A 55365-nucleotide genomic window follows, 5' to 3' on the forward strand; every position below is an offset into this window, starting at 1 on the left:
GGCTTGTTCGCGGGCCTGAGTCTCGAAGCCGGCAACGTGTGGAACCGCGATTCCGATTTCGGCAGCGGACCGTTAAAGCGCAGCGTGACGATTTTCACCGCGGTGACCAGCTCGTTCGGACCGATGTATCTGGGTGTCGCGTTCGCACCGGGCGGCCGCAGCAACTTCTATTTCCAGCTCGGCCATACCTATTGAGCGTGACGGGCGCGGCGTAAAGCGTGGCGGCACACCCGCGCCGCGAATCACGTCGTGCCGACCGGCCAGCTGATTTCGAAGCGCGCGCCGCCGAGCACCACCGGGTCCGTCACGCCGATGCGGCCGCGATGCGCACGCAGCACCTGCTGCGTGATCGCGAGCCCAAGACCGTAGCCGCCGGTCTGCCGGTCGAGCCGCACGAAGGCATCGAAGATGCGTTCGCGCTGTTCGGGCGGAATGCCCGCACCGTCGTCTTCCACGTAGATTTCCACATTGCCGTGCCGCACGCTCAGCCCGACCATGATGCGCGAGGCGGCGTATTTGCTGGCATTGCGCAACAGATTGCGCATGGCGTACGACATCAAGCGCTTGTCCATCACCACGCGCATCGCGGCGTCGACCTCGTTGCTCGGGACGATCTGGCGGTCGGCGTAAAGCAGCGTCGCATCGGTGATCTGGCTGTCGAACCATGCGGCGAGCGAGGTCGCTTCGAGATTCGATTGCAGCGAACTGTATTCGAGCCGCGCATAGGTCAGGCTCATGTCGATCAGTTCGTCGAGTTCGGTCACGTCCTGATCGATGCTCGCCAGCGCGCTTTCGTATTCGGCGGCCGAGGCCGGCTCGCGCAGACTCTCCAGCGCGAAACGCACGCGCGCGAGCGGCGTGCGCAACTCGTGGGAGATACCGTTGGTGAGTTCGCGCTGCGCGGCGATCAGACGTTCCATGCGCTGGGCCAGCGCGTTCAGCGTGCGCGCGAGCGGACCGATGATCGTGCTGTACGATTCGCGCGCTCTTGTATTGAAGCGCCCGCCGGTGAAATCGATCGCGCGTTCGCGGACCATCACCAGATCGAGCCAGACGGGCCGCATCCAGCGATACGCGACGACAGCGGGCAACAGCAGCGTCACGATCGCGATCGGCAATGCGACGCGCAACGTGACGAATGTTTGCCAGAGCGAAGGGGTAGCGCGCGCGGTGAACCCGAGCACGAGGAGCGCGGCGCCGAGCACGAGCGCGGTGAGCGTCAGCAGCCGCGTGTAGACCCGCAGATAAAGCCGTGACCAGCTCGGAATACGGTCCGCGCGCGTGTCGGTCCACGAGCGGCGGAAATGCAGCCAGCGCCATTTGCAATAGCGGTACGGGTTGAGTTTTTTTGGCGCCTCGGCGTGTGGCATCGTTCTCTCTTTGCTACGACGCCGCAATCGACGCCCCTTGAACGAACGCCATGGTTCGTTCCGCGACCGTGTCGCGCTCGTTGTCCAGTGTGATCATGTGGTAGCTGTCGGTCAAGCGCACCAGCGTCACCGAACGGCTGGCGAGATTGTCGCAGACGAACTCCGCCGAGCGAATACTCGTCACTTCATCTTCTTCCGAATGCATGACGAGCGTGTCGCAGGTGACGCGCGAAAGCGCACGCTTCGCCTCGAAGCGCATCCAGTCCACCTGCTCGATCGCGGCGAGCGGCACATACGGGTAATGCACGCCGCTGCCCTTCTGCAGATGCCGGCGGATCAGATTGCGGATACGCGCGTTCTTGATGCCGAACGGCTCGCCTTCCGGCACGCGGATCAACCGGCGCAGCCCCGGCACGCAGTACAGCAGATAACGCAGCGGACGCAACCGCGAGCCGCCCCAACCGTCGAGGAACAACGGCGGCGACAGCAGGATCAGGCGGCCGTGGGTCATCTTTTCGCGCGCGCTCAGCATCACCGCGAGCAACGCGCCCATCGAGATGCCGGCCACGTCGACGCGCTCGTAACGGGTCGACAACTCGCGATAGGTGCGGCTCAGCAGCTTCATGTAGTCACTCAGCGTCACGCCGCTCAACGCGCCGGGATTCGAACCGTGTCCCGGCAGCGACGGCAGATGCACGTCGCAGCCGATCTGCTCGAACTTGCGGTCGAGCGTGCCGAAATCATGGCGTGTGCCGCCCAGCCCGTGGATCATCAGCACGGCATGGCGGGAGAGAGGAGAAACGCAGGCGGACATCGCAAGACCAGTCGAAGGACAAGGCTGCGATACTAGTCGCGCGAGGCGCGCGCGACTGTCGATTTGCTGGTGCGATTGTGGAGTTTTGTCGCGCCGGATTTCCGGCGGTTACGCGATTGCGGGGTGACGGAGCGGCTGAGTGACGCGGCGCCGGGTCAATCCCACGCCAGTTTGCTGAACTGATAGCCCTTGCCGCGCACGGTCTTGATCCGCTGCGGCGTGCTTGCGTCGTCGTGCAGCTTGCGGCGCAGCTTGGAGATGCCGCCGTCGATCGTCCGGTCGAGACCGTCGAACTCGATGCCGCGTAGCTGCCGCATCAGATCGTCGCGGCTCACCACTTCTCCCGCGCAACTGACGAGCGCCCACAACAGGTCGAATTCCGCCGAGGTCAGCTCGGGCAGACTGCCGTCCGGCAGCCTGACCGAGCGGCTGGCCCGATTGATCTCGAACTTGCCGAACACGTAGCGCTCCGGCTGCGCCGCCTCCGGCGCGCGCGCGCCGACGCGGCGCAACTGCGCCTTGATGCGCGCGAGCAGCACGCGCGGTTCGACCGGCTTGTGCACGTAGTCGTCGGCGCCGAATTCGAGGCCCAGCACTTCGTCGAACTGCTCGTCGCGCGCGGTCACCATGATGATCACGCCGTCGTACTGTTCGCGCGCCTCGCGGCAGATCTGGAAGCCGTCCTTGCCCGGCAGATTGACGTCGAGAATCACCAGGTCCGGGCGACGCTTGAGAATGGCCGGCACCGCGTCGTTGCCGTGCAGCACCGTCTCGACCTCATAGTCGTGTTTGCGCAGATAGCCGGCCACCAGCTCGGAGAGGCGGTCATCGTCTTCGATAAGGAGGATCCGGAAAGGCATGGTGCGGGTGCTTCGAGCAAGTCGTTCAGGTCGGATGGAATGCCGCGCGGCGCGACACGCCGCGTTCGACGCACAGCATAGCCGATGCGCGCTACATCATGCGACAGATGCGACAAAACTCGACAAAGCGCCCGGCAATTTCGACAGGGCCAATCGATGCGAGTCGCTAGCATCGCCCCGGTTGAAACAGGCCAAGGAGTTTGCCGTGTCGACCGTCTCCAACCCACGCCCGCGGCCAGCATGGCTCGCGCGTCTCCACGCTTCGTTCGCGGCAGTCCAGCAAGCCGCCCATGCACTGTATCCCGGCACCAGCGTCTTTCATCGCTGGCGGCGCGCCCGTCTGTGGCTGCGCTCGCTGGTGTGCTGGCGCGCGACCCAGGTGTGGCTCGGGCGCTGCGCGATATCGCCGCTGCGCGACCTGGTGCAACGCCACCCGACCGCGCTCGAACGGATGCACCGGCCGTTCCTGCATAGCCGCTTCAGTGCGCGCGAGCGGCTGGCCGCGAGCCTCGACCATCACGCGTTGACCCAGCAGCGCGCGCCGCTGCTCGCCGCGCGGATCGCCGCGATGGGCTCGGCGCAGATCGCGTCGTTCACGATCGGCGCGGAACGCTGGTACGTGTCGCTCGAATCGATCGAACAATTCCAGAAGGAAGGCGACTGGACCCTGTGCATTCGCGACGGACGCGATCAGCGGGTCGTCTCCTGTACCTTCAGCCTCGCGTATCTCGGCGGCAAGGTGCGGCGGCCCCGGTTGTGCATCGGCTCGGTGCAGGGCCCGGACCGCAACGTCAACGGCCGCGAACTGTTCCGCGCGCTAACGCGCCGCTGGCACGGACTGCGGCCGAAGGTGCTGGTGATCTACCTCGCGCAGTGCGTGGCGGCGTCGCTGAATGCGGGCGGCACCTTCATCGTGTCGAAGCAGGCGCATATCTATGCGAACTGGCGCTACTGTCTGCGCAAGCGCCGCGTGGCCGCCGACTACGACGGCCTGTCGCTCGAATGCGGCGCGCTCGCGCGCTGGAACGGCTGGTTCGTGCTGGCGCCGCCGTTGCGCTATCTGGCCGAGCATCAAGGCAGCGACACCGGCAATGCGTTGAAGCGCAAACGCTATGCGCTGCGCAGCGCGCTCACCGCACAGATCCGGATGAACGTCGCCGCGAGTCACGCGCGATGAACTACGTGAACACGTCGAACGCGCAACGCGTTTGCAGTTGACAAGCCCTGCGGCAAAACGGCACACTCATCGGCATGTTGACGCACATCCTCATCGCCACGGCGAATAAACACCATACGCGAGCCTTCATCGGCTGGCCATTGGGAGTGCGTGCGCGTTAGCAGCTGAATCTGCAAACAAGTCCCAAAGGCCCCGCCGGTAACGGAAGGGGCCTTTTGTTTTGTGGGCGCCTCCTCCGTCAACCGGTTCGACAACGGAGAGGAAGATGGAGCAGGCAAGCCCGCAGTGCATGGATGAGGGCGCGCAACCGGTTGCGCATCAGCAGGACGAACATCCCGCGAAGATGGTCGTGCATTTTTCGGTCGCGCCGGGCGCGACGCTCACGTGGCGCATCGACGTGGACAGCACGCTGACCGTGCAAGGCGCGCGTCTGTGGATCACGCGCATCAATTTTCCGTACGACTACTGGCTCGACCCGGGACACACGTTGCGTTTGCAACGAGGCGAGCGCATCTGGCTGAGCTGCGAGGACACGCGGGCTGCGCGCGTGTCGTTGAGCTGCACGTTGCCGGCGAAACGCGGTGTGTTGCATCGCTGGCTCGGGCGGCTCGCGTGGCTGAGTCTCGGGCCGCCGACGCCGCGCTAGCGGCGGGCAACCACGCGCCTCACGCGAAGCGCGGTTACATCACACGCGCTCGATCGCGATCGCGATCCCTTGACCGACACCGATGCACATCGTGCACAGCGCGAAGCGGCCCTGCGTGCGCTGCAATTGATACATCGCGGTCGTCACGAGGCGCGCGCCGCTCATGCCGAGCGGATGGCCGAGCGCGATCGCGCCGCCGTTCGGATTGACGCGCGCGTCGTCATCGGCGACGCCGAGCGCGCGCAGCACCGCCAGCCCCTGCGAGGCGAACGCCTCGTTCAGCTCGATCACGTCGAACTGATCGATGCGCATGTTCAGGCGCGCCAACAGTTTTTGCGTGGCGGGCGCCGGGCCGATCCCCATCACGCGCGGCGCCACGCCGGCGGTCGCGATGCCGAGCACGCGCGCACGCGGCGTCAGGCCGAAGCGTTTCGCGTTCGCTTCGTCGGCGAGCAGCAGCGCGGCCGCGCCGTCGTTCACGCCCGATGCGTTGCCGGCCGTCACCGTGCCGTCCGCCCGCACCACGCCCTTGAGTTTCGCAAGCGCGTCGAGGCTGGTTTCGCGCGGATGCTCGTCCTGCGACACCGTGAGCGGATCGCCCTTCTTCTGCGCGATCGTCACGCCGACGATCTCCTGCGCGAGTGTGCCGTCACGCTGCGCACGCGCGGCCTTCTGCTGGCTGCGCAGCGCGAACGCGTCCTGATCGGCGCGGCTGATGCCGTAGTCCGTCGCGACGTTTTCGCCGGTCTCCGGCATCGAGTCGACGCCGTACAACTGCTTCATCAGCGGATTGACGAAACGCCAGCCGATCGTCGTGTCGAAAATGTCGGCCTGGCGCGAGAACGCGCTGGCCGCCTTGCCCATCACGAACGGCGCGCGGCTCATGCTTTCGACACCGCCCGCCATCATCAGCCCCGCCTCGCCCGACTTGATCGCGCGCGCCGCAATGCCCAACGCGTCCATGCCCGAGCCGCACAGGCGGTTCACTGTCGAGCCGGGCACGTCCTGCGGCAAACCGGCCAGCAGCAGCGACATGCGCGCGACGTTGCGGTTGTCTTCGCCGGCCTGGTTCGCGCAACCGTAGATCACGTCGGCGACCGCGCTCCAGTCGACTTCCTTGTTGCGCTCCATCAACGCCTTGAGCGGCACCGCGCCCAGATCGTCGGCGCGCACCGACGACAACGCACCCGCGTAGCGGCCAATGGGCGTGCGAATCGCGTCGCAAAGGAAGGCTTCGGTCATGGGGATGTCTCCAGTAGAGGCGCCGCTCGCGGAGTCGCTGACGATCCGGTCCAGCACACGGCAAATTGCTTAAAATGTTCTTTATACGAACTCATGGTCATATATCGAACAATGAGCCTCGATAATAGGCGCGGGCCGGAAACCGTGTCAAGCACGGTCGAACGTGCGTGGAGAGCGATACGCGCCACGAAAGTAGCGATCGCTTAAAGTCGGAAGATAGAGAGAGACGCCAGATAGATGCGCTCGCGCCGGCGTCACGCCCACGGCGCCGTCCGCGCAAGGCTCGCGGAAAGACGCGTGTCAGCGAACCTGAATGGATTCGTCGTCGATATAGCCGCGAATCACGTCGGCGAAACTGCGTTCGCCGCTCAGCCCCAGGCGCTCGGCGCGCGAGGTATCCCACAGCCCCGGCCAGCTGCCGACGATTTTCTCGACGCGCGCATCCGGTTCCCACACGATCCGGTCCGCGACCGCATCGCCGGCGACTTCGCGCAATGCCGCGACCATCTCGTCGACGCTGACCGAGATGCCGGGCAGATTCAGCACGCGCTGGTTGCCGAGCGCAGCGGCATCCAGCTCGAGTCCGGCGATCAGGCTTTCGATCGCCTTGCGCGGCGACAGCAGCCACAGACGCGTCGCGCCCGCCACCGGACACACCGCCGTTTCGCCGTTCAACGGCTCGCGCACGATCCCGCTCGCGAACGACGACGCCGCCGCGTTCGGCTTGCCCGGCCGCACGCTGATGGTGGGCAGCCGCAACACGCGTCCGTCGACGAAACCGCGCCGCGAATAATCGTTGAGCAGCAACTCCGCGATCGCCTTCTGCGCGCCGTACGACGACTGCGGATTCAAGGCGGTGTCGTCCTGCACGACCTCGGGCAGATCGCCGCCATACACCGCCACCGAACTCGTGAACACCACGCGCGGCCGATGCCCGCGTTGCCGGCACAGCTCCAGCAGCAGGCGCGACGCATCGAGATTGATGCGCATGCCGAGCTCGAAATCGGCTTCGGCCTGACCGCTGACGATCGCGGCCAGATGGAAAATCGCCGCGACATCCGCATCGATCACGCGTTCGAGCACGCTGTGCTCGGCGATATCGCCGACCTCCACGCGCACGCGCGGATCGCCGAAGTCGTTGCCGCGCACGACATCGAACAGCACGAGTTCGGCGATCGCTTGCGGCACGCCGTCGACGTCCTTCAGCGTGCCGCGCGCGAGCAGTTCGCGGGCGAGCCGCTGACCGAGAAAACCCGCGCCGCCGGTAATCAGCACTTTCATGTTCGCCACCTCGTTGCTGTCGATGCGTGTTGTCCCGGACGCGCCGCTCAGCGCCCGCCGTTCAGATACGGCTTGAGCCACCCCAGCCCCGCCGACGTCGCCGCCCGCGGCCGGTATTCGCAGCCGATGTAACCGTCGTAGCCAAGCGAATCGATCACGTCGAACAGGTACGGGTAGTTCACCTCGCCGCTGTCGGGCTCGTGACGCTCCGGCACGCCCGCGATCTGGATATGGCCGATACCCGCCATGTCGCGCTTCAGCTTCACCGCGAGATCGCCCTCGACGATCTGGCAGTGATAGCAGTCGAACTGCACCTTCAGATTCGCTGCGCCCACTTCCGCGCAGATCGCCTGCGCGTCGTCCTGGCGGTTCAGGAAAAAGCCCGGCATGTCGCGCGTATTGATCGGCTCGATCACGATCAGGATGCCTTCGGCCTGGGCCGCCTGCGCAGCATGCGCGAGGTTGCGCAGATACACGTCGCGATGCCGCTCGCGCGGCTGATCCGCGCCGATCAAGCCGGCCATCACATGCAGCTTGCGATTGCCGATCACCCGCGCGTAGGCAAGCGCCGTGTCGATCCCGTGGCGGAAATCGTCCTCGCGGCCCGGCAACGACGCGAGGCCGCGCTCGCCGGCCGCCCAGTCGCCGGGCAGCGCATTGAAGAGCGCCTGGGTCAGACCGTGCGCATCGAGCCGCGCCTTGATCTCTTCGGCGCGGAAGTCGTAGGGAAACAGAAACTCGACCGCCTCGAAGCCGTCTTTCGCGGCGGCGGCAAAACGGTCGAGAAACGCGTGCTCGTTGTACATCATCGTGAGATTCGCGGCGAAACGGGGCATGACAACGACTCCTGAAACGAATGGATGCGGTACGCGAGCCAGCGTGGCCCGCGCCTCGCCTTCCTTTTTACCAGCGCGCGCCGAATACGTCGCGCAGTTCGTCGAGCGCGGCCTCGTTCAGCGGCTCGGGACGCGGCTGCGTGATCAGCCACAGGCGCGCGGTTTCCTCGAGTTCTTCGAGCGCATACGCGGCTTGCGCGACGGAACGTTCCCACACCACCGGGCCGAGCCGTTCGAGCAGCACCGCGCGAACCTGACCGGCGAGCGCGGCGATCTGCGCGGCGACCTCGGGGTCGCCGGGGCGTCGATAGCGAATCAAGGGGACGTGGCCCACTTTCATCACGTAGTACGGCGTGATGGGCGGCAGCACGTCGGACTCGCGCCAGACGCCGGCGAGCGTCAACGCGACCAGATGCGTCGAATGCGTGTGGACGATGCCGCGCGCGTCATGATTGCCCGCGTAGATGCCGCGATGCAGCGCGAGGGTTTTCGACGGTTTGCCGCCCGCTACCGGATGACCATCGAAATCGACCTTGGCGATCTCTGCCGGATCGAGGCGGCCGAGACAGGCATCGGTCGGCGTGATCAGCCAGCCGTCGTCGAGCCGCGCGCTGATGTTGCCGGCCGTGCCGACCGTGTAGCCGCGCTGGTAGAGACTCGCGCCGTTCACGCAGATTTCCTCGCGCACGCGGGCTTCGTTGCCGAGGTGCAAGGCCGGCGCGCCGCTCATCGCGTGGCTCCGTCGTGGGAACCGGATTGTTCGGGATGAGCGGCATGCTCCAGCTGGTCGAGATGGCGCAGTGCCTTCTCGAAGAAATCGGTCGAGCCGAAATTGCCGGACTTCAGCGCGAGCGCAAGCGGCTCGTCGCCGCCCGTCGCCGTGGCCGGCACGCCCGGATCGATCTGCGCGCCGATACGCAGCGTGCGTACGGCGAGCGCCTGCACCACCGCGCCCGATGTCTCGCCGCCCGCCACCACGAACTTGCGCACGCCGCGCTCGCGCAGACCGCGCGCGATCGACGCCAGCGTGGATTCGACCAGATGCCCCGCCGCGTCGACGCCGAGTTCGCGCTGCACCGCTTTCACTTCGTCGGGCGTGGCGGTCGCGTAGATCAGCACGGGCTCGGCCTGGTCGAGGTAGGGTTGCGCGAATGCCAGCGCCTGCTCGACCACGGCCTCGCCACGGGCGGCGGCCAGCGGATCGATACGGAACGCGGGCCGCGTCTCGCGCCATGCGGCAACCTGCGCGTGGGTCGCTTTCGACGCACTGCCGGCCAGCACCGCCGACAATCCTTCGACACGCGGCAAACGCGCGGCGTCGGCGTGATCGTCGAGCAGCCCCGCCGCGCGAAAGTTGTCCGGCAAACCAAGCGCGATGCCGGAGCCGCCGGTGATCAGCGCGAAGTCGGCACAGGCGGCGCCGAGCGTGTACAGATCGGCGTCCGAGACGGCATCGGCGATCGCCATGCGCACGCCCTGCCCGCGCAGCGCGGCGAATGCGTCGCTCACCGCGGCCACGCCGTCGGCCACCGTGTCATAGCGCACGAGGCCCACTTTCGAACGCGTCTGCCGTTGCAGCACGTTGACGAGGTTTGCGTCGCGCATCGGCGTGAGCGGATGATTCTCCATGCCCGATGCGTTCAGCAATGCATCGCCGACGAACAGATGACCGCGGAAGATCGTCCGGCCGTTTTCCGGGAAGGCGGGACAGGCGATGGTGAAGGCGTGGGTGCCGTGGCTGCCGTTGCGTTCCTCGCCTTCCGCGAACAGCGCATCGAGCAACGCGTCCGTCACCGGGCCGATGTTGCCCGCATCGGTCGAATCGAAAGTCGAGCAGTACTTGAAGAGGAACTGACGGCATCCTTGCGCGCGCAACCAGTCGAGCGCGGCGAGCGATTGCGCGACCGCGTCGGCGGCGGGCAACGTGCGCGACTTCAACGCGACCACTAGCGCGTCGGCATCGAACCTATCTGGCGGCGCCGGGTTCGATGCCTGATCCGGCGTTTCATCCACCGTCGGCACGCCGATGCACTGCGTCGTGCGCATACCGCCGCGCACCAGCATGTTGGCGAGATCGGTCGCGCCGGTGAAATCGTCGGCGATGCAGCCGAGCAGCGCGCGCTTCGAGATGGCCGTCATAACGGATGCTCCTGCTTACTTCGGGGTCGGCAGATCGATGCCGGGGAAAATCTTGATCACGGCCGAATCGTCCTCGCGGCCGTAGCCGGCATCCGAAGCCGCCTTGAACATCTGATGCGCGGCTTCGGAAAGCGGCAGCGGGAAGTTCCAGGTGCTCGCGGCATCGAGCACGAGCCCTAGATCCTTGACGAAAATATCCACCGCCGACAGCGGCGTGTAATCGCCCTTCAGGATGTGCGGCACGCGGTTCTCGAACATCCACGAATTGCCGGCGCTGTTCTTGATCACCTCGTACAGCACCTCGGGATCGACGCCTTCGCGAATGCCGAGCGCCAGCGCCTCGGCCGCCGCGGCGATATGCACGCCGGCCAGCAACTGGTTGACCATCTTCACCTTGGAGGCGGCGCCATGGCGGTCGCCCAGCCGGTAGACCTTCGCCGAGATCGCACCGAGCACGTCCGCGCAACCGACGAATGCCGGCACCGGGCCGGCCGTCATCAGCGTCAGTTCGCCCGACGCGGCGCGCGCGGCGCCGCCCGATACCGGCGCTTCGAGCATCAGCAGACCGGCCGCCTCGATGCGTTTGCCGAGCGCCTGGGCGAACTCGGGCGCGACCGTCGAGCAGACCAGCACGACGCTGCCTTTTTTCATCGCCGGCACCGCGCCGAGTTCGCCGAACAGCACGGTTTCGGTCTGCGCGGCATTCACGACGAACGAAATCACCACGTCGCATTCCTCGCCGATTTCGCGGGGCGTCAGGCAGGCTTCGCCGCCTTCCACCGCAAACGCTTCCACGACTTCGCTGCGCAGATCGCAGGCATGAACGTGGAAGCCCTTGCGCAACAACGTGCGCGCGACACCCAACCCCATGGCTCCAAGACCAATGACACCAACTTTTCTGGACATGCGTGCCCCCCAAAAGAAGAGTGTGGAATGCGTTGCATGCGGGCGAGGCACGCTGCGCACTATCCGTATTGTTCCATCTATACCCGATTGCGCGAATCGCCGCGCTGCATTGCAAAAAATGCGTGTGAGCCGCCTTGCGCGCGCCGCTACAGGATCGCCCACCCGGAGCGCGGTGGCAATGGAGGCGTGTTCTTTACGAGCATCGGCGACACGGCGCCGGTGGCCCGGTTTCCGCATCATCGATGCTGCATATTCACTGGAGCATCATACAAATTCCATCCCCGGACGGCATTCGCGTCAACCCGCGGCCGGTCGGACGATCGGCGGCGATGTTGGCGAAACGGAACGCATAAGCTATCGTCACGCCTTTGCGCGGCCTCGCCGGCCGCCGCTCCCGACCGTCTCTTTGCGAACGTCTTCCGACCCATGAGCCCAGTCCTGCCGCCGTCTTCCGTCGATTCCGCCAGCGCCGAGCCGGCGCCGGACAAACCGGGCGACTCTTACGTGCAGTCGTTCGCGCGGGGGCTCGCGGTGATCCGCGCGTTCAATGCCGAGCGGCCGGAACAGACGCTCACCGATGTCGCCGCCGCCACCGGCCTCACGCGCGCCGGCGCGCGCCGGATTCTGCTGACGCTGCAAACGCTCGGTTATGTGGAAGCCGAGGGGCGGCTGTTCCGCCTTACGCCAAAAATTCTCGATCTCGGCTTTGCCTATCTGACCTCGATGCCTTTCTGGAATCTTGCGGAACCGGTGATGGAGGGACTATCGGCGCAGGTTCATGAAAGCTGTTCGGCGGCGGTGCTTGACCGCACGGAAATCGTTTACGTGCTGCGTGTGCCGACGCATAAGATCATGACGATCAATCTGTCGATCGGTAGCCGGCTGCCGGCGTATTGCACGTCGATGGGCCGCGTGCTGCTGTCCGCGCTCGACGACGACGCGCTCGATGCGACGCTGAATTCCGCGCCGCTTTATGCGCATACGCCGCGTACGGTGACGGATAAGGAAGAGTTGAAGAAGCTGATCGCGCAGGTTCGTCGGCAGGGGTGGGCGATTGTCGATCAGGAATTGGAAGGAGGATTGATTTCGCTGTCCGCGCCGATCCGGAATCGGCAGGGACGCGTGATTGCCGCGATGAATATCAGCGGCAATGCGCAGCGTAATTCGGCGAAGCAGATGGTGAAGGCGTTTCTGGAGCCGCTGCAGCAGGCGGCGCAGACGGTGTCGGAGATGGTGGCGCGGCGAGGATGAACTGATGACGCGCGTCGCTGCTCATACGCGGCGATGTAACGGTCGCGGCGTGCCCGTCGCGACCAATATCAATACTGCCCGTGACTACTGAAAACTCCTCCTGTTTCTAACATCACTGGGCCCACGGTGGCGTGAACGGCGCGCCATCCCCAATCATCGCCTGGCCGCCCACAGGCAGGACAGCGACTGCACGAAATGGCGTCGCGTCAGGATTGCTGAGTTTGAAGTCTGTATTCGCAGGGACGACCAGTGCACTACCCTCGGTCACCTCGAAGGTTTCGTCGCCGACCTGCGCTAACGCGCGTCCTTCAATGCAAACGAAAGTCTCCTCGCGCGACAATCGATGGGTCACCGCATTGGCGCCGAAGTGCAACGTGACGATCCACACCGAGTTCTCGGTCGCCCCTCTGCTGGGCGACGCCAGGCCCGTAAAGGAAGCGCCATGCATGGAATAAGACGGAGCATCGGCACTGGCAATGAATGGCATGTTCTGATCTTTTACCGTATATAATTCACCAAAGTTTATCAACTAGAGTGAATCAATGTCAACGCACAAGCCGATCGAGTTTGGAATTCTGCTGAACCTCGCCTTTGGCTCCTTCAAGGAGCGACTGCACGAGCATCTCGCCGGAAAAGGATTCGACGATCTGGGGCCATCGTTTGGCTATGTGTTCCGCCTGCTGGAGGCTGGGCCGCACAGTCTTCGGGAGGTCGCCGATCTTCTGCAGATCACTCCGCAAGGGGCGCTGAAAATCGTCAACGAAATGGTCGCCAAGGGATATGTTCAGCGGGGTGAAGATGAACGCGACGGTCGTACCAAGCCACTTTGTCTGACGGATCGCTCTATTGCGCTGCTTCGGGCGGCAAGAGGTTTCCACAAGCAGTTCGAAGCGGATTTCGTGAAGCGGGTTGGAGAATCGCAAGCTGCCGCGGCACGAGCGGTTCTGGAGGATATTGCCTCTCAAGGCGGTAGCGTCGATTTGCGGCGTCTGCGTCCGCTTTGAGGGCGCGTATTCTTCTACGTGGGTATGGCCGACAAGCGACGAATGATCGTTTCGACGGCCTGCTCGATCGAAACGATCGACGTGTCGATGACAAGATGCTCCGATTCCCAAGCATCATATTGACGTTCGAGCACGTTCGACCATGTCGGGAGTTTCAGGCCCGCGATATCGGCCCGTCGACCTTCGACCCGCTGGCGATGCACAGAGGGATCCGAACAGATCAACTCAATTTCGAAGATACGTACGCCGGCCTTTTGCGCCACACTTCTCCACGCGTTACGCGTTACATCCAGAGAATTGACCGAGTCGGCGATGACGGTTAACCCAAGCCTCAAATTGTCCGCGGCAACCGCATAGCCAACGAGATAGCCAGCGGGACCGATCTCCGTCTCGTCGGTCGTGGATGTTGCGAGCGCCTGCTCCAACGTATCGATACGCAAATAAACCGCGCCGAGTTGACGAGCGAGGGCTTGCGCTACCGTTGTCTTTCCCGTTCCCGGTAGTCCTCCGAAGGCGATTAGCAATTTCGCTCCTTTCTTTATGTATGACCGGGTTGGCACCTCAATCCGCTGTAACCAACTGACGACGATACTTCACGAACGCTCGCTTCAAGTCAGAACGATATCCAGCATGTTCGAAAAAGCGGTGGGCATGAAAGATGACGGCAGCAGCCCGCAAATTGAAACGATAACTTCCGTCGTCAAACGAAATCATGATCCTGAGTTCGAAGAGTTGTGAGCCGCCATTTTATGTCGAGCATTGCGCTCCATGGTGAGTGCAACACGCAAGCGGACAGTCAATGCTCTGAACAACGAACCTTCCCCAAAGGAAAAAATGAATTCACACTCAGCGCTCACGTCCCACTAGCCAGCCAGCAAAAAAGCCTCAACCCCGCACCACCACCGCCGCCACAACAAACGCCGAAAAAACCAACGCCGGCGCAAGATGCCCAACCGGTTCCCGATTCCTCAACAAAGTGAAGACAGCACCGATCATGATCGCCCCAGACAACATCAAACCCAACACTCTGGTCTGCTGTCCAAAAAGAAGCGCCGCACTCACCAGTTCCAAACTCCCGCAAACCGAACGAAACCACGCCGGATAACCCCAGCGCGCAAAGTCCCGCTTCACCGCACCGAGCCCTACGAGATTGACCACCCCGGCAATCGCGAACAGAACCGCCACAAGCATCGCCAGGATCGTTTCCAAAGAGGCATGACTAAACGACATCGTCACGCCCCTGGCTTTGCTGAAAGTGCTTCTGCTCAGAAAGGTCCGCGATCAGCCGAGGCCCACGCGGCTCCCATGCAAGACCTTGCCTCGCACGCTGACCGCTTACCGTCTGATCGAGCGCCAATGCATCGGCAAAAGGCCCAAACGCTTCGCGCGCCTCTTGAACCGGCCAGTACTCCACACGCTCGACACCGATCGAAGCTCGAATCGCTTCCCCTATATCCGCAAGACCGACGGCCTCTTCGGCAACCACATTGAAGATCTGTCCACTCACGTCCTCGTCTGCGCTCGCCGCCCGCTCCACCGCGTTCAGATAAGCCGTAGCGAGATCATCGACATGCACCGCAGGCCAATGATTGCGACCATCGCCGACGACTTTCACGCTGCCGCCCTGACGAGCCATGCCGGCCAGCATGCCAAAGACGCCGCCGCCGTATCCATGCACCATCGCCGGCCTGAGGACCACTGCCTCGATCGACCGACCTGCCGCCATCTCCAACACGTGCTGCTCCACGGCGGGACGCCATGCGACGAGTGGCGTCGAGTTCAGCACCGACGCCTCAGTCACAGCCTCGCCCGACGTATCGCCATAAACCCACGTACCCGACGTATAAACAAACGCCGCACCCGGACGCAAATGCGAAAGCATCGCTTCAATCGCGGCCTTGTCGGCAGCGGCGGCGGAAGCATCGTTGGTCGACGCGGCATGCACCGCCGCATCCGCAGCACCGGCGATCGCGGCAAACGACTGCGGCTCCAACAGATTGCCAACATGCAGTTTCACGCCAAGACGCGTGAGCGCATTCGCAGCAGCCGACCCATCCCCTCGCACCAGCGCCGTCACCTCATGACCGCGGCGAATGGCCTCGCGCGCGACCGCTTGTCCGATATAGCCGGTACCACCCGTAATGAACAGTTTCATAACGCCTTCCTCGATGAGTTGCCTGCGGAGTCGATTAATCACAATAAACGAGACCAGCCAGTCTCGTTTCGGGTAAGTTAAACGAGACTACCTAGTCTTGTCAACCATCGATCGATCTGGTATTTATTTGCCATGAACACGCACTCTCTCCCCGCCCTGAGCCCGTTGCAGCGCCGTAAGCGGTCCGCCATCCTCGACGGCGCGAAAACTATTTTTCTAAGGCAGGGCTTCGGCCTGGCCACGATGGATGAAGTCGCGGCGGCCGCCGGCGTCGGCAAACAGACGGTCTATCGCCACTTCAAGTCGAAGGAGGCGCTCTTTGTCGGGCTGGTGAGCGCGATGTGCGCCGAGGTGGGGGAATTTCTGATCAGTGCCCAGAACGAGCAACCGGATGACTCGCCCGAGGTCGCGTTGCGCAAGCTGGGATGGGCATTGGCGCGCATCCTCATCGAGCCGGATTATTTGCGGCTTTATCGGGCCATCGTCGCCGAGGCCGAGCGGCTTCCCGAACTCGGCCAGGTGTTCCATGAAAACGGTGCGAAGGTCGTGCGCGTCTTCGCCGCAAAAATTCTGCAAAGCAATTTCGACGAATCGACCGCCGCGTTACGGGCAGCGACGTTCGTTCAGTTGGTGCTGGGCGACGCGTATCTGGAACTGTCCATCGGCTTCACGGTGCCCGATGTCGAAGTGCGCTTCGCGCTGCAGATCGACGAGGCGGTGTCGGCGGCATTGCGTTAATGCGTGCCACGCGCAACGAAATCGAAACATGAGGACGTGAACGGCGGCGGCCGCGACAGCGATCGCGGCCACCTCCGCCCTCAATCGATCTCTTTATCCGCGGTCTCCTTCAGCAGCGCCACGGCGACCAGCGACACCACCACGCACGCCGCCACATAACCGGCCGGCGCAAGCTTGCTGCCGGTCAGCTTGATCAACCATGTCGCCACCAGTTGCGCGGTGCCGCCGAACAGACACACGCTCAACGCGTAGGCGATCGAGATACCCGTCGCCCGCACGCGTCGCGGAAACGATTCGCACATCAACGCGAATTCGGACGCCGATCCCATCGAATAAAACAGCAGCATCAGCGCGGTCAGCGACATGATGACGGGCAATTGCGGAAAGCGGTTGATCAGCATGAAGGCCGGGAACAACAGCAGCACCAGCACGCCGCGGCCGAACAGGATCGGCAGACGCCGGCTGCCGATGCGATCCGACAGCATGCCGAACAGCGGACACGTGACCAGCATCACCAGCCCCGCCGCCACGCCGACCAGCATCGACAGCGACATCGGCAGACCGAGCGTGTGGATCGCGTAGGTCGGCATGTAGAAGGTGAGGATGTAGGTGGTGACCGTGCCGCCCATCACCGTCAGCGTGATCAGCAGCAGCGTGCGCCAGTGGCCGGTGAACAGCTCGCTCAGCACGCCGCGTTCGATTCCGTGGCCGTGCGCGCCGGCCGGGTCGTCGGCGAGACGGCGGCGCAGATACATGCCGACCGGCGCGATCAGCACGCCGATCAGGAACGGAATGCGCCAGCCCCAGCTTTCCAGCGACTCCTTCGGCAACGCCGCCGACAGCGCCGCCGCAATTCCCGAACCCATCAGCGCCGCGCCGCCTTGAGTCGCCAGTTGCCAGCTCGCACGAAAACCGCGCCGCGTGCCGCCGCCCTGTTCGAGCAAGGTGGAGGTCGCCGCGCCGAACTCGCCGCCCTGCGAGAAGCCTTGCACGAGACGCGCCAGCACGATCAGCAGCGGCGCAACGAGGCCGATCGTCGCGTAGGTCGGCGTGAGCGCGATCACGCCGGTGCTCACCGCCATCAGCATGATGGTCAGGTTGAGCGCGGCCTTGCGTCCCTTGCGGTCCGCGTACACGCCGAGCATCACGCTGCCGAGCGGCCGCGTGATGAAGCCCGCCGCGAACGTCGCGACCGACAGCAGCAACGACGTGGTCGAGTCCGCCGACGGGAAATACAGCTTGCCGATGATCACCGCGAAAAAACCGTACACGGTGAAGTCGAAGAACTCGAGCCAGTTGCCGATCACCGCCGCGGCGATCGCGCCGCGGCGGGTGACGTGGGCGGTATCGCGGACATCGCGGGCGTCAGCGGAAGCGGGTGCGGCTCCTATCGGAACATCCTTCGAGGCGTTCATCGTGCGGTCTTCCTTGTCGTTATAAGTTGGCTTTACATTCGGGCGATGGAACGCGACGCGCTCACTGCCCCAGATAGCGCTCCACCAGCCGCGCCCAGAACGCCGCGCCGACCGGCAGGTTGCGGTCGTTGAAGTCGTAGTGCGGGTTGTGCACCATGCAGCCGTCCTCGCCCGCACCGTTGCCGATCCGCAGGAACGTGCCGGGCCGCCGCTGCAGCATGAACGCAAAGTCCTCGCTGCCCATCAGAATGTCGGTCTGCGCAACCACCTTGTCGTCGCCGACCAGTTCGCGCGCCACCTGTACCGCGAACTCGGTTTCCGCGTCCGAGTTGACCACCACCGGATAACCCTCGATGTACTCGACCACCGCCTTGCCGCCGTAACTCGCGGCCTGGCTTTCGGCGAGTTCGGTGATGCGCTTCTTCAGCAGCGCACGCACTTCCGGGCTGAACGAACGCACGCTCAGCTCCAGTTTCGCGCTGCTCGAAATCACGTTGTTCGCGGTCCCCGCATGCATCGAGCCGACCGTGACCACGGCGGGTTGCGACGGGTCGACATTGCGCGCGACGATCGTCTGCAACGCCATCACGATGCTGGCGGCCACCACGACCGGATCGACCGTCAGGTGCGGACGCGCCGCGTGACCGCCGACGCCTTCGATCGTGATGATCGCCTTGTCCCCCGCCGACATGAACGGCCCCTTGCGGAACAGCAGCACGCCCGGCTCTTCACCCGGATGGTTGTGCACGCCAAATACGGCATCGCACGGAAAGCGCTCGAACAGGCCGTCGTCGATCATCTTCATCGCGCCGCTGTCGATGCCGCTCTCCTCCGCCGGCTGGAAATACAGATGCACGGTGCCCGAAAAATTGCGCGTGGCGGCCAGATGCTGCGCGGCGCCGAGCAGCATGGTGGTGTGGCCGTCGTGACCGCACGCGTGCATCTTGCCGTGCGTGCCGCTCGCGTACGGCAGGCCGGTCTGCTCGATGATCGGCAGCGCGTCCATATCGGCGCGAATGCCGATGCGGCGCGTGCCCTCGCCCACCGTCAGCGTGCCCACCACGCCGGTGCGCCCCACGCCGCGCGTGACCTGCCAGCCCCATTGCTCCAGCTTCTCGGCGACCAGCGCGCCGGTCTGCAATTCCTCGTAGGCGAGTTCCGGATGGTGATGAATGTGATGACGGATCTCGCGCAGGCTATCGACTGCGGGCGCCAGGTCGGACACTTCGGTGAAACGCGCGGCTTCGCTCATTGCTCTTGCTCCATGGATTCGAACCGCATGACGGCGGTCAACTGGCGAGCACTATAGCCACGCCGTTTTGTTCGAATAAGATGCTGTTTTTTTCACCCCGATTAACGCGCCTTATCTCCGGGATTACCCTCATGAAGCTGCAGCAACTGCAGGCGTTCGTCGCGGCCGCCCATCACCGTAGTCTGCGCGCCGCCGCGCGCGAGCTGGGCGTCACGCAACCGGCCGTCACGCATACGATCCGCGAACTGGAAAGCGCGCTGAACGCGGAGCTGATGGTGCGCAGCGTGCGCGGCATCGAGCTGACCGCGTGTGGGCTCGCGCTGTTGCCGCGCGCCGAACAGTTGCTCGGCGACATGCGGCGCACCGTCGAGGCGGTCGAACAGGTGAAGGGCGAACTGGCCGGCAAGGTGAGCGTGGGGACCATGCCGTCGATCGCGTTGACGGCGTTGCCGCACGCGGTGTCGAAGTTTCGCCGGGCGATGCCGCAGGTCAGCCTGCATCTCGAGGAAGTGACGATTCCGGACGCGCTCGCGCAACTGCGCAACGGCGCGCTGGATATCGCCGCGATTCATCACGTGCGGGCGCTGGATAGCGATCTGGTGCAGGCGCCGCTTTTCTCGACGGAGTTCGTCGTGGTGATGCGTGACGGGCATCCGCTCGCCCATGCCACGCGCCTGCATGAACTGCTCGACGCCGAATGGATCGTGACGGTCGGCGCGGATCATTTCCCGCACAGCGTGATGATGGCGATGTTCGACGCGCACGGCTTGCCGGTGCCGAAGCGTCTGCTGCGGGCGCCGTCGTCGTTCGCGGTGACGCTGGGGCTGGTGTCGCAGACCGACGTGATCGGCTGCTTCACGCGGCCGCTCGCGCAGATGGTGGCGCCGCTCGGCATCCGCATCGCGCCGATCGAGGAAGCGCTGCCGAACTACGAAATCAGCATCCTGTCGCGCCGCGATCTGTTGCCGACGCCGGCCGTGATGCAGTTCGTGTCGTGCCTGCAGGACGCGACGCGGGAACGGATCGCGGCGGCGGGGTAAGTGATTTGAAGCGGTGGATTCAGAGCGGCCCATTCAAGGCGCCGCTTTCGATGCGAGACGCCGGGCCAACCAAAAACGCGCGTCAATCGACGCGGCTTTCCGCCTTCAACGCCGCGATCAACGCATGCCCGGCATCTTCCAGCGCGCCCGAATTATCGATCGTCGTGCAGCGCACGCCGTCGGGCAGCACGAACGGCGCGCGACGCGCGAGCCGCGCCGCGACCTGTTCCGCCGATTCGCGCGCCCGTGCGCCGAGCCGCGCTTCGAGAATATGCGGCGCGGCGTCCACATGGACCACTTCGGTATGCGGATAACGCGCCAACGTATGCTGCAAATGCTGCCGCGAACCGTTGACGACCACCGTGCAACCGCGCGCGAGCCAGCCGTCGATTTCAATGCCGATGCCATAGCGCAGCGCATGACTCGACCATTCGAGGGCGAACAGACCGAGCACCGAGCGCACCGCGAATTCCTCGACGCTCAGCGCGACATGCGCCTCGCCGTTGCCGCTCGGCCGCGTGATGTAGCGATGCGCGAACAGGATCGGCTCGCCCATCAGCCGCGTGCGCGCGAACGCCAGCAGCGAATCCTTGCCCGCGCCCGACGGCCCCATTACGTAGATCAAGCGTCCCGCCATGTCTAGGTTCCCTCGCGGTTGAACCGCACCCGCTCCCACAGAACGAACGGCTCGCCCGGCGCCGGCTCGACGAACAGCGCGGCCTGATCGATCTGCAGCGGCCCGAGTATGCCCGCGCACCCCTGCCACCACGCCACCAGGGTACTGCGTTCCTGTTCGTCGGCGAGCGAGCTCGACAGCGTCATGTGAAAACGGAATTCGTCGAACACATACGGATAGCCCCATTCGATCAGCAACGCACGTTGCCGTTCGCTGAGCGGCGCGGCAAGCCGGCGAGCGAGATCCTCGGCCGAAGGTTTCGCACGCAACGAATCGAGCGCCCGCAGCGCACTCGCGGCGACCTCGCGCATGCGCGCGTCGCCATCCTGACCGGTAGGACGCAGCGCGACGAAATCGCCGAGCGTCGCGGCTTCGACGGGCAATTCGAACGAGCGCTGCGTGGCGGCCCACGCGCGCGCGGCGGCGAGCAGGTCTTCCCGAGTCGTCTGCGCGTCGAGTTTGAATGGCGCGACCAGCGTGCCATGCCAGCCGTAGCGACGCGGCGCCTCGGTCAGCTCGGCGAGCGGCCGCGTCAACTCCGACGGCTGCGGCGCCGTGCAAGGCCGGTTCTGCTCCGCATCGCGACCGAGCCACGCCGAGCCGGCACGCCACCAGTTCGAACCGTTCGCGGGCGCGTAATACACCGCGAAACGCGCGTCGGCGCCCCATGTCGTGCCGCTCATACGTCGTGCTCCACCAGCAGTTGCACGCGATCCGCCGCGAAATGCGTGAAACCGTATTTGACCGGCGTGCCTTGCAGATCGACATCGACGTTCTCGACCCACAGCACCGGCTGCTGACGGTTGATGTTCAGGCGCCGCGCCACCTCCGGCTCGGGCAGCACACTGCCGATGCGGCTCCACTTGCGCAGATAGTCGTGCACGCCGAGCTCCGCCATCGCCTTGGTCACGCCGCCGGTGCGCTCCAGCACCTCGGGCAGGTCGGGAAAGCGCGCGGCCGGATACCAGTTGCGCGCGAACGTCAGCGGCACGCCGTCGGACTCGTGCAACGTCTCGATCCGGTAGACCAGCGCGCCGGCCCGCAGACTCAAGGCCTTCGCGACGCTCGGTTCGGCCTTCACGCGCGCCGCCGATAGCATTGTGCCGGCCGCCGTGTGATGCTGCTGACGCAGGTTCTCGGTGAAGCGCGTGCGGCGGCCGATCGAATAGTCGATCGCGCCCGGCTGCACGAACGTGCCACGCCCCTGTTCGACGCTGACGAGACCCAGCGCCGCGAGACCGAGCATCGCGCGGCGCACGGTATGGCGGTTCACGTCGAAGCGTTTGGCCAGTTCTCCCTCGCTCGGCAAACGTCCCTCTTCGCCGAAACCGCTGGCGGCGATCTCCCTGGCCAGAATCTGTTCGATCTGCCGCCACACAGCAACGCCCGCGCCGCGTTCGAGCAAGGTGCCCGGTGTCGCGCTGTCGTTCGATGTCATGGTGCTGTCATTCCCTTGAGTTCAAATTATCGCTATGGGATGCATTGTAGTGCGCGAGCCGTGATGGAAATATGAAACGCGCGCAGCGCCGTACACAGCGCGACAACTATACCCTTAAACGTCTAGACGTTTAGATGAATAGATGCTCAAATGTCTACTCGCCGGATCACCAGGAACCTCGATGAGCGCCTCTTCCGCTTCACCGTCCGCCACCGCCTCTTCGGCGCCTCGCGCGTCGACTTCGCCGCGCCGCGCGTGGATGGCGGTCCTTGCCCGCACGCCGCGCGCCGATCTCGAAGCCGCGCTGCAACGCGCGCTGCACGGCCGGCCCGCCCCCGCTTACGACTGGCTGCGTCCGCCTGAGATCGGTCTCGCGATGGTGCGCGGCCGCGTCGGCGGCAGCGGCGATCCGTTCAATCTCGGCGAGGCCACCGTCACGCGCGCCACGCTGCGCCTGCGCGTTGCCGAAGGCGAAACCGCCGCCGTCGGCGTGGCCTGTCATCTGGGCCGCGACCGCCGCCGCGCCGAACTCGCCGCCCTGGCCGACGCGCTGCTGCAACTGCCGGAGCATCGCGACGCGCTGCATCGGCAACTGATCGAACCGTTCGCGGCGCAACAGGCCGGGCAACGCGCCGCGCGGCGCGAGGAGGCCGCGGCCACGCGCGTCGAATTCTTCACGATGGTCCGGGGCGACTGATGGAAAACTCACCGATTGCATTGTCCACCTTGACGCCGGGTTTTCCGGACCCGGTGCACGACACCCAGGCGGTGTTCCGCACCCTGCTCGACGCGTTGTCGCGGCCGGGCACGGTCGGCACGATCGAGGACGTGTTGCCCGCGCTGAACGCCAGCCGGACCAACCCGGGCAACCCTGCCGACGGCGCCACCCGCGCCGATCTCGCCGCGTTCGCCGCACTGCTCGCGTTATGCGATTACGCGACGCCGGTCTGGCTCGCGCAAGCCGACAGCGCGCTCGGCTCGGCGCTGCGCTTTCACACCGGCGCACCGTTGACGGACGATCCGGCCGAAGCCGTCTTCGCCTATATCCACGACGCCGCCACGCTGCCGCCGCTGGAAGGGTTCGCGCTCGGCGCGGCGGAGTCGCCGGAGTTGTCGGTCACGCTGCTGATCCGCGTCGATGCCTTGAGCGGCGGCGCGCCGGTCGTGCTCAGCGGCCCCGGCATTCAGCACACGGCGACCATCGCCCCGGTCGGGCTGCCCGAGCGCTTCTGGCGCGAACGCGCGGCGCTCGCGCCGCTGTTTCCCTGCGGCGTCGATTGCTATCTCGTCTGCGGCGCGGCGCTGATCGGCCTGCCCCGCACAACTCAAGCGAAGGTGAACTGATGTACGTAGCCGTCAAGGGTGGAGAACGCGCGATCGAGGCATCGTGGCGTCTGCTGGACAAAGCGCGGCGCGGCGATACGCAACTGGCCGAACTCGGCGTCGCGCAGATTCGCGAGCAGTTGCGCCTCGCGGTGGCACGCGTGATGACCGAAGGTTCCGTGTACGACGAAGAACTCGCGGCGCTCGCGATCAAGCAGGCCGCGGGCGACCTGGTCGAGGCGATCTTCCTGCTGCGCGCGTATCGCACGACGCTGCCGCGTTTCGGTTACACGCTACCGGTGGACACGGAATCGATGCAGGTGGAGCGTCGTATCTCGGCGACCTTCAAGGACGTGCCGGGCGGTCAGATGCTCGGTGCGACTTACGATTACACGCAACGTCTGCTGGATTTCGCGTTGCTCGCGCAGGGCGATGCCGCATCGACCGATGCCAGCGGTGCAACTTTAGCGACCACGGCAAACGCTCCAGCCGATGCATTCGCAACGAACCCGCAGCACGCCGCGCACACCCCCGCCGAAGCGATGCCGCGCGTTGTCACGCTGCTCGACAAGGAAGGCCTGATCGAACAGGAACGCCCCACGCCGCAAGCACCGGAACCCGGCGATCTGTCGCGCGAACCGCTCGCCTTCCCCGCGAGCCGCGCAACCCGCCTGCAGAATCTCGCGCGCGGCGACGAAGGTTTTCTGCTGGCAATGGGTTATGCGACGCAACGCGGCTACGCCAACTCGCACCCGTTCGCCGGCGAGATCCGCTTCGGCACGATCCCGGTCGAAATGGAACTCGACGAACTGGGCGAATGCGTCGACATCGGCGAGATCGACATCACCGAATGCCAGATGATCAATCAGTTCGCCGGCAGCGGCGCGGTGCCGCCCACCTTCACGCAAGGTTACGGGCTGGCATTCGGTCACTCCGAGCGCAAGGCGATGGCCATGGCGCTGGTGGACCGCGCACTGCGAGCGGAGGAGTTGGGCGAAACGCTCGCCTCGCCGACACAGGACATCGAATTCATGCTCTCGCATAGCGACAACGTCGAGGCGTCGGGTTTCGTGCAGCATCTGAAGCTGCCTCACTACGTCGACTTTCAGTCGGAGCTGGAACTCGTGCGGCGCTTACGCGCCCAGCACGTTGCAGAGCACGGCGGCGCGCACGCGTCTCACGAAACGCAGGGCGAACAGGCCACGCAACGCGATCACCAGGAGCAGCCAGCATGAGCGCGCCCGACCATCAAGACGCCACCCCGCGTATGACCCCGTCCTACGACGCTGCCGCCGACGGCTACAACTTCGCCTACCTCGACGAGCAGACCAAGCGCATGCTGCGCCGCGCGTTGCTCAAGGCGGTCGCGGTGCCCGGCTATCAGGTGCCGTTCGCGTCGCGTGAGATGCCGTTGCCGTTCGGCTGGGGCACCGGCGGTATTCAGGTGACCGCCGCGATCATCGGCCGTGCGGACACGTTGAAGGTGATCGACCAGGGTTCCGACGAAACCACCAACGCGGTCAACATCCGCCGCTTCTTCGCGCGCACCACCGGCGTGACGACCACGCGCCGCACGGTCGACGCGACGATCATCCAGACACGTCACCGCATTCCCGAAACGCCGCTCACCGACAAACAGATTCTGGTCTATCAGGTGCCGATGCCCGAGCCGCTGTTCCGGCTCGAACCGCGCGTCGCCGAAAGCAAAAAGCTGCATGCGCTCGCCGACTACGGGCTGATGAGCGTCAAACTGTACGAGGACATCGTGCATCACGGCAGCATCGCGACCACCTACGACTATCCGGTGATCGTCAATCACCGCTACCTCGCGTCGCCGTCGCCGATTCCGAAGTTCGACAACCCGAAGATGCACATGAACCCCGCGCTGCAACTGTTCGGCGCCGGCCGCGAACGGCGCATTCACGCGATTCCGCCGTACACGCCGGTGCGCAGTCTCGACTTCGACGACCATCCGTTCGAGGTGCAGAAATGGCAGCACGCGTGCGCGCTGTGCGGGTCGACCGACAGCTTTCTCGACGAGATGATCGTCAACGACGCGGGCAAGCGCATGTTCGTCTGCTCCGATAGCGACTACTGTCACGAGCGGCGCGGCGACGCGGAGCTCGACCCGGCCTCTTCCGTCGTTCGCAAGGAGGCAACGGCATGAGCTCGCGCACCCCTCCTCTGCTGAGCGCCCGCGCGCTCACCAGGCAATACGGCGGACGCAACGGTTGCCGCAACGTCAGCTTCGATCTGTATCCGGGCGAGGTGCTGTGCATCGTCGGCGAATCGGGTTCGGGCAAGACCACGCTGCTGAACGCGCTCGCGTTGAAGACCGAAGCCGACAGCGGCACGCTGCACTACACCGCGTCGCATGGCGATACCCTCGATCTGCTCGCGCTGTCCGAACCGCGCCGCCGTCTGCTGATGCGCACCGAATGGGGCTTCGTTCAGCAGAATCCGCGCGACGGTCTGCGCAGCGGCGTCTCGGCCGGCGCGAATATCGGCGAGCCCTTGATGGCGATCGGCGCGCGTCACTACGGCGACATTCGCCACACGGCCACGCAATGGATGGAGCGCGTCGAGCTGGACGCGTCGCGGATCGACGAATTTCCCGCCGCGTTTTCCGGCGGCATGCAGCAGCGTCTGCAGATTGCCCGCAATCTCGTGACCGGTCCGCGGCTCGTCTTCATGGACGAACCCACCGCCGGTCTCGACGTATCGGTGCAGGCGCGTCTGCTCGATCTGCTGCGGACCTTGACCTCGACACTGCATCTGTCGGTGCTGATCGTCACGCACGACATCGGCGTGGCGCGTCTGCTCGCGCATCGGCTGATGGTGATGCAAGGCGGCGAGGTCGTCGAAGCGGGTCTGACCGATCAGGTGCTCGACGATCCGCAGCACCCGTACACACAAACGCTGGTTTCCTCGGTTCTGCCGGTTTGAGGTTCGACATGCAATCCATTGAAGCAGGCCGAGAAGCAGGCCATGAAGCGCTCGCGAACGAGCGCGCGTTCGCCGACAACGCCGCGCTGATGCTGCGCGCGGTCGGCATCGGCAAGACGTTCACCTTGCATGGCCAGGGCGGCGTGCGGATCGACGCGCTCGCGGACGTCTCGCTCGATGTCGAGCGCGGTGAATGCGTGGTGCTGGTCGGTCCCTCCGGCGCGGGTAAAAGCACGCTGCTGCGCTGCCTGTACGGCAACTATCTCGCGAGCGCCGGTTCGATCCGCATTCGTGACGCCGCGCACGACGACCGCCCCGTGACGATCACGGGCGCCGAACCGCACGACGTGCTGCGTCTGCGGCGCGGCGTGGTCGGCTACGTCAGCCAGTTTCTGCGCGTGATTCCGCGCGTGCCGACGCTGATGCTGGTGGCCGAGCCCTTGCTTTCGCGCGGCGTCGCCGAAGACGAAGCGCGCGAGCGCGCCGCCGCGCTGCTGGCACGGCTGAACGTGCCGCGACGGCTGTGGACGCTCGCGCCGGCCACCTTCTCGGGCGGCGAGCAACAGCGCGTGAACATCGCGCGTGGTCTGATCGCGGAGCATCCGTTGCTGCTGCTCGACGAACCGACCGCCTCGCTCGACGCGGAAAACCGCGACGTGGTCGCCGATCTGATCGTCGAGGCGCGCGAACGCGGCGCGGCGATCGTCGGCATCTTTCATGACGAGGACACCCGCAACAAGGTCGCGACGCGGCGCCTCGAACTGAAGCCGCCGCTCAAGCACTGAAAGGGCCGACGACGTTACCAACACCAGTACCAACACCAAAGCCAACGCCAAAGCCAACACCAACGCTACTGGCCCGGCCCACGCCCACTCGAATCGGGCCCGGCGAAACCGCATTACACTGAACCACCCACTCAGCCGCAACCTTCCAGTCCGACTGACTACGGAGCAAGTCGATGTTGATCAGAAACGCGCGCGTCGTGACGCGCGACGAAGTATTCACCGGCGTGGTACGCATCGAGGACGGCGCGATTCGCGACGTCGAACGCGGCACGACCGCCGCGCGCGAGGCCGAAGATTGGGACGGCGACTATCTGCTGCCCGGCCTGATCGAACTGCACACGGACAACCTCGAAAAGCATCTGGCGCCGCGTCCCGGCGTGCAATGGAATACCGACGCCGCCTTCGTGATTCACGACGCCCAGGTGGCCGCCGCCGGCATCACCACCGTGTTCGACGCGCTCGCCATCGGCTCGCGGTCGAACGTCGGCCTGCGCGGCCGCGATCTGCAGACGCAATGCGCGCAGGCGCTTACGCGCTTCTCGGAACGCAAGCTGCTGCGCGCCGAACACTTTCTGCATCTGCGCTGCGAAATCGCCACCGCCGACGTGGTCGAGATGTTCGACTCGTTGTGCACGCATCCGCTGCTGCGGCTCGCCTCGGTGATGGACCACACGCCCGGTCAGCGCCAATGGCACGACCGCGAGCAATGGCGCCGCTTCCAGGAGCGCAACGGCAAGCTGAGCGACGAACACGTGGCCACCGCGCTCACGGAGTTGTCGATCGAACAGGAACGTTACGCGGATGCGCACCGTCGCGAGATCGTCGCGCGTTGCAACCGGCTCGGCATTCCGGTGGCGAGCCATGACGACACGCTGGTCGAACACGTCGAACAGGCGAAGGCCGAAGGGATCGTACTGGCCGAGTTTCCGACCACCCGCATCGCCGCCGAGGCCGCGCGCGAGCACGGCATCTCGACCATCATGGGCGCGCCGAATATCGTGCGCGGTGGCTCGCACTCGGGCAACGTGTCCGCGCTCGAACTCGCGCAGGCGGATCTGCTCGATATCCTGTCGTCGGATTATGTGCCGTCGAGCTTGCTGACCGCCGTGTTCGAACTGGTCGCGAAAGCGGACTGGTCGCTGCCCCGCGCGATGGCGACGGTCTCCGCCGAACCGGCGCGCACTGCCGGACTGCACGACCGCGGCGCGATCGAAGCCGGCTTGCGCGCGGACTTCGTGCGCGTGACGATGCTCGATACGCTGCCGGTGCCGCGCGCGACGTATCGCGGCGGCATGCGGATCGTTTAAGACCGCATTGAGGCTGCACCGGAGCGCAGTAGCTTCAGCGATCCGACGGCAACTGCCCCCACGCGACCAGCACCTTGCGAATCCCGCGCGCGTACGCGTCCCGCTCGCGCGGGGTTTCCGAGTGATACGCGCCGATCGCGCGCCAGGTGTTGCCGTGCTTGACCATCTTCTGTTTCAGCAGCCACGCCGCGACGTAGACGTTCACGCACGGATCGATCAACGCGCGATGCGGCACGCCTTCGCGTTCGAGCGCGTTGAAGTGGATCGAGTTGATCTGCAACTGGCCGACGTCGATCGATCCGTTCGCGTTACGGTGGACCGCGAACGGATCGCCCTTCGATTCATACCAGGCGAGTGCGCGCAACACCCACGGATTGACGCCTTGATAGGCCGCCGCTTCGTTGAAACAGTCGTCGGCGGCGTGGGCCGCGCCGCACGCGAACCAGCAGACCAGCGCGGCCAGTAGAAATTTCGGGAACATGCTTCATCCTTTCGCGTCGCGGCGAGGAAGAGGTGAAGGTGGCGCGCCTGAGGTGCTCGATAGACGCTCGAAAGGCGCTCGATGGAAGCTCGATAGACGCCTGCAAGAGTCGCGATGAACGCGCGCTACTTGCTCATCGCAAGATCGATCTGCCGCTGCACGCCGTCGAGATACGCATGCGATGCGTCGGACACCACCAGTTTCGCGACCGGCGCCATCGGCATCCGGCGCTCCACGGTCTGCACTGGCGTACGCGTTTTCCTGCGATGCGTGGCCGGCTTCGGCGATGGCGCATCGTCGTCGTTCGCACCCGGCGGCGGCAACATCGCGAGCGACGGCAACGGCGGATAGACCTTGTCCGCCGCGGCGGATGCGGCGGGTACAGCAGGGAATGCCGCGGCCGATTGCAGATCCGTACCGGGCTGACCGGCATGAGCCGAAACGGCGAGCAAGGCAGTCGACGCGAACGACACGCCGCGGGCGATCACAGAGGCAGGCATCTTCATTGCACCGTCCTGATCGACACGCTATACGGCTGGCCCAGACCGGCCGTGCGGTTCTCGAAGCTGACCCGCGTCATGCGCTGCGCGGGCACGCCTTTCCAGACCGCCTGATTCAGATACTGAAAGTCCTGTCCCAACGCGGTGACGAGCACGACCGTCGGCTGCGTCTGCGCGGCGGCAAGCGCGCCGGCTTTGGCCAGCACCGTGGTGAGTTGCGGATCGCGCGCGCCGAGCGCGTCGGGCGGAATGTCGAAACTGATCACTTCGTTCGGCGCCTTGTCCGGATGCGCCGCGGTGGTCGGCGCCATCTGCGCGCAACCGGCGAGCGCGAGCGCGGCCACCCCAAAACAAACCTGTCGCTTCACGGAAAAATCTCCAGTCAGTTCCGTTGCCATAACGACGTTGTCGGCAGGCGCGCGATGGAAGTTAAGACAGTGAAAACGCTTCCGGCGAAATGAAAAAAACTTGCCTCAAGATCGGCGCAAACGATTGCTTCGAGCGCTCGGCCCGATCGCTATCGAAGCAAACTTCCCTCGCGTTTTTTGGGCCGTAATCATCTGATTAATGAAGTCGAAGGGTATCAGGCGAGCGGTTCCGCCTCGCGGCCGGCGCGCGCGTCCGTCTCCGCCCGGCTTTGCGCCAGCGCTTGCTCCAGCTGCTCGGCGCGGCGCATTTCCAGCACGTCGTGATAGCGCAGATACGCGCAGCGGCCGCCGGATTTGGCCGCGTACATCGCGGCGTCGGCATTGAGCAGCAGCTCTTCGGCGGTGCCGCTGTCGTCCGGAAACTGGCTGATGCCGATGCTCGCGCCCACCGTCATGCTCTGCCCGTCCACCACCAGTTCCTCGTTCAGCGTCGCCATGATGCGCGACGCGATCGCGGGCGCCGCCTCGGCGGCACGCGGTCCTTCGATCAGCACGATGAACTCGTCGCCGCCGAGCCGCGCGACCACATCGGCGGTGCACAGCCCCTGCTTCAGACGGCGCGCCACCGCGACCAGCACCTTGTCGCCGATCGAATGACCGAACTGGTCGTTGATCTGCTTGAAGCGGTCGAGGTCGACGAACAGCACCGCGAGACCTTCCTGCCGGCGGGTCGCTTCGTCGATCGCGCTTTCGAGCTTCTGCATGAACAGCGAGCGGTTCGGCAGGCCGGTCAACCCGTCGTGCGTCGCCAGATGCACGAGCTCGCGCTGCTTGGCGTGCAGCACGTCCATCTGCGATTTGATCTCGCGCCGCAGACGATCGAAGCAACGCGCAAGCACGCCGATCTCGTCGGTGCGTTTGAGCGGCAGCGTTTCCATCGAATGCTCGGCGAACAGATGCGTGGCCGCGTGCGCGAGCATATGCAAGGGCTTGGTCAACGCGCGCGCGAACAGCACCGCGAGGCCCAGCGCCAGCACGCTGAACACCAGCACCATGCGCACGATGCGGTCGCCGAGCAGATTCGCGCCGGACAACACATCCGCGAGCGGCTTGGCGAGCCCGAGCACGATGAAGCGGTTGCCCGCGTAATCGCCGAACGGCCGGCGCACGAACGCGAGCACCTGACCGGCGGCCTGCTTCGGCCGCGACAGGCCGTTCACCAGCACCTCGCTTTGCTGCTGCTCGAACAGCGGCTTGACGACGGAGAAGCTGTCCTGGATCAGCACGCGCCGTCCGCGATCGAAGCCGAAGGTTTTCGACGGATCGGGATGCACGAGGAAGTCGCCCCACTCGTTGGTCAGATAAACCTGGAAGTCGCTCGGCAGATCGCTTTGCAAACGCTTGAGCAGACCGGCGAGATCGACGTCGATCACGACCACGCCGACCACCGCGCCGCTCGCATTCGCCACCGGCGTGCCGAGCCGCAGCGTCGGCTTGCCTTCGGCGCCGTGCGCGCCGTATTCGTGATTGACCTGAATCGGCGACGTATAGATGCGGCCCGGCGAAAACGCCAGCGTCTCGAACACATACGCGAACTGCCCTTTCTCCTGCAGCTGGTTGCCTTTTACGCGCACCAGACCATCGCCGTCGCGATCGAAACGGATCAGTTCGAGCCCGTAGTGCTCGCGGGTAATCAGGCGGATCTGCAGGTACTCGCGGTGATGCACCATGAAGCTCGAGTACACCTGCGCCAGTTGTTCGCGCGCCGCGTTGGGGCCGAGGCCGTCGTCGGTCTGCACGACGTCCGCCGAGGAAGGCAGCGTCGCGAGCACCTGCGCGTCGGCGCCGACATCGTCGATCGCCGACGAAAAGCGCTGGCCGAGCAGTTCCGTGGAGGTCAAGAGGCTGATGCTGGCTTCGTTCACCAGCATCGTCCTGTTCGCACGGTACGCGTAATAGCCGGTCGCGCCGGACGCGAGCACGCCGATGCAGGCAAGCAGCACCGACAACTTGAAGGTGAGCCCGGGCCGGATCATCAGAAGCGCTCCGAGCGGTCGCCGGACACGATGCGCGCCCACGTATCCTCGCGCCGCTGGATGTCCTCCACCGGTCCGATCCACAGGATGCGCGCGTTATCGCTTTTATCCGCCGGTGCGCTCAGCGTATTGGCAAGCCCCTGCCGTTGCGTGAGCAACGCATTCACGCCGGGGTCGAGCATGTAGTTGATCCACGCGAGCGCGAGCGGACGATCGGTCGCGGCGCTCGTCATCGACCAGCAATCGAGCCAGGCCAACGCGCCTTCGTCCGGAATCACATAGCCCACGTCGGCGCCCGCGCGGCGCAGCAGTTCGACCTGCTGGGTGCCGTAGTTGCCGAACATCAGCGCCACCTTGTGCTGGATGAACACCGCGGTCGCTTCCTCCGGCACCGTGTAGTACGTCAGCAGATTGCGGCGCAGATCGACGAGTTTCTGCGCGACCGCGTGAAATTGCGCGGCGTCGAGCTGAAACGGATGGGGATAGCCGAGCGCGAGCGCGGTGAACGAGAAGTTGTGCTGCGCGCTGTTGAAGTCGAGCACCTTGCCGCGATACTTCGGATTCCACAACTCGCGCATGGAATGCGGCGCGACGGCGATCTGCCTGCGGTCATAGATCAGCCCCATCGACGAGTACGTGAACGGAATCGCGTACACCTTGCCCGCCGACGTGAGTCCTTCGATCGACGTGCGCGCCTGGAAGCGCGGCAATTGCCGCCGGGTGTTCGGCAGGCTCGCCAGATCGAGCGGCGCGAGCAGACCGGCGCGCGTGTAGCGCTCGATTTCGGCGGTGTTGGCGGCGAGCACGTCGAACGGCGGCGCGTCCTTGCTGTGCATCAGCGCCCACAGCGCCTCGTCGGAATCGGCCAGCGTGACTTCGACCTTGACGTTAAAGCGCGCCTCGAAAGTCTTGACGACGTCGTCGTCGGCATAACCGGGCCACGCGAGCACGCGCAGCACTTTGTCGTCGGCCAGCGCCGTGGCCGGCACCGCCGCGAACAGACCGCCGCCGGTAATCATGCCGGCCAGAAGCGCGAACAATGCGGATGCGCAATAGCGGCGCGATTTAACCGCGCACGCCGCGATGCCCGCGATTCTTCCCGCGAAGAACCGTTTAGAACAGCGCGCCTCATCTGCCATCAACATCTCGTGCATATACAACACCGTTTAGCAGAAGGCCGTATCGACAAACACAAAAGGCGCGGCATCGATCCGCGCAGGGGTGTTCAGTGACTTTCTTCAGACGGAAACGCTCGTTGCGCCGCCGGAAAGCGAACGCGAGGAGCATCGATGATAGCGCTAAAGCAATACAATTTCGTTTTTAGACGCGACGTCATGGGACCGGCCCAGAAGATGCAAACAAGCCGGCGTTAAATTCAAACGGGCACATCCGCAATAACGGCGATTTATGCGGAATCTTTAATCCGTGGCTGGCAAACCGGCACGTCGGCGTAAAGAAGCACGGCGCGGGTGCCGATAATGATGGCTTGCCTTACCTCTCGTCCCTCATCTCTCGTCCCGACGAAAACGGGCGACAGACCACGGGCAGTCGAACTAGACACAACATAATGCGCTTGAAGAAAACGGAATGGATGTTGCTGGCTCTCGTGGCCAGCTCGGTATTGGGTTTTGGCGGCTGGCTGCAGGGCGAGATGAAGCGCGCTTCGCTCGCGCGCATGCAGCGCGATCTGGGGTCCGCGCAAAGCGCGCCGGTCTTCGCGGCCACGCAGGATTCGCCCGACGCTCACAGCGCCTGCGCGGGCATGAGCGCGGAAGACGCCAACATGATGGGCAAGGGCGAACTGTGGTGCGGCGCCGTCGCCGTGCGCGCCGCTGTGCCATCGGCGATCATCGACACGAGCGCACCGGCGAACGGCGGTTGATCCAACAATCGCTGTCAATCGGCAACCGTCGCCAACCATCTCCGGCAACCCAGCACGCATCAAGTGCCCGATTCAAGCCCGGCGCGGCGCTCAACCACATTTGCGCGTTAAACGCTACCCTCTAACACCATCCGGTGTTTTACTAGCTTCCCAATTTTTTTGAACTGATAAGCTTGGCGCGCGCTGCTGGCCGCCCCGGCCGGCGGCTTCAACCCAAACCCGGTCGTGAGTCGCGCCGGGTGGCCCGCAGCGGCACAACCGCGGACGGGCGTATTTGAACTACACCGAGGAGTTAAACAGTGAAAAAACTGCTAGCGGCTTTGACGGTTGCTCTGCTTGCTACCGTCTCGATCGGCGCACACGCTAAAGATTGGACCACGATCCGTTTCGGCGTCGACGCCAGCTATCCCCCGTTCGAGTCCAAGGGCTCGGATGGCAAGCTCGTTGGCTTCGACATCGACCTCGGCAATGAAATCTGCACGCGCCTGAAGGCGAAGTGCGTGTGGGTCGAAAACGATTTCGACGGCATGATCCCGGCCCTGAAGGCGAAGAAGTTCGACGGCGTGCTGTCGTCGATGTCCATGACGCCGCAACGCGCGGAACAGATTTCGTTCTCGTCGAAGCTGTTCAACACGCCGACGCGCCTCGTCACGAAGAAGGGTTCGGGCCTGCAGCCCACCGCCGATTCGCTGAAGGGCAAGACCGTCGGCGTCGAGCAGGGCACGATCCAGGAAACCTACGCGAAGACCTACTGGGAGCCGAAGGGCACCAAGGTGGTCCCGTACCAGAACCAGGACCAGGTTTACGCCGACCTGCTGTCGGGCCGTCTGGACGCTTCGCTGCAAGACGCCGTCGAAGCTGAAATCGGCTTTCTGAAGACGCCGCGCGGCGCGGGCTACGAGTTCGCGGGCAAGGATCTGGTCGACGAGAAGATCCTCGGCAACGGCGCCGGCATCGGCCTGCGCAAGGAAGACACCGATCTGAAGACGAAGATCGACAAGGCGATCGCCGACATCATCAAGGACGGTACGTACAAGAAGCTCGAGAAGAAGTACTTCGACTTCGACGTGTACGGCAGCTAAGTCCCGCCCGCGCGCCTGACGGCGCGCACGCCGACCGGCCACCAACGGGCCCCGCCACACGCGGGGCCCGTTTCGTTTGGGCGGCCGGGTTGTAGCTTGCCTGTGGCCCGCTTGCCGCACGCGGCGCGGCGGATCGGCTAAGATCGTGCGAGCGAGACACCCCGGCGGCACCGCCCGATTGCCACAATCGCGCTGCCACCGAACCTGCTTTCCCACTGAAATCAACGACATAGCGCAACGCCTCCGAGGCGGACGCGACGACCGAAGACCATGCAAACCCAAACCCATCCGCTGATCAGTCCGACGCTCGGCACCGCCCGCAACCTGACGAGTTTTCACTACGGTTCCGGCGGCGGCCAGAAGATCTACATCCAGTCGTCGCTGCACGCCGACGAGCTGCCCGGCATGCTGGTGTCGTGGGAACTGCGCCGCAAGCTGGCCGCGCTGGAAGCCGCCGGCAAGGTGCGCGGCGAAATCGTGGTGGTGCCGGTCGCCAACCCGATCGGTCTGAACCAGCACTTTCTCGGCCATCTGACGGGCCGTTTCGAAACCAACACCGCGCAGAATTTCAACCGCAACTTCCACGATCTGTCGGCGCTGGTTCAGCCGGTGATCGAAGCGCGCCTGAGCGACGACATCGACGCGAATCGCGCCGCCATCCGCACCGCGATGCGTGAAGCGCTCGACGCGCAATCGCCCGCGACCGAACTCGAATCGCAACGCCTCGCGCTGCAAAAGCTCTCGTACGACGCCGACGTGGTGCTCGACCTGCATTGCGACTGGGAAGCCGCGCTGCATCTGTACACGAATCCCGACCTGTGGCCGGAGGTCGAGCCGCTCGCGCGTTATCTGGACGCGAAAGCCTCGCTGCTGGCGCTCAATTCGGTGGGCAATCCGTTCGACGAGATTCACAGCTTCTGCTGGTCGGATCTGCGCGGCCGCTTCGGCGACCGCTTCCCGATTCCGAACGGCTCGATCTCCGTGACGATCGAACTGCGCGGCCAGCGCGAGGTGTCCTACGAGTACGCCGAGCGCGACGCCCAGGCGATCATCGAATATCTGACCTCGCGCGGCGTGATCGACGGCAAGGCGGCCCCGCTGCCGCCGCTCGAATTCGCCGCCACGCCACTCGCCGGCGCCGAGCCGATCGTCGCACCGATCAGCGGCGTGCTGGTGTATCGCTGCGAAGTCGGCACGTGGGTGGACGTCGGCCATGCAATCGCCGACATCGTCGATCCGCTGACGGATCAGGTCGTCACGTTGAAGAGCAGCGTGGCCGGCGTGCTGTACGCGCGCCATCTGACGCGTTTCGCGACGGCCGGCATCGAGTTCGCGCGGATTGCCGGCGCGACGGCGTTCAGAAGCGGCTCGTTGCTGAGCAATTGACGTCGGGCCATCCGGCCGCGGGCCCGCAAGACCTACCCGGCCCGCACAAGCCGCCGCTTAAAAAACAGAAGCCGCCTCGTCCAGCAGGCGGCTTCTTCATTCAGCGCGACGCCGGCCAGGCCGGCCGCGCCGTCTCATACTTTCACACCGTCACGCCCCCACCCGCACTCAGAACGCGGGGATGATCGCGCCTTTGAACTGCGTGTCGATGTACTTGCGCACTTCGTCGGACTCGTACGCCGCGACCAGCTTCTTCACCCACGGCAGATTGCGGTCCTGCACGCGCACGGCGATCAGGTTCGCGTACGGCCCCTTCAGGTCTTCGATCGCGATCGCGTCCCGGGTCGGCTGCAGGCCGGCCTTGACCGCGTAGTCGGTGTTGATCGACGCCGCGTCGAGGTCGTCGAGCGCACGCGGCAATTGCGCGGCGTCCAGCTCCACCAGCTTGATCTTCTTCGGGTTGTCGGCGACGTCGAGCGGCGTCGCGTTGACGCCGTTCGTGCCGACGCCCGGCTTCAGCTTGATCACGCCGTACTTCTGCAACAGCAGCAGCGCGCGGTTGCCGTTGGACGGATCGTTCTGGATGCCGACCTTGGCGCCTTCCGGCAAGTCCTTGAGCGATTTGAATTTTTTCGAGTAGAAGCCCATCGGCGACACGTACGTCAGGCCGACGTTGACGATCTTGTAGCCGCGCTGCTTGATCTGGCTATCCAGAAACGGTTGATGCTGAAAACCGTTGGCGTCGAGGTCGCCGGCGTCGAGCGCGGCGTTCGGCTGCACGTAGTCGTTGAACTCGATCACCTTCACGTTCAGCCCCTCGCGCGCCGCCACCTTGGTGACGACCGACCAGATCTGCGCGTCCGGTCCGCTCATCGTGCCGACCTTGATGGGTTTGTCGTCGGCATGCGCAAACGTTGCCGTCAGCGAAATAGCGGCAATTGACGTGATGGCGAGCAGGTTTTGAATGAGAGTGCGGCGTTGCATCAGATATTCCCCGTCGGCGATTCGATTAATAGGCGCGCATCGTCGCATGCGCCTGCAGCCCGGGAAAACCAATCCTTTTTCACACGCTTAGATGCGAAACGGAATTAGCTTATTCCTGTTTTTTCCCTGCGGGATTTCTCCTGTCAATGCTATGTGAGTGTCGCGTCCACGCGACAGATTACAAAAATAAGCAAAGCTGTCACATCGCTTACTCTGCGTTCCCTTAAATTTCGGGCCATCGCATGAACTGGCCATTAGAGCCGGTCTGACGATCGCTTATTTTTCACTGGAGAAAGTCTTGAACAAGAAAGTATTTGCCGCCGCTACTCTCGCCGTGTTCGCTTCCGCTGCTCACGCACAAAGCAGCGTTACGCTCTACGGTTTGATCGACGCTGGTTTCACGTACAGCAACCACGCTAACGCCCAGGGCAAGAGCCTGTACCAATACGGCGACGGCGTCGCCCAAGGCAGCCGTTGGGGCCTGCGTGGTTCGGAAGATCTGGGCAACGGCCTGAAGGCGTTGTTCGTGTTGGAAAACGGCTTTAACTCGGGCACGGGCACGCTGGGTCAAGGCAGCTCGCTGTTCGGCCGTCAAGCTTATGTCGGTCTGTCGCAAAACGGCATCGGTTCGCTGACGTTCGGTCGTCAATACTCGTTCTCGACCGACTTCCTGGGCGGCAACTACTCGAACGGCGGCAACACCGTCGCGGGTAACTACGGCTACCACATCAACGACATCGACCAGCTGACGTCGAGCCGTATCAGCAACGCAGTGAAGTTCACGAGCGCGAACTTCTACGGCCTGACCTTCGGCGGCATGTACGGCTTCTCGAACCAGGCTGGCGCATTCGGCGGCACGGCAGGCAGCTCGTCGGCAGCCTACAGCTTCGGCGCGAACTACGCGAACGGCCCGTTCAGCATCGGCGCGGCATACACGGACATCCGCTTCCCGGCATCGGCAACCCCGGCAGCATTCTCGACGACGCTGGCTAACTCGGCTACCGGCGTGGTCAAGGATCTGGCAACGGTCGGCGTCGGCGCACGCTACACGATCGGCGCGGCAACCGCGTACGCTCTGTGGACGCACACGAGCATCGAACAGAACGCTGGCAAGATGACCACGTTCAACGCCTACGAAGCAGGCGGCAAGTACGCCTTCACGCCGGCATTGACGGGCGCACTGGGCTACACGTACATGCAAGCGACCGATCTGACGAACGGTCACTGGAACCAGTTCGACGCAAGCGTCGACTACGCGCTGAGCAAGCGCACCGACGTGTACGCACTGGGCGTCTATCAGCAAGCTCGCGGCAACTCGTCGAAGGCTGGCACGCCGCTGCAGGCACAGATCGGTTCGAGCGCAAGCAGCTTCCTGCCGGCAGCTGGCGCGAACAACCAGCTCGCGCTGCGCGTGGGTATCCGCCACAAGTTCTAAGCAAGTCCCTGGCTGCGCAGAGCGTGAGCGCTCTGCTTGCCTCGGGTTTGGACAAAACGCCCTTCGGGGCGTTTTTTCTTTGGCGCGCGTCTTCGACCATCGACGCAATCGGCGCCAGCGACGCGCCGCTTCGATTCGCTATCATGTCGCCTTCCTCTCCAAGCGGCAGCGACGATGTCAGACGGCACAGACGGCACACAGGAACAACACGTAGCACACGCAGCACACGCAGCGGTCCGCGGCACGCATGAAACGCCGCTCGATGCCGGCTTGTGGGCCCTGACCTTCGCCTACGTACTGAGCCAGTTCTTTCGCAGCTATGTCGCGGTGATCGCACCGCAACTCATCGCCGATTTCCATTTTTCGCCGCAGATGTTCGGCTGGTTCGCGGGCGCCTTCTTCCTCGTCTTCGCGCTTGCGCAACTCCCCGTCGGCCTGATGTTCGACCGTTACGGCGTGCGCGGTCCCACCGTGGCGCTGATGATCGTCGGCGCGTTCTGCGCGGCCGTGCTGCCCGCGACGACCCGCGCACCGCTCGCGCTGATCGCGCAGGCCGGCATCGGGCTCGGCTGCGCACCGATCTTCATGGGCCTGCTCAATCATGTGCTGCGCACCGGCCACGGCGCGCGCAACGTGCGCGCGGTCACGACCGCGAGCGCCATCGGCATGGCCGGCGCGCTGCTCGCCGCGTTGCCGCTGAGCCGCGCGACCGCGAGTTTCGGCTGGCGCGTGGTGATCGCCGTGGCGGCACTCGCGATGCTCGTCGCGGCACTCGGCGTTGCCCGCTTCGTCAAGCCGCGCGACGCGCTGGACCGCTCGCGCGAGCGGCGTGCAGCGCACGACACGAAGCCGGCCACGCAACGCACGCCCGGCAGCCACGCCGCAACGAAACGGCGCGCCGGCCTCTGGACCCTGATGCCCGCGTGTCTCGCGATGTCGGTGGGCAGCACGTTCCGCACGTCTTGGGGCGGCCCGTATCTCGCGGACGTCTTCGGCTTCGACGTGATCGCGCGCGGCAATGCGATGACCGTGACCAGCGTGGTCGGAATCGTTGCGTCGTTCGGCATTCCGCTCGCGGTGCGGTTTCTGTCGCCCAAACGGATCGTGCTCGCGTGGCTGATCGCCGGGATGCTGGCGGCGCTCGCGCTGGCGTGTGTGCCGGCCGGCAGCGCGGCGGTCAGTGTCGCGCTGATCTGCGTCCTGTTTTCCGTAGGCTCGATTCATCCGCTGGTGATGTCGCAGGCGCGCTCCATCATCGCGCCTCACCGGCTTGGTTTAGGTCTCGGACTGCTCAATAGCCTCGTGTTTCTCGGCATCGCGCTGGCGAGCAGTTGCTTCGGCTGGATCGCGGGTGTCGCGAAAGCGTCCGGTCTGACGAGCGCCGCGACCTACGCGTGGCTGTTCGCCGTGACGGTGTTGCCGCTGGCGGCTGGCGCCGCCGTGTATTTTTTCAGTCCGGCGATGACGGCAGCAGCAGACCGTGATACAGCCCGCACCTGATTTCGGCACACCCATCGTTATGAAGAAAAGGCCTTAAATCAAGGCCTCAAATCAATTCGAAATATTTCCCGAAACGCAGCACCGGATGACGATATGCCATCCTTATTATTTCCGATGCTGCGTCGCAACGCCCCTCCTTTTCCTGGTATGTGACCCAGCTTCCCGAAATTTGCGGACGCTTGCGTCGAGGTCTACGCTTGCCTGCATAACGACGAGAGCCACACTCTCCATCAGCATCGTGCGAGTGCGCCAGCGCGCTTCGCACAAGGAGACACGATCATGCGTTCACCCGTCTTTTACCGAGCGTTTCTGATTCTTTTCCTCGCCGCGTTGAATACGGTTCTCGCCAGTTGCGGCGGCAGTGCGAGCAGCAGCGGCGCCGTCTCCAACGGCGCGACCGATCCCGGTATCGCACTCGCCCAGGTGCGTTTCATGACCCCGCCGATGGGCTGGAATTCGTGGAATACCTTCGCGTGCAACGACACCGAGGCGATCATCAAATCCGTCGCCGATGCGATTGCGTCGAACGGCATGGCCGCGGCCGGTTATCAATACGTGACCGTCGACGATTGCTGGGTCGGCGGCCGCAACGCGACCACCGGCCAGTTGTATTCGAACGCGACGACGTTCCCCGACGGCATCCAGGCGCTCGCCGCGTACGTGCACAGCAAAGGTCTGAAATTCGGTCTGTACACGTCGGCGGGCACCAACACATGCGCGGGCCTCGCGCACGGCACGCGTCCCGCGTCGTATCCGCCGGGCGTCGGCGCCGGCAGTCTCGGGCACGAAGCGGTCGACGCCCAGACCTTCGCCAACTGGGGCGTCGACTACATCAAGATGGACTACTGCGGCGGCAACCTGAGCGCGTTCCCCGCGATGCGCGCGGGCATCGCGGCCACGGGCCGCACCATGTACCTGAGCATCAACCCGTACAGCGCGAACACGACGCTGACCACCAACTTCGCCGCCGACGGCACGCTCTACGTGCCCGCTTACGCGGACATGTCGCGCATTTCGCAGGACATCTCGGCGAAATTCACCTCGGTCACGTCGATCATCGACACCAGCGCGGCGGACGCCGCGTGGGCCGTGCCGGGCTACTTCAACGACATGGACATGCTCGAAGTCGGCAACGGCATGACCGCGGATCAGGACACCGCTCACTTCGCGATGTGGGCCATGATGTCGAGCGGTCTGAACGCGGGCAACGACGTGCGCAGCCAGAGCGCGGCGACCCAGGCGCTGCTCACGAACAGCGCGATCATCGCCGTCAATCAGGACCCGCTGGCGTTGCAGGCGGTGCTGGATACGCCGGATAGCTCCGCCACGCTGCAGGTCTGGACCAAGCCGCTATCGGCCAACGGCACGCGCGCCGTTGCGCTGCTCAATCGCGGCAGTACGGCCGCGCCGATCACGGTGAACTTCGCGAACCTTGGACTCGGCGGTCCGGTGCAGGCCACCAATCTGGTAAACGGCGCGAGCCTCGGCACGGTGACGCAAAGCCTCACGCAGACGGTACCGGCCACCGGCGTCGTGCTGGTCAAACTCGCCGGCAGCGATCCGGTCGCGGTGAACGGCCCGCTCGCGCCGCAAGGCTGGATCTGGTCCACCGTGCAATCGGGAACGGTCGCGGTGAAGGCGGCCAACGGCGTCTCGCCGCCGGTCGGCGCGACGGCGGCCGGCGCGGTCGTCGTGCATGGATCGAGCTACATCGACGGCATCACGGTCAACGCGCCCGCCCAACTCGTCTACCGTTTGAACGGACGTTGCACGACGTTCCAGAGCGACATCGGGCTCGATGCCGCGGCGCAGGGCGCGGGCACGGTCGACTATCAGGTGTGGGCCGACAATGTCGAGCTATACGACAGCGGTCTCGTCACCAGCGCGACGCCGGTCAAGACGGTGCGCGTCAGCGTCGCGGGCCGCAACTCGCTGCGGCTCGTGATCACGGATGGGCAGAATGGCGTCACCAACGACGTCGCGGATTGGGCCGATCCGTGGCTGTATTGCTCGTGAGCCGTTGCAGCGGTGCGGTGCGTTGCGGAGCGGTGCGGTGCGTCGATACGTGGTGAGCGCCGATGCGCCCGCGTTCACCACGGCACCACTTTGCCGAGATAGTCGAGGTAATGCAGGCCCGAGCGTCCCGCGTAAGCATCGATCGTGTTCAACAGGTTCGGAATGCTTTCCTCGATGCTCAGGCGCGCCTGCGGACCGCCCATATCGGTGCGCACCCAACCCGGCGCCATCAGCAACAGCGTGCGCGGATCGTCGGCATGACGGGCCGCGTAGCTGCGCATGAACATGTTCAGCGCGGCCTTGCTGCCTCGATACACTTCGTAATTGCCGTTGACGTTGTTCGCGATGCTGCCCTGCCCCGACGACATCACGCCGATCGTGCCGCCCGGCCTCACCAGGTCCTGGAACGTTTCGACGACGCGCATCGGACTGAGCGCGTTCGTCACCATCACGCGGACGAACTCGTCGGTGGAGACGTCGGCGATGGTTTCGCGGTCGTCGTTCTTCACGCCGGCATTGACGAACAGCAGATCGATTTCTCGATGCGCGAGCCGTTCGCGCAACGCCGCGACCTGATCGGCGCGCGTGACATCGACGCTTTCCACGTCGAGCGGGCCGGCCAGTTCGCGCAGACGTCCGGTCGAATTCTCGCGGCCGGTGGCGATCACGCGCCAGCCGCGCTTCAGGTATTCGCCGGTCATCGCGAGGCCGAGACCACGCGATGCGCCGATCAGCAAAACGGTTTTCTGAGGCGTCGAAGTACTCATGCTATTTCTCCCTGTAGAGCCGGCGCGCCCTGACGCGTGGACATTCGTTCGCATCGTCGCCGCCGTCGGTCCAGTCAATATAGTCACGTGCCGTTGAAGGCGGAAGGCGCGCCGCGTGCATTGATCACCTGCACCGCACGCCTCGGCTCGTGAATGGCGTTGCGCCCGCCAGCCTGGCTTTGACTCGCGCGATGACGCCCCCGGTGCGCGCCCACGCCGATGTTACGATCGGGCATGCCCGATCCCGACCTCGATCTGAATCTGCTGCCCGCGCTCGACGCGCTGCTCGCCGAAGGCAGCGTGGCCGGCGCCGCGCGGCGTCTCGGTCTCAGCGCGTCCGCGATGAGCCGGACGTTGACGCGACTGCGCACGGCGACCGGCGACCCGCTGCTGGTGCGCGCGGGTCGTCTGATGGTGTTGACCCCTTACGCCGAACAGATCCGCGAACGCACGCGCGACGCGTTGCACGAAGCGCGCGCGGTGCTGCATCCGTCGAACACGGAGCCCGATCTGCCGACGCTGCGCCGCACGTTCAGCATCCGCGCCAACGATGGCTTCGTCGAAGTCTTCGGCTCGGCGCTGATTGCTGCGGTCAGCGCGGTCGCGCCGCGGGTCTGTCTGTGTTTCGCGCCGAAAGCCGAGAAGAACGCCACGCCGTTACGCGACGGCTCGGCCGATCTGGAGATCGGCGTGCTCGGCGAAATGGGTCCGGAGGTACGGGTACAGGCGTTATTCCGCGATCGTTTCGTCGGCGTCGTGAGAACCGGCCATCCACTCGCGAGCGATGAACAACCGGTGCGCGTCGAACGGTACGTTGCCTTCGGTCACGTCGTCGCGTCGCGCCGGGGCCGCACAGGTGGTCCCGTCGACGATGCGCTCGCGGCCTTGGGTTTGGCTCGAACCGTCGTTGCCGTCGTGCCGAGTTTTCCGGCGGCGCTTGCGGTGGCCAGAACCTCGGATTTGATCGCGCTCGTGCCGGCCTCGTTTTTCAGCGCTCAGACGCCGGCCTCCAAAGACGTTTCGTTTTCGCGCGACACGCTCTTCGCATTCGATCTGCCCGTGGCGACGGCGACCATCACGGTGTCGCAGATGTGGCATCCGCGTCTCGAAGCCGATCCGGTTCACCGTTGGCTGCGGCAACTGGTGCTGACGGTTTGCCGCCGGGAGACGCCGCTTTGATGTGTTGAGCGGCGAGCGAGTTTGAGTCTGACCGGAGGAGATTCATTATGTCGACGCTCACGATCAAGGATCGGTGCCTGACGAAGAAACAAGGTGCTTTCCGTTCGAGCTATCGCAAGCTTTGGGCATTTAAAGTCTGGTACGCTCCAGCCTTTGCCGCCTTTTGCCTTCTCGTCGATGGAAACTCCTTTCAATGATCGTGGCGTGTCGGTCACGCGTAACGCACTCTCCGCCGCCGGCCAGGTGTTCCCGCTGCGCGACATTCTCGGCGTGCAGGTCGTCACCGTGCCGAAGAACCGGGTCCTGCCGCTGACGATCTCGTCGCTCGGTTTCGTCGGCGCGATCGTCGGCGCGATACTGCGATCGCCGGTAGGCCTCGTGTGCGGCACGATGCTCGTGGTGGTCGGCTGGCTGACGTGGGCGACGCAGGACATCACTCATCGGCTGATGGTGCAAACCGCGAACGGCGAGCGTGAGGCGTTGATGAGCACCGATCGCGAGTTCGTCGAGCGCGTGGGCGCGGCGGTCGATGAAGCGAAGAGCGCGGCGCGTTAACACGATTTTGATTCGGCCCACGCAGGCTTTTGCGCGTCGTTAAGACGCGTGCCGATAGAGTAGGCGCGTATCCACAACGCGCGCCGCCCCGCCACCCTGGCGCATCGGTGCAATCACGATGCACACCTCCGCCGTCACCTCCGGTTTCGCCACCCCGCGCGCACCGCGCACGACCAGCCGCCGGACCCATCGCGTCGTTCCCCTCGTCATCATCGACGTTACCGTGCCTGGCACATCGTCGGCCGAGGGACGGCGCGCGCTGCACGCGTCGCTTGGCGACGATCTGCGTCTTTACGTCGTCACCGTCGATCAGCAGAACCAGCGCGTGACGTTTCGCGTCGAGGTCACCTCCCGCACGCTCGACGATGTGATCGGCCTGCTGACCACGACGCTCGATCGCGCGACGCTGGGCCGCGCGCAGGATACGGTGATACGGCAGCCGCGCGATTGCTGAGCGCCGGCGGCTGACACGCACACCACTCGATTCCGTTGACACATCTTTGCAAGTGCATCCGGACGGCCCTGTAGAGTCGCCGTTCCCGTCAACGCGTGTCCCCGCCCGCAGGCTCGCCGGCGTCGTGGCTTCATCGCGACGCCACGCGGCTTCACGGCGAAATCGCCGCCCGCGCCGCGCTCTTCGCTGCTCTCGATGCATGGCCTTCGTCTGGGACTCGCCTATTTTGCAAAGCGTGTTCTATGTCCCCGTCGTTCCTGTTCAACGCGATTGCCGTCTTTCTGCATGGTCGAGCGAAAGCGAGTCCTCGTGGTTGCCATCACTGTCGCCATCACTATCGCCTTCGCTATCCCCTTCACCGTCCCACGCGCCTTCATCGCGCGGCAGCGCAGCTCGTCGCCATCATCGGCACGTGTGCCGCGCTGAGCGGCTGCGCCGTCACCTTCCCCACGCCGACACCGCCCGCGTCGACGGCCGCGTTGATCAACGGCGGCAACGACGGCCTGCTGATCCCGCTGCACGTCGAGCGCGCCGACGAAGATCACGCGCGCCTCGGCCTGCCGGTCCAGCTCGACGGCAAATCGCTGTACGTCGCGCTCGACACCGGCACGCAGGGCGTACGCGTGGTGAAGTCGACGCTGCCGGGTACCCGCTACCCGAACGCCGGTCCGGTGACGACGCTGCCGCTCGCCAACGGCGCGCAAGTCTCGGGCGCGGCCGTTACGTTGTCGCTTGGCATCGCCGGGCTAAAGCCGGCCACGATTACCGCGCAAGCCGTGGACAAAGTCGACTGCCAGGCCGGGATGCGACGTTGCGTCGGCACGGACGGTTACACCGGCGAGTTCGGCTGGGCGTTCTCCGGCCTGCTTGGCATTGGCGCCGCGCAGCCGGACGACAGTTGCTGCACGCAACCGCTGCGGGCCCTGCCCGGCAACGTCGGTCAGCGGTATCTGGTGCACGCGAACTTCGCGAAACCTTATCTGGTGCTCAGCCCGTCGAACGGGCTCACGAAGGACTACCTGAGCGTGCCGATGGTCGTCGCACCGGACGGCACGGTGCAATGGCCGCGCGGCTGCGTGAACGTCGCCGACAGGATGACGTTTTGTGCGCCACTGGTGTTCGCGACCGCCAGCACCGACATGATCCGCATCGAAACGGACAAGGCGCCGAACTGGACCGGCGACGACGACATCGGCAAGGTGCTCAAGCGCGGCAACTACAACACGGCGGTCGGCTCGGGCAAGTGGGTGCATCGGTATGACGACGCGCAGGTCACGATCGTCAAGGCGAAACCGGACGCCAACCGTATCGTGATTGGTTTGATGGGCATGCAGAATCTGGACGTGCTGTTCGATTTCCCGCGCCACGAACTGGGTTTGCGCGCGGTAAACGGCAGCGAAAGCCTCGTCCGGTAAACGCGCACGATGACGTCGATCCGGACAGCTCATAGCGACTACGCCGATTTCATCGCGCTCGATGAATCGAGCATCTTAAGTGCGCGGGCGACAACCGTTCAGGTATCCAATACGAATTCGACGTGGTGGTCTGCGACAAGCAAGCGAATTCGGAAGGGTTGCATTTGTGCGACTTGATGGCGCGCCCGATTGGGCTCTCGGTGCTTCGTCCCGATCAGGCCAATCGCGCGTATCAGATTCTGGAGAAGAAGTTTTTTACGGGGTCATCCGGTACCGTTCTGGGTAACGGCTTGAAAATCTTCCCCTAGAAAAGCGAAAGGCCCCAAAGTAGTCTCTGGAGCCTAGCGCCGGCCGCGTAGTCGCAACCCATTTGTCTAGCAACCATAGCGTGGCGAATGGGAGCGCGTCAAGCATGCGCCACGTGACGCTTCATCCCACTGCCAGCATCAACCGCGCAAGTTCACCCCTCACTTGATTTCGAGCGGATTCACATGCCAGATCTCGCGCGCATATTCGCCGATGGTGCGATCCGACGAAAACTGCCCCATACCCGCGACGTTTTCAATCGCGCTTTCCGCCCACGCGCGTTTGTCGACAAAGCGTGCATCGACTTCGTCCTGCGCTTTCGCGAACGCCGCGAAATCGGCCAGCACCATGTAGTGATCGCCCCAATCCACCAGCGTGTGGAAAATGTCGGAAAAGCGCAGCGGATCGTCCGGCGAGAAAAAGCCCGTGCGAATCTGGTCCAGCGCCATGCGCAATTCCGCGTTCTCTTCGTAGATCTGCCGTGGCCGGTAGCCGGTCGCGCGCAGGCTATCCACCTCATCAGCGGTATGGCCGAAGATGAAGATGTTCTCGCGTCCCACCGCGTCGCAGATTTCGATGTTGGCGCCGTCCATCGTGCCGATCGTCAACGCGCCGTTCAGCGCGAGCTTCATGTTGCCCGTGCCCGACGCCTCCGTCCCCGCCATCGAAATCTGCTCGGACAGATCGGCCGCCGGAATGATCAGCTCGGCCACGCTCACGCCATAGTTCGGCACGAACACCACCTTCAGACGATCGCCGATCAGCGGATCGTGATTGACCTTCTGACTGACATCGCCGATCAGCTTGATGATCGTCTTCGCCATCCGGTACGCGGACGCGGCCTTGCCGGCGAACATCACCACGCGCGGCACCCAGTCGCGTTCCGGATTCTCGCGAATCTGGTTGTAACGCACGATCACATGCAGCACGTTCAGCAATTGCCGCTTGTACTCGTGAATGCGCTTGACCTGTAGATCGAACAACGCATCCGGATCGAAGTGCAGTTTCGTATGCTGCGCGAGCCGCTGCCCGAGACGGATCTTGTTCTGCCGCTTCGCCTCGCGGAAAGCATCGATGAATCCGCTGTCGTTGCGCAGCGCGCGCAGCTGTTCCAGTTCGAACAGATCGCTGCGCCAATGCTTGCCGATCTGCTGATCGATCAGCGACGACAGCGACGGACTCGCCTGCGCAAGCCAGCGGCGCGGCGTGATGCCGTTCGTCATGTTGGTGAAGCGCTCCGGATAGATGCGCGCGAAATCCGCGAAGATGTCACGCGTCATCAACTGCGAATGCAGCTTGGACACGCCATTCACCTTGTGGCTCGCGACGATCGCCAGATACGCCATGCGCACGCGCCGCTGCCCATATTCGTCGACGAGCGAAATGCGGCGGATCATCTCGCCGTCGTGACCCGACTGCTCGCTGACGTGCTTGAGAAACTGCGCGTTGATCTCGAAGATGATTTCGAGGTGACGCGGCAGCAAGCGCGCGAGCATCTCCACGTCCCACGTTTCGAGCGCTTCGGGCATCAGCGTGTGATTCGTGTACGAGAAAATTTTCGTCACATGCGACCACGCCTTGTCCCACGGCAGATGATGCACGTCCACCAGCAGACGCATCAGCTCGGGAATCGCCAGCACGGGGTGCGTGTCGTTCAGATGCACCGCCACCTTCTCCGAGAAGCGGCCGAACGTGCTGTGCGTGCGCTGGTAGCGGCGGATCAAATCCTGCATGGTCGCCGACACGAAGAAGTATTCCTGGCGCAGCCGCAGTTCGCGGCCGGCCGGCGTCGAGTCGTCCGGGTACAGCAGGCGCGACACGTTCTCCGACATGTTCTTGGTGTCGACCGCGTTGCGGTAGTCGCCGCGGTTGAACGCGCCGAGATCGAGTTCCTCGGTGGCACGCGCCGACCACAGACGCAGCGTGTTGGTCGCGTCGGTCGCGTAGCCGGGAATCACGGTGTCGTACGCGGTCGCGTTCACATGCTGCGTGTCGATCCACTCGACATGCTCGCCACGCTGCACCGTGCGGCCGCCGAAGTGCACCATGTACTTGATCTCGGGCCGCGGAAATTCCCACGGATTGCCCGCGCGCAGCCAGTAGTCGGGCGCTTCGACCTGCTCGCCGTCGACGATCTCCTGGCGGAACATCCCGTACTCGTAGCGGATGCCGTAGCCGAAGCCCGGAATGCCCAGCGTCGCCATCGAATCGAGGAAACAGGCCGCGAGCCGGCCGAGGCCGCCGTTGCCGAGCGCGGCATCGGGCTCGATATTGATCAGCATGTCCATGTCGACGCCGAGGCTGGCCAGCGCCTCCTTCATCTGATCGTGGATGCCGAGTGCCAGCAATGCATTCGTAAACGTCCGGCCGATCAGGAACTCCATCGACAGGTAATAGACGCGCTTGACGTCCTGTTCGTATTGCAGGCGCGTGGTCTTCATCCAGCGCGCGACCAGCCGGTCGCGCACCGCAAGCGCGGCGGCGTGCAGCCAGTCGTGCGGATGCGCGGTGACGGCGTCCTTGCCGACGCCGTACATCATGCGATTGGAAATTGAGCGCCGTAGCGCGTCGACGGTACTGTTGAGCTGGTCGAATTCCAGATCGACGGTTGTCATCGAAGCCTCCGGTTAAGAGCGACGCGACAGGCGCGAACCGCACAGGTGACGGACGGGAGGCGCGTGCCGGTCAGGCGGGTTAAGAAACAGAGTAGGACATTTTACGGCCACCGGACACCGGCGAACGCGAGCGGAACCAGACGCACATGCCATGCCCGACGCTGCACGTTGCGATGCGGGTTATGCGCACGCGGGCGGTGCATGCCGCGATGGGCGGGCACTGCCCGCGTGCATGAACTCGCCAATCGGGCGAGCGTGCGGCGATCGTAAAGAATCTGAACGTGATTCAAGGTCATGACGAAGGTCACGAATGTCGTGCCTCGTCGGCCCATTATTTTTTCTACGCATGACGTGCGGATGAAGCAGTGGGTCCATCGGATGCGTGGTCAAATCGGCTCGCCTCATCTGCGCAACAGGTGAATGGAAAGCGTTGTGACAGCGCAAGCGCCGCGCAGTTCGGAGACGCGTGACGGGGCTGACCGTTAGTTGCCTTGAGACTGACGCGAGACGTACGCCTGAAGGCGCATCGCCCGCCCGCTCGTCAGCACGTTTTCCATGTCTCTGTAACAATTCACCGGACCACCCCATCGACTATCCCGACGAGCACCGCGTTGTCCGACAAACCCAGCATCCCCTTCCCCGCCGACGGCCCGATGTCCGCCGCCAACCGCCGCGCGATGGCCGCGATCATGCTCGCGGTCGCGCTCGCCACGCTCGACACCGCGATCGCCAACACCGCGCTGCCCGCGATCGCGGCGGATCTGCACGCAGCGCCGGCGGCGTCGGTGTGGATCATCAACGCATACCAGCTCGCCATGGTCGCGACGCTGCTGCCGCTCGCCGCGCTCGGCGACATCGTCGGGCACCGGCGCATCTATATCGGCGGGATCGCGCTGTTCACGCTGGCGTCGCTCGCCTGCTCGCTCGCCTCGACCCTGCCGATGCTCGCCGCCGCGCGCGTGCTGCAGGGCCTCGGCGCGAGCGCGATCATGAGCGTGAATACCGCGCTGATCCGCTTCCTGTACCCGCCGCATCGGCTGGGACGCGGGCTCGGCACCAATGCGCTGATCGTCGGCGTGTCGTTCGCGGTGGGACCGACGGTGGCGTCGCTGATTCTTTCCGTCGCCACGTGGCCGTGGCTGTTCGCGGTGAACGTGCCGCTCGGTCTGCTGGCGCTGACCTTCGCGTGGCCCGCGCTGCCGCACACCGAGCGCGGCACGCATCAGTTCGATCCCGTCGCCGCGCTGCTCAATGTGATCACGTTCGCCGCGCTGATCTTCGCGCTCGGCGAGGCGGCGCAGCGCGAGCCGGTGCAGTGGGTGCTGTGCGCGGCGGCGGTCGCGCTGGTGTTCGGGCTGCTGCTGATCCGCCGCGAAGCAGGCCACCCGGCGCCGATGCTGCCCGTCGATCTGTTCAAGCGGCCGGTGTTCGCGCTGTCGGCGGTGACCGCGGTGTGCTCGTTCGCCGCGCAGGGCCTCGCGTTCGTGTCGCTGCCGTTCTACTTCGAGGACGTGCTGCATCGCAGCCAGGTGGAAACGGGCTTTCTGATGACGCCGTGGCCGGTCGTCGTGGCGCTCGCCGCGCCGCTGGCGGGCAGGTTGTCGGATCGCTATCCGCCGGGTTTGCTCGGCGCGATCGGGCTGGCGGTGATGTCGGCGGGTATGGCGTCGCTGGCGCTGCTGCCGGCGCATCCGCATGTGCTCGACATCGGCATTCGCATGGCGATTTGCGGCGCGGGCTTCGGCTTCTTCCAGTCGCCGAATCTGAAGGCGCTGATGGCGAGCGCGCCGCCGGAGCGCAGCGGCGGCGCAAGCGGCATCGTCGCGACCGCGCGGCTGCTTGGGCAAACCACCGGCGCGGCGCTGGTCGCGTTGAGCTTCGGCATCGCGGGCCGGCATGGTCCGACGCTGGCGCTCGGCGCCGGCGCTTTCTTCGCAGGCGCCGCGAGTCTGGCGAGCGGCTTGCGATTGCTGGCGCCGTCGCATCGGGCCGGGACGCCGGCGAAAGCGGCCGTGAAATGAAGCCGGAATGCGGCGACCAGGTTGCCCCTTGAAACGCAAACGGGCGCGCTGCGAAAACAGCGCGCCCGTTTGCGTTATACGGCGATGCGATTTGATGCGATCGATGAGCGACCGGTCCGCTCATCCGCCTAGTTCGCGGCGAAATACCCCTTCACCGCGCCGATGAACGTATCGATATCCGCGCGCGACACGTCCTTGTGCGTGACGAAGCGCGACGCGTACAGCATCTGCGTGAGAATGCCGCGTTCCTTGAGCCACGCTTCGAGCGGCGCGCAATGCTGCTGCGGAAACTGCGCGAACACCATGTTGGTCGCGACCGACTGCACCTTCACTCCGCCAATGCCCTCCAGCCCCGCCGCCAGATGCGCGGCGTGCGCATGGTCGTCGGCGAGACGCTCGACGTTGTGATCGAGCGCATACAGACACGCGGCCGCCAGCACCCCGGCCTGCCGCATGCCGCCGCCCAGCACCTTGCGCCAGCGGTGCGCAACGTCGATCAGCGCCTTGCTGCCGACCAGCACTGATCCGACCGGCGCGCCCAGCCCCTTCGAGAAGCACACCGACACGGAATCGAACGGCGCGCACAACGCCGCGACCGGCGTGCCCGACGCGACGGCCGCGTTGTAGACGCGCGCGCCGTCGAGGTGCGCCGAGAGTCCGTGACGACGCGCGAGCTGCACGGCTTCGTCGACGTAAGCCGCCGGCAGCACCTTCCCGCCAATGGTGTTCTCCAGCGCCAGCAGCCGCGTGCGGGCGAAGTGGTCGTCGATCGGCTTGATCGCGGCGGAGATTTTCTCGAGCGGAATCGAACCGTCCGGCGCGTTTTCGAGCGGCTGCGGCTGGATGCTGCCCAGCACCGCCGCGCCGCCGCCTTCGTATTTGTAGGTATGCGCCAGCTGGCCGACGATGTATTCGTCGCCACGCGCGCAGTGCGCCATCAACGCGGCCAGATTGCTTTGCGTGCCGCTTGGGAAGAACAGGCCTGCTTCCTTGCCGGTGCGCTCGGCGAGCGTGGCCTGCAGACGCAGCACGGTGGGGTCGTCGCCCCAGACGTCGTCGCCGACTTCGGCGGCCGACATGGCCGCGAGCATCGCCGGGGTCGGACGGGTTACGGTATCGCTGCGCAAATCGATCATGGTGTGTCCCTGTGCGTCTCGTCTATGGATGACAGCCTGTGCCAGACGGCGGCGACGGAGCAATGCGACGCCGGCTGGTGAGCCACACAGTGTATTCAATTCAGGCGGCGCTGAGAAACGCCGTTCAAAATCCGCGCCGCCTGAGATCAGGCCGAACTCAGCCTGAGTTCAGCCGCCCGGCGTCATCCGCCCGACTTCGGCAGCCATGCGAGCGGATCGACCGGCTGGCCGTTCTGACGCACCTCGAACTGGATCGACGCGACGCCGCGGCTATCCACCCCCACTTCGCCGATGGTCTGCCCTTGCGCGACCGCGTCGCCTTCCTTGACGAGCAACGTGCTGTTCTGACCGTACGCGGTGATCAGCGAATCGTCGTGCTTGATGATGATGAGCGGCCCATACGCCTCGATGCCGCTGCCTGCGTACACCACGCGACCGGTGGCGGCCGCCTTGACCGGATCGCCCGGCCGGCCGCCGATCACGATACCGTTCGATTTGCCCGGCGCGAAATTCTTCAGGATCGGCCCGCGCAACGGCCATTGCAATACGCCCGGCTGCGGCCCCGCCGACGCGACGGACGGATTCGGCGTCCCATTCGGCACCGCCTGCGCCGAGGCGCCCGGCGCGCCGTTCTGGCCGATGCCGACCGGCGGCGTGACGACGCTGCCGGAGGCCATCGGCGGCGACACTCGCAGCACTTCGCCGGGGCTGACCGCGGCGTTGATCGGCAGACCGTTCCACGACGCGATGTCCTGCGTCTTGCGGCCATACGCCGACGCGATGGCGGGCAGCGTATCGCCGGGGTTCACCCGGTAGAAACCGGCCGGTACGGGAACCGTGTTGAGGGTTGTCGGACGGGAGGGCGCGCTGCTGTAGAACGGCGTGCTGTCCCACGGCATCGTGGTGCAACCGCCGAACAGCAAGCCCAGCGCGGCTGCGGCCAGCAACCGTGATCCCGTCAAAGGCCATTCTCTTGTCATGTGATTTTCCTCGACACTCTGGTTCAATCGGATTCAATCAGCCCCAAGCATTTGCCATGCCGCGAGCGGCGCCCTTCCGGCGACGGTCGAAGCACGCTGGACACCGGACGGCACGGCATTTTTGCGCTGGCCCTATTATAGGTCCGGCGGCCGGCGGAGACCGTCGGCGAGGCGGCGCCGGTCGGCCCAGTGGCGCTTTGACGCTATGCTTTCCGATTCATGTGACCATTGAAACCACGCGGCCCTCACCTATACTCAGTCAACCTGCGCGCAGCGCGCCGAACGACCATGCCTGGAACCTGCGAGGAGTTGGGGATGAACAAAGCCACCTTTCTGGCCGTGCAGTTGAACGTCGACGACATTACGGCATCGCCCGGTCTGGTCGAACTGCTGAATACGCATCTGGTTTTCGCCGCCGATGTGGCCGAAGCCGCCGACGCGCTGGTGCAACTAGCCAGCATCGCGGGTTTGTCGAGCGGTGTGGAAGCGAGCGTGGAAATTCCCGCGCTGGCGATCGAGCGGCTGCGCGAGGCGCTCGACAACCTCAGCGGCTACGACGAATCCTGGCTGCTCGCACTCGAACCGAGCCGCGCGTTGTTCGACGAGATTGGCCGTCGGCATCGCTCGTTGCATTGACCGAAGAATGAGTAGCGCGAGGGCGCGAACGAACGCATCACGCAACGCCAGCGGGACCACCACAGGACACCGCCCGTAAACGACAAAACGCCGTCCGGTTCGACCCGGACGGCGTTTTCATTTGCTGCGCCTCGATCGATCCGACCGAGACATTCGGCGCGACCGGTCTACTCCCGGTCGCCGCGCGACTGGCAATTAGTTGCCGAAGTACACCGAGTTGCGATCGTTGCCGTGCAGCGGGCTACCCGATTGCGACGTACCCACGGCCGGCGAACCGTAGCCGCTGTTCGCAGCCTGGGCGGTGCCGTTCTGCGCGTCGACGCGAGCTTGCGCGGTTTGCAGGTTTTCCGGGTAGTTGATGTGATCGCCCACCGGGTTGTAGCCGGCCTTTTCGAGTTGCACCAGTTGCGAGCGGACTTCGGCGCGGGTCAGCGGCTGGTTCGACTGAGCGAACGAAACGGCGGGAGCGGCCAGAGCGGCGATGGCAACGGTAGCGGCAACTGCAGAGATAAGGGATTTCATGATGTAAACCTCCAGAACTTGTTGTTAATGCGCGTTGGACTTGTTGTTCCGTAGCGCTTAATGAGAAGTTTAGGAGCGTCGACATCTAGGGGAAACCCCTAAAACGACGAAACTCTATTTCGAATTTCGCAACAGTTTTCGTTGTACGGGGCCGCCAACCTATCTGATCAATAGCTTTCAGCAATAATTCATCGCGCTGAAATTTTTACTGCATTTCAAACACTTGCCGCCCGCGAATGGCAAATCGAGCGGCCGGCGACCCGGCGGCTGGCGTTCCAGCGGCCGGCGATTCGGCGGCCGCCGATCCGGCGGCCGGCGCACCGCGCCAGCACCCGCCGGACCGCCCGATTCAAACGCCCGCGCTTAGCTCCAGTTCGCGTGGAAGCTGCCCGGCTTGTCGATGCGCTCGAACGTATGCGCGCCGAAGAAGTCGCGCTGGGCCTGCACGAGATTGGCCGGCAGACGCTCCGAACGATAGGCATCGAAATACGCGATCGCCGACGCGAAC

57 protein-coding genes (2 of these 57 running past the window's edge) are annotated in these 55365 nt (G+C 64.8%); 26 read left to right on the forward strand and 31 right to left on the reverse strand.

The annotated features are described in order from the left end of the window. Positions 1–195, forward strand: partial view of a patatin-like phospholipase family protein gene (locus LFL96_RS22790; RefSeq protein WP_281002962.1) — the final stretch only. Its footprint begins 2163 nt before the window's first position; the window shows 195 of its 2358 coding nt (coding positions 2164–2358); its start codon lies beyond the left edge, outside the window; its stop codon occupies positions 193–195. 47 nt (positions 196–242) lie between these two features. Here LFL96_RS22790 and LFL96_RS22795 read toward each other — a convergent pair whose 3' ends face one another. The 3 genes from LFL96_RS22795 to LFL96_RS22805 all read right to left on the reverse strand — a co-directional run bounded on the left by LFL96_RS22795 (position 243) and on the right by LFL96_RS22805 (position 3044). Continuing rightward, a complete protein-coding gene (locus LFL96_RS22795; protein WP_281002963.1) occupies positions 243–1370 on the reverse strand; it encodes an ATP-binding protein in 1128 nt (375 codons plus the stop codon). Between the two features lie 13 nt (positions 1371–1383). Further along, complete coding sequence (locus LFL96_RS22800; RefSeq protein WP_281002964.1) at positions 1384–2148, reverse strand: alpha/beta fold hydrolase; 765 nt, start codon at positions 2146–2148, stop codon at positions 1384–1386. 191 nt (positions 2149–2339) lie between these two features. Continuing rightward, positions 2340–3044: a response regulator gene (locus tag LFL96_RS22805; protein ID WP_281002965.1), complete on the reverse strand. Its 705-nt coding sequence runs from the start codon at positions 3042–3044 to the stop codon at positions 2340–2342. Between the two features lie 205 nt (positions 3045–3249). Here LFL96_RS22805 and LFL96_RS22810 point away from each other — a divergent pair, with 205 nt between their 5' ends. Together LFL96_RS22810 and LFL96_RS22815 are read left to right on the forward strand one after the other, a co-directional pair. Beyond that, entirely contained in the window at positions 3250–4221 is a 972-nt protein-coding gene (locus tag LFL96_RS22810; RefSeq protein WP_281002966.1) for a DUF535 family protein, read from the forward strand. 265 nt (positions 4222–4486) lie between these two features. Beyond that, positions 4487–4867, forward strand: a complete 381-nt coding sequence (locus tag LFL96_RS22815; protein WP_281002967.1) for a DUF2917 domain-containing protein — start codon at positions 4487–4489, stop codon at positions 4865–4867. Positions 4868–4906: 39 nt separating this feature from the next. Here the strand turns inward: LFL96_RS22815 and pcaF are convergent, their stop codons facing one another. The 6 genes from pcaF to ltnD form a co-directional block, all read right to left on the reverse strand. After that, the gene (gene pcaF, locus LFL96_RS22820; RefSeq protein WP_281002968.1) at positions 4907–6109 is read right to left on the reverse strand and encodes a 3-oxoadipyl-CoA thiolase; all 1203 of its coding nucleotides are present in this window, start codon (positions 6107–6109) and stop codon (positions 4907–4909) included. Between the two features lie 300 nt (positions 6110–6409). After that, positions 6410–7390, reverse strand: coding sequence for a D-erythronate dehydrogenase (denD, locus tag LFL96_RS22825; RefSeq protein WP_281002969.1), 981 nt, complete (start codon positions 7388–7390; stop codon positions 6410–6412). A gap of 47 nt (positions 7391–7437) precedes the next feature. Beyond that, entirely contained in the window at positions 7438–8226 is a 789-nt protein-coding gene (gene otnI, locus LFL96_RS22830; RefSeq protein ID WP_281002970.1) for a 2-oxo-tetronate isomerase, read from the reverse strand. Positions 8227–8293: 67 nt separating this feature from the next. Then, entirely contained in the window at positions 8294–8956 is a 663-nt protein-coding gene (locus LFL96_RS22835; protein WP_281002971.1) for an aldolase, read from the reverse strand. Further along, a complete protein-coding gene (gene otnK / locus LFL96_RS22840; RefSeq protein WP_281002972.1) occupies positions 8953–10365 on the reverse strand; it encodes a 3-oxo-tetronate kinase in 1413 nt (470 codons plus the stop codon). Before otnK ends, LFL96_RS22835 begins: the two co-directional genes overlap by 4 nt. 15 nt (positions 10366–10380) lie before the next feature. Beyond that, positions 10381–11271, reverse strand: coding sequence for an L-threonate dehydrogenase (gene ltnD / locus LFL96_RS22845; protein WP_281002973.1), 891 nt, complete (start codon positions 11269–11271; stop codon positions 10381–10383). 426 nt (positions 11272–11697) lie between these two features. Here ltnD and LFL96_RS22850 point away from each other — a divergent pair, with 426 nt between their 5' ends. After that, positions 11698–12522 carry an IclR family transcriptional regulator gene (locus LFL96_RS22850; RefSeq protein ID WP_281002974.1) on the forward strand — a complete coding sequence of 275 codons (825 nt, stop codon included), beginning with the start codon at positions 11698–11700 and terminating at the stop codon, positions 12520–12522. Positions 12523–12634: 112 nt separating this feature from the next. On the opposite strand, the gene LFL96_RS22855 is transcribed toward LFL96_RS22850, so the two are convergent. Then, positions 12635–13009 carry a cupin domain-containing protein gene (locus LFL96_RS22855; protein ID WP_281002975.1) on the reverse strand — a complete coding sequence of 125 codons (375 nt, stop codon included), beginning with the start codon at positions 13007–13009 and terminating at the stop codon, positions 12635–12637. 55 nt (positions 13010–13064) lie between these two features. On the opposite strand from LFL96_RS22855, the gene LFL96_RS22860 reads away from it, so the two are divergent. Continuing rightward, positions 13065–13526: a MarR family winged helix-turn-helix transcriptional regulator gene (locus LFL96_RS22860; RefSeq protein WP_281002976.1), complete on the forward strand. Its 462-nt coding sequence runs from the start codon at positions 13065–13067 to the stop codon at positions 13524–13526. Positions 13527–13540: 14 nt separating this feature from the next. On the opposite strand, the gene LFL96_RS22865 is transcribed toward LFL96_RS22860, so the two are convergent. From LFL96_RS22865 to LFL96_RS22875, 3 genes are all read right to left on the reverse strand, one after another. Continuing rightward, positions 13541–14050: an AAA family ATPase gene (locus LFL96_RS22865; RefSeq protein WP_281002977.1), complete on the reverse strand. Its 510-nt coding sequence runs from the start codon at positions 14048–14050 to the stop codon at positions 13541–13543. Positions 14051–14411: 361 nt separating this feature from the next. Beyond that, the gene (locus tag LFL96_RS22870) at positions 14412–14756 is read right to left on the reverse strand and encodes a DoxX family protein (RefSeq protein ID WP_281002978.1); all 345 of its coding nucleotides are present in this window, start codon (positions 14754–14756) and stop codon (positions 14412–14414) included. Further along, entirely contained in the window at positions 14746–15681 is a 936-nt protein-coding gene (locus LFL96_RS22875) for an NAD-dependent epimerase/dehydratase family protein (RefSeq protein WP_281002979.1), read from the reverse strand. Before LFL96_RS22875 ends, LFL96_RS22870 begins: the two co-directional genes overlap by 11 nt. A 132-nt stretch (positions 15682–15813) precedes the next feature. Here LFL96_RS22875 and LFL96_RS22880 point away from each other — a divergent pair, with 132 nt between their 5' ends. Continuing rightward, positions 15814–16419 carry a TetR/AcrR family transcriptional regulator gene (locus LFL96_RS22880; protein WP_281002980.1) on the forward strand — a complete coding sequence of 202 codons (606 nt, stop codon included), beginning with the start codon at positions 15814–15816 and terminating at the stop codon, positions 16417–16419. An 80-nt stretch (positions 16420–16499) separates the two neighbouring features. Here LFL96_RS22880 and LFL96_RS22885 read toward each other — a convergent pair whose 3' ends face one another. Further along, the gene (locus tag LFL96_RS22885) at positions 16500–17834 is read right to left on the reverse strand and encodes an MFS transporter (RefSeq protein ID WP_281002981.1); all 1335 of its coding nucleotides are present in this window, start codon (positions 17832–17834) and stop codon (positions 16500–16502) included. A gap of 61 nt (positions 17835–17895) precedes the next feature. Beyond that, the gene (locus LFL96_RS22890) at positions 17896–19086 is read right to left on the reverse strand and encodes a M20 aminoacylase family protein (RefSeq protein WP_281002982.1); all 1191 of its coding nucleotides are present in this window, start codon (positions 19084–19086) and stop codon (positions 17896–17898) included. 131 nt (positions 19087–19217) lie between these two features. On the opposite strand from LFL96_RS22890, the gene LFL96_RS22895 reads away from it, so the two are divergent. Further along, positions 19218–20126, forward strand: coding sequence for a LysR substrate-binding domain-containing protein (locus tag LFL96_RS22895; protein WP_281002983.1), 909 nt, complete (start codon positions 19218–19220; stop codon positions 20124–20126). 82 nt (positions 20127–20208) lie between these two features. On the opposite strand, the gene phnN is transcribed toward LFL96_RS22895, so the two are convergent. Genes phnN through phnF form a run of 3 tightly spaced genes read right to left on the reverse strand, consistent with a single transcriptional unit; the run spans position 20209 to position 22240 of the window. Further along, a complete protein-coding gene (phnN, locus tag LFL96_RS22900; RefSeq protein ID WP_281002984.1) occupies positions 20209–20763 on the reverse strand; it encodes a phosphonate metabolism protein/1,5-bisphosphokinase (PRPP-forming) PhnN in 555 nt (184 codons plus the stop codon). A 2-nt stretch (positions 20764–20765) separates the two neighbouring features. Then, the gene (locus LFL96_RS22905) at positions 20766–21485 is read right to left on the reverse strand and encodes a DUF1045 domain-containing protein (protein ID WP_281002985.1); all 720 of its coding nucleotides are present in this window, start codon (positions 21483–21485) and stop codon (positions 20766–20768) included. Continuing rightward, the gene (gene phnF / locus LFL96_RS22910; RefSeq protein ID WP_281002986.1) at positions 21482–22240 is read right to left on the reverse strand and encodes a phosphonate metabolism transcriptional regulator PhnF; all 759 of its coding nucleotides are present in this window, start codon (positions 22238–22240) and stop codon (positions 21482–21484) included. Before phnF ends, LFL96_RS22905 begins: the two co-directional genes overlap by 4 nt. A gap of 181 nt (positions 22241–22421) precedes the next feature. Here phnF and phnG point away from each other — a divergent pair, with 181 nt between their 5' ends. The 7 genes from phnG (at position 22422) to LFL96_RS22945 (ending at position 28601) form a co-directional block, all read left to right on the forward strand. Then, positions 22422–22937: a phosphonate C-P lyase system protein PhnG gene (gene phnG, locus LFL96_RS22915; protein WP_281002987.1), complete on the forward strand. Its 516-nt coding sequence runs from the start codon at positions 22422–22424 to the stop codon at positions 22935–22937. Continuing rightward, positions 22937–23584, forward strand: a complete 648-nt coding sequence (gene phnH, locus LFL96_RS22920; RefSeq protein WP_281002988.1) for a phosphonate C-P lyase system protein PhnH — start codon at positions 22937–22939, stop codon at positions 23582–23584. Before phnG ends, phnH begins: the two co-directional genes overlap by 1 nt. Beyond that, positions 23584–24798, forward strand: a complete 1215-nt coding sequence (locus tag LFL96_RS22925; protein ID WP_281002989.1) for a carbon-phosphorus lyase complex subunit PhnI — start codon at positions 23584–23586, stop codon at positions 24796–24798. Before phnH ends, LFL96_RS22925 begins: the two co-directional genes overlap by 1 nt. 32 nt (positions 24799–24830) lie before the next feature. Beyond that, positions 24831–25730 carry an alpha-D-ribose 1-methylphosphonate 5-phosphate C-P-lyase PhnJ gene (locus LFL96_RS22930; RefSeq protein WP_281003839.1) on the forward strand — a complete coding sequence of 300 codons (900 nt, stop codon included), beginning with the start codon at positions 24831–24833 and terminating at the stop codon, positions 25728–25730. Then, a complete protein-coding gene (phnK, locus tag LFL96_RS22935) occupies positions 25727–26509 on the forward strand; it encodes a phosphonate C-P lyase system protein PhnK (protein ID WP_281002990.1) in 783 nt (260 codons plus the stop codon). The genes LFL96_RS22930 and phnK overlap by 4 nt, the downstream gene beginning before the upstream one ends. 8 nt (positions 26510–26517) lie before the next feature. Continuing rightward, complete coding sequence (gene phnL / locus LFL96_RS22940) at positions 26518–27294, forward strand: phosphonate C-P lyase system protein PhnL (RefSeq protein WP_281002991.1); 777 nt, start codon at positions 26518–26520, stop codon at positions 27292–27294. A gap of 173 nt (positions 27295–27467) precedes the next feature. After that, a complete protein-coding gene (locus LFL96_RS22945; RefSeq protein ID WP_281002992.1) occupies positions 27468–28601 on the forward strand; it encodes an alpha-D-ribose 1-methylphosphonate 5-triphosphate diphosphatase in 1134 nt (377 codons plus the stop codon). Between the two features lie 34 nt (positions 28602–28635). Here LFL96_RS22945 and LFL96_RS22950 read toward each other — a convergent pair whose 3' ends face one another. The 5 genes from LFL96_RS22950 to LFL96_RS22970 form a co-directional block, all read right to left on the reverse strand. Continuing rightward, positions 28636–29082 (reverse strand): lytic transglycosylase domain-containing protein, encoded by a 447-nt coding sequence (locus LFL96_RS22950; RefSeq protein ID WP_281002993.1) that lies wholly within the window; start codon positions 29080–29082, stop codon positions 28636–28638. Between the two features lie 125 nt (positions 29083–29207). Beyond that, entirely contained in the window at positions 29208–29588 is a 381-nt protein-coding gene (locus LFL96_RS22955; protein ID WP_281002994.1) for a hypothetical protein, read from the reverse strand. Continuing rightward, positions 29585–29893, reverse strand: coding sequence for a hypothetical protein (locus tag LFL96_RS22960; protein WP_281003840.1), 309 nt, complete (start codon positions 29891–29893; stop codon positions 29585–29587). Before LFL96_RS22960 ends, LFL96_RS22955 begins: the two co-directional genes overlap by 4 nt. A gap of 272 nt (positions 29894–30165) precedes the next feature. Next, entirely contained in the window at positions 30166–31986 is a 1821-nt protein-coding gene (locus LFL96_RS22965; protein WP_281002995.1) for a diguanylate cyclase, read from the reverse strand. Then, positions 31986–33005, reverse strand: coding sequence for an extracellular solute-binding protein (locus LFL96_RS22970; protein WP_281003841.1), 1020 nt, complete (start codon positions 33003–33005; stop codon positions 31986–31988). The genes LFL96_RS22965 and LFL96_RS22970 overlap by 1 nt, the downstream gene beginning before the upstream one ends. Positions 33006–33577: 572 nt before the next feature. On the opposite strand from LFL96_RS22970, the gene LFL96_RS22975 reads away from it, so the two are divergent. From LFL96_RS22975 to LFL96_RS22985, 3 genes are all read left to right on the forward strand, one after another. Next, positions 33578–33868 carry a hypothetical protein gene (locus LFL96_RS22975; protein ID WP_281002996.1) on the forward strand — a complete coding sequence of 97 codons (291 nt, stop codon included), beginning with the start codon at positions 33578–33580 and terminating at the stop codon, positions 33866–33868. 299 nt (positions 33869–34167) lie between these two features. Then, a complete protein-coding gene (locus LFL96_RS22980; protein WP_281002997.1) occupies positions 34168–34950 on the forward strand; it encodes an ABC transporter substrate-binding protein in 783 nt (260 codons plus the stop codon). A 270-nt stretch (positions 34951–35220) separates the two neighbouring features. Then, entirely contained in the window at positions 35221–36336 is a 1116-nt protein-coding gene (locus LFL96_RS22985; RefSeq protein ID WP_281002998.1) for a succinylglutamate desuccinylase/aspartoacylase family protein, read from the forward strand. Positions 36337–36504: 168 nt separating this feature from the next. Here LFL96_RS22985 and LFL96_RS22990 read toward each other — a convergent pair whose 3' ends face one another. Further along, on the reverse strand, positions 36505–37320 hold the full coding sequence (locus LFL96_RS22990) for a MetQ/NlpA family lipoprotein (protein WP_281002999.1): 816 nt from the start codon (positions 37318–37320) through the stop codon (positions 36505–36507). A gap of 298 nt (positions 37321–37618) precedes the next feature. Here LFL96_RS22990 and LFL96_RS22995 point away from each other — a divergent pair, with 298 nt between their 5' ends. The 3 genes from LFL96_RS22995 to LFL96_RS23005 all read left to right on the forward strand — a co-directional run bounded on the left by LFL96_RS22995 (position 37619) and on the right by LFL96_RS23005 (position 42271). After that, positions 37619–38755 carry a porin gene (locus LFL96_RS22995; protein ID WP_281003000.1) on the forward strand — a complete coding sequence of 379 codons (1137 nt, stop codon included), beginning with the start codon at positions 37619–37621 and terminating at the stop codon, positions 38753–38755. 174 nt (positions 38756–38929) lie between these two features. Continuing rightward, a complete protein-coding gene (locus LFL96_RS23000; RefSeq protein ID WP_281003001.1) occupies positions 38930–40255 on the forward strand; it encodes an MFS transporter in 1326 nt (441 codons plus the stop codon). Positions 40256–40534: 279 nt separating this feature from the next. Further along, complete coding sequence (locus LFL96_RS23005; RefSeq protein ID WP_281003002.1) at positions 40535–42271, forward strand: NPCBM/NEW2 domain-containing protein; 1737 nt, start codon at positions 40535–40537, stop codon at positions 42269–42271. Positions 42272–42345: 74 nt separating this feature from the next. Here LFL96_RS23005 and LFL96_RS23010 read toward each other — a convergent pair whose 3' ends face one another. Continuing rightward, positions 42346–43038, reverse strand: a complete 693-nt coding sequence (locus LFL96_RS23010; protein ID WP_281003003.1) for an SDR family NAD(P)-dependent oxidoreductase — start codon at positions 43036–43038, stop codon at positions 42346–42348. An 83-nt stretch (positions 43039–43121) separates the two neighbouring features. After that, complete coding sequence (locus LFL96_RS23015) at positions 43122–43274, reverse strand: hypothetical protein (RefSeq protein WP_281003004.1); 153 nt, start codon at positions 43272–43274, stop codon at positions 43122–43124. Between LFL96_RS23015 and LFL96_RS23020 the strand changes: the two genes are divergently transcribed. From LFL96_RS23020 to LFL96_RS23035, 4 genes are all read left to right on the forward strand, one after another. After that, positions 43273–44217, forward strand: a complete 945-nt coding sequence (locus tag LFL96_RS23020) for a LysR family transcriptional regulator (protein ID WP_281003005.1) — start codon at positions 43273–43275, stop codon at positions 44215–44217. The genes LFL96_RS23015 and LFL96_RS23020 overlap by 2 nt on opposite strands. 177 nt (positions 44218–44394) lie before the next feature. Further along, positions 44395–44772, forward strand: a complete 378-nt coding sequence (locus LFL96_RS23025) for a DUF6232 family protein (protein ID WP_281003006.1) — start codon at positions 44395–44397, stop codon at positions 44770–44772. Between the two features lie 118 nt (positions 44773–44890). After that, positions 44891–45226: a hypothetical protein gene (locus LFL96_RS23030; RefSeq protein WP_281003007.1), complete on the forward strand. Its 336-nt coding sequence runs from the start codon at positions 44891–44893 to the stop codon at positions 45224–45226. A gap of 242 nt (positions 45227–45468) precedes the next feature. Beyond that, entirely contained in the window at positions 45469–46641 is a 1173-nt protein-coding gene (locus LFL96_RS23035) for a hypothetical protein (RefSeq protein ID WP_281003008.1), read from the forward strand. A gap of 467 nt (positions 46642–47108) precedes the next feature. On the opposite strand, the gene LFL96_RS23040 is transcribed toward LFL96_RS23035, so the two are convergent. After that, positions 47109–49562, reverse strand: coding sequence for a glycogen/starch/alpha-glucan phosphorylase (locus LFL96_RS23040; protein ID WP_281003009.1), 2454 nt, complete (start codon positions 49560–49562; stop codon positions 47109–47111). 653 nt (positions 49563–50215) lie between these two features. On the opposite strand from LFL96_RS23040, the gene LFL96_RS23045 reads away from it, so the two are divergent. Further along, on the forward strand, positions 50216–51583 hold the full coding sequence (locus LFL96_RS23045; RefSeq protein ID WP_281003842.1) for an MFS transporter: 1368 nt from the start codon (positions 50216–50218) through the stop codon (positions 51581–51583). Between the two features lie 128 nt (positions 51584–51711). Here the strand turns inward: LFL96_RS23045 and ltaE are convergent, their stop codons facing one another. Both ltaE and LFL96_RS23055 read right to left on the reverse strand, forming a co-directional pair. Next, complete coding sequence (gene ltaE / locus LFL96_RS23050) at positions 51712–52719, reverse strand: low-specificity L-threonine aldolase (RefSeq protein WP_281003010.1); 1008 nt, start codon at positions 52717–52719, stop codon at positions 51712–51714. 182 nt (positions 52720–52901) lie between these two features. Beyond that, on the reverse strand, positions 52902–53699 hold the full coding sequence (locus LFL96_RS23055; protein WP_281003011.1) for a peptidoglycan DD-metalloendopeptidase family protein: 798 nt from the start codon (positions 53697–53699) through the stop codon (positions 52902–52904). Positions 53700–54014: 315 nt separating this feature from the next. Here LFL96_RS23055 and LFL96_RS23060 point away from each other — a divergent pair, with 315 nt between their 5' ends. Next, complete coding sequence (locus tag LFL96_RS23060; protein ID WP_281003012.1) at positions 54015–54335, forward strand: hypothetical protein; 321 nt, start codon at positions 54015–54017, stop codon at positions 54333–54335. Positions 54336–54530: 195 nt separating this feature from the next. On the opposite strand, the gene LFL96_RS23065 is transcribed toward LFL96_RS23060, so the two are convergent. Together LFL96_RS23065 and gndA are read right to left on the reverse strand one after the other, a co-directional pair. After that, the gene (locus tag LFL96_RS23065) at positions 54531–54857 is read right to left on the reverse strand and encodes a DUF4148 domain-containing protein (RefSeq protein WP_281003013.1); all 327 of its coding nucleotides are present in this window, start codon (positions 54855–54857) and stop codon (positions 54531–54533) included. Positions 54858–55220: 363 nt separating this feature from the next. Then, on the reverse strand, positions 55221–55365 hold the final stretch of the coding sequence (gene gndA / locus LFL96_RS23070) for an NADP-dependent phosphogluconate dehydrogenase (protein WP_281003014.1). 1265 nt of this gene lie beyond the right edge of the window; the window shows 145 of its 1410 coding nt (coding positions 1266–1410); its start codon lies beyond the right edge, outside the window — the gene reads right to left on this strand; it ends in the stop codon at positions 55221–55223.

The organism is Paraburkholderia sp. D15 (assembly GCF_029910215.1).
Lineage (GTDB): Bacteria > Pseudomonadota > Gammaproteobacteria > Burkholderiales > Burkholderiaceae > Paraburkholderia.

Bases quoted from the DNA above. Each gene is read 5' to 3' on its own strand.
- LFL96_RS22795 (WP_281002963.1), bottom strand. From the start codon at position 1,370: ATGCCACACGCCGAGGCGCCAAAAAAACTCAACCCGTACCGCTATTGC.
- LFL96_RS22805 (WP_281002965.1), bottom strand. From the start codon at position 3,044: ATGCCTTTCCGGATCCTCCTTATCGAAGACGATGACCGCCTCTCCGAG.
- LFL96_RS22815 (WP_281002967.1), top strand. From the start codon at position 4,487: ATGGAGCAGGCAAGCCCGCAGTGCATGGATGAGGGCGCGCAACCGGTT.
- pcaF (WP_281002968.1), bottom strand. From the start codon at position 6,109: ATGACCGAAGCCTTCCTTTGCGACGCGATTCGCACGCCCATTGGCCGC.
- denD (WP_281002969.1), bottom strand. From the start codon at position 7,390: ATGAAAGTGCTGATTACCGGCGGCGCGGGTTTTCTCGGTCAGCGGCTC.
- otnI (WP_281002970.1), bottom strand. From the start codon at position 8,226: ATGCCCCGTTTCGCCGCGAATCTCACGATGATGTACAACGAGCACGCG.
- LFL96_RS22835 (WP_281002971.1), bottom strand. From the start codon at position 8,956: ATGAGCGGCGCGCCGGCCTTGCACCTCGGCAACGAAGCCCGCGTGCGC.
- otnK (WP_281002972.1), bottom strand. From the start codon at position 10,365: ATGACGGCCATCTCGAAGCGCGCGCTGCTCGGCTGCATCGCCGACGAT.
- ltnD (WP_281002973.1), bottom strand. From the start codon at position 11,271: ATGTCCAGAAAAGTTGGTGTCATTGGTCTTGGAGCCATGGGGTTGGGT.
- LFL96_RS22850 (WP_281002974.1), top strand. From the start codon at position 11,698: ATGAGCCCAGTCCTGCCGCCGTCTTCCGTCGATTCCGCCAGCGCCGAG.
- LFL96_RS22855 (WP_281002975.1), bottom strand. From the start codon at position 13,009: ATGCCATTCATTGCCAGTGCCGATGCTCCGTCTTATTCCATGCATGGC.
- LFL96_RS22860 (WP_281002976.1), top strand. From the start codon at position 13,065: ATGTCAACGCACAAGCCGATCGAGTTTGGAATTCTGCTGAACCTCGCC.
- LFL96_RS22870 (WP_281002978.1), bottom strand. From the start codon at position 14,756: ATGTCGTTTAGTCATGCCTCTTTGGAAACGATCCTGGCGATGCTTGTG.
- LFL96_RS22875 (WP_281002979.1), bottom strand. From the start codon at position 15,681: ATGAAACTGTTCATTACGGGTGGTACCGGCTATATCGGACAAGCGGTC.
- LFL96_RS22880 (WP_281002980.1), top strand. From the start codon at position 15,814: ATGAACACGCACTCTCTCCCCGCCCTGAGCCCGTTGCAGCGCCGTAAG.
- LFL96_RS22885 (WP_281002981.1), bottom strand. From the start codon at position 17,834: ATGAACGCCTCGAAGGATGTTCCGATAGGAGCCGCACCCGCTTCCGCT.
- LFL96_RS22890 (WP_281002982.1), bottom strand. From the start codon at position 19,086: ATGAGCGAAGCCGCGCGTTTCACCGAAGTGTCCGACCTGGCGCCCGCA.
- LFL96_RS22895 (WP_281002983.1), top strand. From the start codon at position 19,218: ATGAAGCTGCAGCAACTGCAGGCGTTCGTCGCGGCCGCCCATCACCGT.
- phnN (WP_281002984.1), bottom strand. From the start codon at position 20,763: ATGGCGGGACGCTTGATCTACGTAATGGGGCCGTCGGGCGCGGGCAAG.
- LFL96_RS22905 (WP_281002985.1), bottom strand. From the start codon at position 21,485: ATGAGCGGCACGACATGGGGCGCCGACGCGCGTTTCGCGGTGTATTAC.
- phnF (WP_281002986.1), bottom strand. From the start codon at position 22,240: ATGACATCGAACGACAGCGCGACACCGGGCACCTTGCTCGAACGCGGC.
- phnG (WP_281002987.1), top strand. From the start codon at position 22,422: ATGAGCGCCTCTTCCGCTTCACCGTCCGCCACCGCCTCTTCGGCGCCT.
- phnH (WP_281002988.1), top strand. From the start codon at position 22,937: ATGGAAAACTCACCGATTGCATTGTCCACCTTGACGCCGGGTTTTCCG.
- LFL96_RS22925 (WP_281002989.1), top strand. From the start codon at position 23,584: ATGTACGTAGCCGTCAAGGGTGGAGAACGCGCGATCGAGGCATCGTGG.
- LFL96_RS22930 (WP_281003839.1), top strand. From the start codon at position 24,831: ATGACCCCGTCCTACGACGCTGCCGCCGACGGCTACAACTTCGCCTAC.
- phnK (WP_281002990.1), top strand. From the start codon at position 25,727: ATGAGCTCGCGCACCCCTCCTCTGCTGAGCGCCCGCGCGCTCACCAGG.
- phnL (WP_281002991.1), top strand. From the start codon at position 26,518: ATGCAATCCATTGAAGCAGGCCGAGAAGCAGGCCATGAAGCGCTCGCG.
- LFL96_RS22945 (WP_281002992.1), top strand. From the start codon at position 27,468: ATGTTGATCAGAAACGCGCGCGTCGTGACGCGCGACGAAGTATTCACC.
- LFL96_RS22950 (WP_281002993.1), bottom strand. From the start codon at position 29,082: ATGTTCCCGAAATTTCTACTGGCCGCGCTGGTCTGCTGGTTCGCGTGC.
- LFL96_RS22955 (WP_281002994.1), bottom strand. From the start codon at position 29,588: ATGAAGATGCCTGCCTCTGTGATCGCCCGCGGCGTGTCGTTCGCGTCG.
- LFL96_RS22960 (WP_281003840.1), bottom strand. From the start codon at position 29,893: ATGGCGCCGACCACCGCGGCGCATCCGGACAAGGCGCCGAACGAAGTG.
- LFL96_RS22965 (WP_281002995.1), bottom strand. From the start codon at position 31,986: ATGATCCGGCCCGGGCTCACCTTCAAGTTGTCGGTGCTGCTTGCCTGC.
- LFL96_RS22970 (WP_281003841.1), bottom strand. From the start codon at position 33,005: ATGATTACCGGCGGCGGTCTGTTCGCGGCGGTGCCGGCCACGGCGCTG.
- LFL96_RS22975 (WP_281002996.1), top strand. From the start codon at position 33,578: ATGTTGCTGGCTCTCGTGGCCAGCTCGGTATTGGGTTTTGGCGGCTGG.
- LFL96_RS22985 (WP_281002998.1), top strand. From the start codon at position 35,221: ATGCAAACCCAAACCCATCCGCTGATCAGTCCGACGCTCGGCACCGCC.
- LFL96_RS22990 (WP_281002999.1), bottom strand. From the start codon at position 37,320: ATGCAACGCCGCACTCTCATTCAAAACCTGCTCGCCATCACGTCAATT.
- LFL96_RS23000 (WP_281003001.1), top strand. From the start codon at position 38,930: ATGTCAGACGGCACAGACGGCACACAGGAACAACACGTAGCACACGCA.
- LFL96_RS23005 (WP_281003002.1), top strand. From the start codon at position 40,535: ATGCGTTCACCCGTCTTTTACCGAGCGTTTCTGATTCTTTTCCTCGCC.
- LFL96_RS23010 (WP_281003003.1), bottom strand. From the start codon at position 43,038: ATGAGTACTTCGACGCCTCAGAAAACCGTTTTGCTGATCGGCGCATCG.
- LFL96_RS23020 (WP_281003005.1), top strand. From the start codon at position 43,273: ATGCCCGATCCCGACCTCGATCTGAATCTGCTGCCCGCGCTCGACGCG.
- LFL96_RS23015 (WP_281003004.1), bottom strand. From the start codon at position 43,274: ATGCCCGATCGTAACATCGGCGTGGGCGCGCACCGGGGGCGTCATCGC.
- LFL96_RS23025 (WP_281003006.1), top strand. From the start codon at position 44,395: ATGGAAACTCCTTTCAATGATCGTGGCGTGTCGGTCACGCGTAACGCA.
- LFL96_RS23030 (WP_281003007.1), top strand. From the start codon at position 44,891: ATGCACACCTCCGCCGTCACCTCCGGTTTCGCCACCCCGCGCGCACCG.
- LFL96_RS23035 (WP_281003008.1), top strand. From the start codon at position 45,469: ATGTCCCCGTCGTTCCTGTTCAACGCGATTGCCGTCTTTCTGCATGGT.
- LFL96_RS23040 (WP_281003009.1), bottom strand. From the start codon at position 49,562: ATGACAACCGTCGATCTGGAATTCGACCAGCTCAACAGTACCGTCGAC.
- LFL96_RS23045 (WP_281003842.1), top strand. From the start codon at position 50,216: ATGTCCGCCGCCAACCGCCGCGCGATGGCCGCGATCATGCTCGCGGTC.
- ltaE (WP_281003010.1), bottom strand. From the start codon at position 52,719: ATGATCGATTTGCGCAGCGATACCGTAACCCGTCCGACCCCGGCGATG.
- LFL96_RS23055 (WP_281003011.1), bottom strand. From the start codon at position 53,699: ATGACAAGAGAATGGCCTTTGACGGGATCACGGTTGCTGGCCGCAGCC.
- LFL96_RS23060 (WP_281003012.1), top strand. From the start codon at position 54,015: ATGAACAAAGCCACCTTTCTGGCCGTGCAGTTGAACGTCGACGACATT.
- LFL96_RS23065 (WP_281003013.1), bottom strand. From the start codon at position 54,857: ATGAAATCCCTTATCTCTGCAGTTGCCGCTACCGTTGCCATCGCCGCT.